The organism is Neobacillus drentensis, assembly GCF_036962125.1.
GTDB classification, from domain to species: Bacteria; Bacillota; Bacilli; order Bacillales; family Cytobacillaceae; genus Neobacillus; species Neobacillus drentensis_B.
Genome location: NZ_JBALOA010000003.1, coordinates 1 through 57,671, shown reverse-complemented (window position 1 = coordinate 57,671; position 57,671 = coordinate 1). Strand labels below are relative to the sequence as shown.

The window sequence follows — 57,671 nt, the reverse complement described above, 5'->3', positions numbered from 1 at the left end:
TGCTTCTACTTCTATTGGCAGCCTCCCTTCAAAACCATCGCCTGCATAATCAGAATAGGCAGCGATGACCAAATTCACTAATGAGGTTTTTCCTAACAATGGACGAATGCGCTCATATAACTCCTGCCCAGCAATAGCCGTCTTGATTTCACAATCACGCACATAAAAATCTAATTCATCCGCAACTAACATCGGATTAATCGGAACAACGACAGCGTTTGCTCTTAGAATGGCATAGTAGCCAATCACAAACTGCGGGGAATTTTGCATAAATAATAGGACTTTTTCACCAGTCTTTACCCCTAACTTCTGCTGCAAATACCCAGCAAGAGCGTTAACCTCTGAATCAAGCTGTTCGTAGGATAGTTTGTTGCCGTAATAGTAAATCGCATCTTGGTCGGGGTAACGATTCGAACTGACTTTGAGATTGTCATACAGCGAAGTAGAGGGAACTTTTAAAGATTTAGAGATTTTAGGCCAAAAATCATAATGAAGAGTTAGCAATGGTCTTCACTCCTTATTTAATAGAATGTTAGAGTCTATTGTAAACGCTGTCATTTTATGAAACCTTTCATATAACTTTTTTCTAAGGAGAGACATCGTCTCTCCATTTTGGCCTGGTACCTGACACTCAAATTATTCTCGTTCAATAATGGTCGCAATCCCTTGCCCGCCGCCGATGCAGGCGGTAATTAGCGCATATTTTCCAGCCGAACGTTTTAACTCATGGACGGTCTTTGTGACCAGGATGGCACCCGTCGCCCCGAGCGGATGGCCATGGGCTATAGCGCCGCCGTTCACATTTACCTTTTCAAGATCCATATTGAGTTCACGATTACATGCTAACACTTGAGCGGCGAACGCTTCATTAATTTCAATGAGATCCATATCCTCTAACGTATGCCCTGACATTTGAAGCACCTTTTTCACAGCAGGGACAGGCCCGATCCCCATAATGTTCGGGTCTACGCCTGCTACCGAATAGGCACGAATCACTGCTAAAGGGGTTAGCTTTAACCCCTCTGCTTTTTCTCTCGACATGATCACAAGTGCTGATGCTGCATCATTTAAGCCTGAACTATTACCCGCCGTAACGGTACCTCCTTTTAGAAAAGCAGGCTGGAGCTTTGCTAAGCCATCATAGGTTGTTTGCGGCCGTGGGTGTTCATCGATTTTAAAAATATAAGGTTCGCCCTTTTTGACAGGAATGGTTATTGGGACAATTTGTTCCTCGTAACGCCCCTCCGCCATCGCAATCGCCATCCGCTGTTGGCTTTGCAAGGCAAATTGATCCTGCTCTTCTCTAGTAATCTTGTATTTTTCTACGAGGTTCTCAGCGGTGATGCCCATGGGCGGATCACCGATTTCTTTCGGTGACAGTTGCGACTTTCTGAAGCCTGGCGGTACAGGGCTGAACGGTTTTTCCGGCCGGTCCATCAAATACGGAGCGCGGCTCATGCTTTCTGTCCCGCCCGCAATATAGACATCCCCATCCCCAGCACGGATTGCCTGGGCAGCAAGATTGATTGCATTGATTCCCGATCCACACTGCCGGTCAACTGTTAAACCAGGTAAGTCCATCGATAACCCCGTCTGCAAGGCAGTTAATCTAGCAATATTTCCACCTCCCGACAGCACATTTCCAAAAATAACATCATCAATGATTTCTGGATTAATATAGGCACGCTTTACTGCTTCTTTAATGACCTCGGCTCCCAAAATATGGGCAGGAACACCCGCAAGCGCACCTCCCTGTCTGCCAATCGCGGTTCTAACCGCTGAAACGATGACTGCATCTCTCTTCATAGCCGTTCACCTCTTAGATTTGCTCATTTTTACTTAAATTGAAGCTATTTTAAGAAAAGTTTATGTTTTTTTTGCATTCATAGGGCGTATTCAATCATGTATTAGTGTAGACCGAAATTAAAATAGGACGATTTCTATTTCAATCGGCGGATTTTTTGAGTCTATCAGCGAATTTTACGATTTAATCAGCGAATTCCAAAATCTAAGACTGAATCACACATTCCATGAGCGAATGCCACACTCCAATGGGCGAATTTCCCACTTCAATGAGCGAATTCCAAATCTCAATGAGCGAATCCCCCACTCTAATGGGCGAATCCTCCATTCCAATGAGCGAATCACTTACATCGCATGGGCGCCCCCATCGACGATCAAAATATCTCCCGTCACATAGTCAGATGCTGGTGCTGCTAAAAACAAAGCTACCCCCTTCAGGTCCGTGTCCGATCCAAATTTCCTTAAGGGAGTACCTTGGAGAATGGCCTCTCCCCCCTGGTCAAGAAGACCTTTTGACATTTTCGTCGGGAAAAATCCTGGGGCGATAGCATTAACATAAATCCCGCTCGGCCCCCATTTGACAGCCAAATCCTTCGTAAACGTAATGACTGCCCCTTTACTAGAGTTATAGCCAATGGCGTTCATATATTGCGGGTTGCTGCCCTTTAAACCAGCCACAGAGGCAATATTAATGATTTTCCCTGATTTTTGCTGGAGCATAATCCTACCCACCGCTTGTGACATTAAGAATGTCCCGGTGACATTGACATCGATGACCTTTTTCCACGCTTCAAGCGGCATTTCCTCGACTGGTGCTCCCCATGAAGCACCACTATTGTTTACGAGAATATCAATTCGTCCAAATCGTTCAACTGTCCGCTCAACGACATTTCTAATATCATCTGGATTCGTTACATCACATTTTAACGCAAGGCTGTCCACACCCAGTCTTTTTAACTCTTGACTAACTTCCTCACAGGCTTCCAATTTTCTTGAACAAACGACCACATTTGCACCAGCCTCTGCAAAGCCTTCAGCAATCTGCTGTCCCAGTCCTCTGCCTCCGCCGGTGACAACCGCTACTTTTCCTGTTAAATCAAATAAGTCCTTCACATTCATTAATCATGCCCCCTTTTCTAACCTTATCTTTGACCACCAATCCAAAATTAACTTCATTTGATATTTTACATTCCTTCTCTAAAATACTAACCAGTTGGTATGTAACTATAAATTATAATATCAAAATTTTCTCAATATTCAACATCTAATTATTCGTCAATTTTTTCATTAGTATCGTAGAAACATTTTAACTTTATTGCATTTGTATGGTTTGTCTTACAACGCTTTCAACTTTAACCGATCACTTCGATCATAATCGCCATTCCCTGTCCGCCACCCACACAGAGCGTAGCGATTCCTCTTTTTTCTTTCCTACGAATCAACTCATAGATTAGCGTAGTCAAAATCTTAGCCCCGGTTGCCCCTAGCGGGTGTCCAAGTGCGATTGCTCCGCCATTGACATTGACCCGTTCGCTGTCTAATTTCAATTCTCGTATCACGGCTAGCGCCTGCGCGGCAAAGGCCTCATTTAATTCGATTAAATCAATATCCTTTAGTGTCATCCCAGTCCGTTTTAACAGTTTTTTCACGGCCGGAACGGGTCCTATTCCCATCAATTCAGGCGAAACACCGGCTGTTGCCCAATCAATAATTCTAGCAATCGGTTTCAAACCTAAGCTCTCTGCATGGCTGTTCGAAGTTAAAACAAGCGCTGCCGCGCCATCATTTCGACCACACGCATTTCCGGCGGTTACTGTGCCATTCTCTTTAAAGACAGGTGTAAGTCTACTAAGTGTTTCCAGTGTAGTTTCTGGTCGTGGATGTTCATCATGACCAAAAATGAATAGGCTCTTTATATTATTGATTTTGATAGGAATTATTTCAGCAGCGAACTTATTTTTTTGGATGGCGGCAGCAGCTTTACGCTGACTTTCTAGCGCAAACTGGTCTTGGTCCTCCCGGGAAATGGAGTATTGCTCTGCAACATTTTCAGCAGTAATTCCCATCCCTAATTGATTTCCATACCGTTCATGCGGTTGCTGACCAGCCTCTGTATTTGAATCAACCAGCCTGGCGTTGTCCCCGCCAAAGCGAGTGTTTCGTAAATAAATGGGCGCATTGCTCATACTTTCCGTGCCTCCAGCAACAACAATATCTGCCTGCCCAAAGGCAATTTGCTGTGCGGCAGATGCGACTGCCTGCATCCCGGATGCGCATAAACGATTAATCGTAAAAGCAGGTGTTTTGTCAGGTACCCCTGCCCTTAATGCAGCTACTCTTGCGACATTGGATGATTCAGTGGTTTGCCTCACTTCACCTAAAATAACTTCGTCTACTTGCTCGGCCTTGATTCCTGCCCGATGAATGGCGTCTTTGATTACAATCGCCCCGAGTTGACCAGAATTAAAACCTCTTAAGGCTCCGCCATATCTTCCTACCGGTGTTCGAACAGCACTTAATATGACAATATCCTTCATCTTGGTTCCCCCCTTTCAAAGAATAATAGATTAGCTATATTCTTTTTCTAGTTGTGCGGAAATAATATTCTTTTGAATTTCCGATGTCCCCTCATAAATTCTCGTAATCCGCGCATCACGGTAAAACCGTTCCACTGGGTAATCAGCAACATAGCCAAGACCACCGTGTATTTGTACGGCTTTATCTGCGACTCGGTTGTATACCTCTGACCCATAAAGCTTAAGCATAGCGGCCTCTTTTATTACCTTCATCTCCTTGTCAACCATCCATGCCACACGGTAGGTAAACGACCGAAGCGCTTCAATTTCAACGGCCATCTCAGCGAGCATGTGACTCACTGCCTGATTCATTATGATTGGTCTCCCGAATTGAATTCGTTCCATTGCAAATCTGGTTGACATGTCGAGGAGTTTTTGACAAGATCCTAAATTCCGGGCAGCAAGTCCGGCCCGGCCGTTCGTTAAAATCTTTAAGGCGTTAACATAGCCCAGTCCTTCTAACCCCAATACGTTTTCTGCCGGCACTTCACAATCCTCGAAAATTAATTCTGCAGAGTGCGAGCCGCGTAAGCCCATTTTTTTCTCAATCGCTCCTACTTTAAAACCAGGAAAATCCTTTTCAACAATGAACGAAGTTATTCCCTTTGCGCCCTTTCCGGGGTTGGTCGAAGCCATTACCGTAAATACACTCGCCTCCGTAGCATTGGTAATATAATGCTTTAACCCCTTTAAAATGTATTTGTCCCCTTTTCTTACTGCAGATGTTTTTAAGTTGGCGGCATTCGAGCCTGCTTCTGGCTCAGTTAAGGCAAATGCGCCAATTTTTTCACCGCTCGCCATTGCAGGAAGATATTTATTCTTTTGCTGTTCATTTCCTAACTCAACAATTCCAACCGTTCCAATCCCAGTATGCGCTCCGATTAACGTGGTGTAACCGTTATGCGTCTGGCCAATTTCCTCATACAACGCACATTTCCCGACCATGCCAATCCCGAGACCTCCATACTGTTCTGGTATACTTAATCCAAATAACCCCAAATCCTTTGAGAGGTTGATAATTTTTTCAGGGATGTGATTTTCTTCTTCAATTTGCATGGCTACAGCTTCAACCTCTGTTTGAATAAAATCTCTTACATTCTTTTTTAAAAAAAGAAGATCTTCCTCAAATTCGAAGTTCATGATTTTCACCTCATTTTGCTTAAAATAAACCCAGCACCAAGAAATCTCTCTTCTTGGTGCCGGGTCAGAATTTTACAGACTAGTATTGATGATATAAAACTTCGCCAATCAACACGTCTTTTCCATGTTGATTTACCGCTTGGACAGTGAAGCGCAGGTTTCGGTCCTGCCTTTCTTTCAATGTAGCTATCAGCGTAATTACATCACCCAAAAATACCATTCCTTTAAAACGGATCGAGTAATCTTGGACGAACCCTTCTTCATAATAAGCGGTAAAAAGCTTCGCAAGGTTCCCCATTGTCCACATTCCATGAGCAATGATTCCCGGTAAACCAGCTTTTATGGCCTCATCATCAATCGTGTGAATGGGGTTAAAGTCTCCAGATGCACCTGAATATTTAATGAGGTCCATTCTTGAAACTGGTGCCAATTGAATTTCCTTTACCGATTCCCCAACTTGTAACGCAGCTAACGTACTCATCGGGCCAGCACCTTCCTCACCGCTTCGGATATAACAACCGTTGAAGTTGAACTAAAAATTAAAGCACCTGATTCATCTTCGCCGTAATTTTCGATGACAAGGAACCCCATCTCCCCAAAATTCCCCTTTTTCTCAAAGTAGTTCTTTACTTTCGTATAGCAAAGGATATCCTCGCCTACCCTTAAGGGGCGTTCGTAATGAAAGGTTTGTCCTCCATGGATTAAGCCTTTATTTGGAAGGTTTAATCCTTCAATGGTGCCATAATCAAATGTCCTTGGAAAAGTTGGCGGGGCAATATTGGCTTGATATCTAGAATTTCTCCCAGTTTCCTCATCAAAGTAAATTGGATGAAGGTCACCAATTGCTTCCGCAAATTTCTTGACGGCCCCTCTTTCAACCGCATTTTTAACCTTATTTGATTGTTTACCTATTTGTTCTTTAAACAATTCTCTTCACCTCATTTAGTTAACATTTTGGTCCGCCAGCAACATAGATCACTTGACCATTTACAAAGGATGATTTTTCATCCGCAAAAAAGGCGACGGCATTCGCAATGTCTGCCGGTTTGCCACTTCTTCCGACTGGAATACTTGAGACACTCGCTTGAATGAGTTGTTCAAAAGGAATGCCGATTCTTGCAGCCGTTTCTTTCGTCATTTCTGTTTCAATAAATCCAGGCGCTACTGAGTTAGCAGTAATCCCATATCTGCCTAATTCAATGGCGAGTGTTTTTGTAAAGCCCTGCAACCCAGCTTTGGCGGCAGCATAATTGGCCTGACCGCGATTTCCCAGGGCTGAAGTCGAGGAAATATTAATAATTCGACCATATTTATTTTCGACCATATATTTTTGAGCGGCTCGTGCTGCAATGAAAGAACCTTTCAAATGGACATCCATAACGGTTTGCCAATCGGAATCTGTCATCTTAAAGAGCAGATTATCGCGGATAACTCCTGCGTTATTGACGAGAATATCGATAGAGCCGAATGCCTCATGAACCTCTTTCATCGCGTTTTCTACCTGCTCGGGGTCGACGACGTTTGCCACCCTTGCATACACGTGATACCCCTTTTCCTTTAACTCACTTGCCGTTGCACTTAACGCTTCTTCATTCAAATCAATTAGAGCTACCTTTGCCCCTTCTTGGGCAAAAAGCTCAACAATCCCCTTGCCGATGCCCCTACTTCCACCAGTGACAAATGCTACTCTTCCTGTAAATCTCCCAGCCATTTCTGATTCCTGCCCTTCGATTAGTAGATTAATAGATTGCGCTTTCATTTTAATCCTTATACATATTGACCAATTTTCACATGTCCCTTAATCAGATTCCGTGCAATAATCATCCGTTGAATTTCATCTGTCCCATCGTAGATTCTCCAGAGCCTTGCTTCTCGGTACCAACGCTCAATTGGTAATTCTCTTGTATATCCCATGCCACCATGAATTTGCAGGACTCGGTCGACGACTTTGTTCCCCATATTGGCGCCATACAATTTTGCCATCGATGCTAAATGGCGATTATCTTCGCCATTATCAAGCGTAAATGCGGCGTTCAACACGAGCCACTTGGCTGCTTCAATCTCAACTGCAGAATCAGCAATTTGCCATTGGATTGCTTGTCTTTCGGCAATTGGTTTACCAAAAGTGACCCGCTCCTTTGCGTAATCAATTGCCATTTGCAGCAGTCGTTCGGCGGTACCGACAGCCCTTGCCCCAACGACCCAGCGGGCAAAACCGATCCATTCAAGTCCAAGATTATAGCCTTTGTGTAACTCACCTAGAATATTTTCCTCTGGTACTCGTACGTTATCAAAAACTAAGCCGGCTGGACCCCATTCTCCCATTGTATGTATATACTCTGATTTCCAGCCCATATCTCGGTCGACAATAAAACATGTTACCCCCTCGCGTCCTTGTGTCGATTGATGTCTCTCCTTATCGGTAATCGCAATTGCCATTACAAAATCAGCTTCATTTCCACCTGTTATGAATGTCTTTTCACCATTTAATACCCATTCACTGCCATCTTTTACTGCTGTCATTTTAATATTTCTTGTGTCAGAACCAGCACCGGGTTCGGTCATAGCAAAACAGGATTTCTTTTCCCCATCAATGGTAGGAATTAAGTACTTTTTCTTCTGTTCTTCGTTTCCATAGTAAAGAATATTATCGGCGCTGCCACCAAATTGGAAGGGAACAAAGGTCTTTGAAACTTCCATGAGCACAATCGCCATCATCATTTGACCAAGGTCGGCCCCGCCATATTCTTCTGGGGTATTAATACCCCAAAAACCCGCCTCCTTGGCTTTTAATTGTAGTTCCTTTAGTTTACCTTCAGGCAGACTTGGTTTACCTTCTCGTTCATTTCTAAGTACATCATTTTCAAGTGGAATGAGTTCTCTTTCTACAAATCTTCTAATTGTTTTTTGCACCATTTTTTGTTCTTCAGTCAGACGCAAATACATACTTTTCACTCCATTCCTATGATCAAGTTTATTGCCGCTAAGATATAGTATGCGAAACAACCGTTGGAAATACCTACCGGTTAGTATGTTATCTTTATTTTATTCCGAACTTTCAGATAATACAAGTTATAATTTATTTAAGTGCCTATTTGTTTAACGTTAATTAATTTTGTTTTTGGTGACTAATTTCCTGCCATCTTACAAATGATAAAGATGATATTCATTCGAATATCTTCGTTTCAAATCCTTTGATGAGGTGATTTGATGAGCTATAAAGATCATTTAGATCCGCACTCTGAACTATTTCATTATGGTACAACGAGAGCGAAGCATACCAAAGCACAGGTTAACGGACAAACAAGGATGTCACAAAACCAGATCATTCTAAGGAGCAATGCCAAGGCCCACCGTTGGTAAGGTTTTGGCCTAGAAACGAGTAATGATAGGAATCAAATACTATCATTAACAGAGACCTTTTCTCGAATATGCCTTTCGGGAAAAGGTTTTTCTGTTTTCTAAATAATTCGTTATACAATATTGATAATGTTAGCTCCAAAAGATAATATAAAAACTATTAGACATTAAATAACAGGAGTGGAGTAAAGATGTTTGAGGAGTTTAATATTAGAGATGCCCAAATGAGTGATTTACCAATAATTGTCGACATTTATAATACAACCATTGCTAGTCGGATGGTTACAGCGGATTTAGAACCAATAACTGTCGAACATCGCGTCCAGTGGTTTCATGATCATTCACCCACTGTTCGTCCATTATGGGTCATTGAAAATCAAGGTGTTATTTGCGCCTGGGTTAGTTTTCAATCATTTTATGGCCGCCCAGCCTATCAGGCAACTGCAGAAATTAGTATCTACATTCATCCGGATTTTCGAGGTAGGAAACTGGGTAAATATTTAATCCAAAAAGCGATAGATGCCTGCCCTAGTTTAAACATTAAAACCTTGTTAGGTTTTATTTTTGGTCATAATGAACCTAGCATCAAGCTTTTTAAAAGCTTTGGTTTTGATACATGGGCCCATCTCCCGAATGTCGCAGAACTCGATGGCATAGAAAGAGATCTACTTATTCTCGGGAAAAGGATCTAATTTATCAAGAGTTTCTACCATTTTCACTATTGTATTATTCCAAAATAATGGATTTTCTAGTACTATAGATTAAAGGAGTAATCTATGCTTCTTTTATTTAATTACCCTTGAAGAGAACTGGAGATTTCCATGGAGAAAAAAAAGTTAATCTTTATTTATTTTATTACAAGTATTATTTGGATATATGGATCGAATTATGTAATCGAACAATATATACCATTACCATTGATGAACTTTGTAGAAAGGTCAAAAGAGATATTATATATATTGGTTACTGGAGGCTTCCTATATTTTTTTATGAATAAAAAAGAAGAGTTAACTGTCTCTAAAGAGGACCAACAACGTTTATCGACATTAATTAACTCAATGGTTGATTTTGTTAATTTTAAAGATGGCGAAGGTCGATGGATTGAAGCCAATGAATTTGGTTTACAGTTGTTTCAGCTTGAAAATGTCGACTATCGAGGCAAAAAGGACTCTGAATTAGCTAATTATACAGACTTTTATGGTGATGCCCTTCGCTATTGTGAGATTTCTGATGAAGAAGCGTGGAATAATCGGGAAATTACCCGGATTGAAGAAGTTCTTCCGGTCCCTGATGGGTCATCAAAAATATTTGACACAATTAAAGTCCCGTTATTTAATCCTGATGGCAGCCGACAAGGATTAGTTATCATCGGACGGGATATTACTGAAAAAAAGGAAATGGCTTTAAAACTGGCAGAAAGTCAGCAACAATACAAGTCCTTATTTGAATATAGTCCAGATATTGTTTATATGATGGATATAAACGGAATAATCACTAATTTAAATCCACAGTTTGATGTCATTACAGGCTTTAGACGGGAAGATGCAATAGGGAAAAATGTAAACCAATTATTACCCAAAAGATATAGACGCTATCTTCCAAAATTCATATCCACTGTGGTGGAAGATATAAAACCTGTTATGTATGAGATAAACTTCCCACACGCAAATGGAAATCGGATTATATTACAATGTACCTCTCTACCAATTATTATTAATGGAAGCATTGCTGGGATTATTGGCTATGGCAGTGATGTTACTACATTAAGAGAAACAGAAGAACGACTTCGAAGAACAGAAAAATTATCAATTGTTGGTGAATTATCTGCAAGCGTTGCCCATGAAATCAGGAATCCCCTTACTTCGCTAAAAGGCTTTGTCCAACTATTACAAATGGACGATGTGAAGCATCAATACTATCATCAAATTATGTTGGATGAACTTAATCGAATAAATGACATTGTTGGTGAACTTTTGTTATTAGCCAAACCGCAAATCCTAAAATATACACATGCAGGACTCCAAAAGCTTTTAACCGACGTCATATCATTACTAAATACGGAGGCTAGCTTATATAATGTTCAAATTGAAGCTTCATTTCCCGAAAATGAAATAATGATTGAGTGCGAACCAAACCAACTCAAGCAATTATTTATAAATATTATCAAAAATTCAATTGAAGCCTCACAAAAAGGTGGATTAGTTTCAATTGAATTGGAACAAGCAGAAGAAAATAAAGTGTTCATCAATATAAAAGATAATGGCTGTGGTATTTCAAAAGAAAGATTGGAGAAAATTGGCGAGCCGTTTTACTCCTCAAAAGAAAAAGGGACTGGGCTAGGCTTAACCGTCAGTTTTAAGATTGTTCAATCACATCAGGGGACAATTCATTTCGATAGTCTGAAAAATCAAGGGACATCTGTTCAGATAACCTTGCCTGTACAACAAATTATTAACAAGCGTATCCAACGTCTCACCAAAGACAAGGGTAAAAGAGCTTAAGCCCGTGCTAGGATGACGGGCTTTTTGCTTTCTTCCTATTCCGAAAAAAGGCAATGATTAATAACATCAAAGGGATGATAATTTGAAAAGGCCAATGTAAGTAGATTGGAACAACCACAAGCCCCTCCTTAATATGTTCCGCATAATTTGTAGCAATCGTGATTGAAGCAAATAATACAATAATTCCGATTGGGAACCCCAGCTTCCGTTGGTTTGTAACCCCGAAGATATCTGCTGCACCAGCTACAGCTGCATAATAGTAAATTGATATCTTAAAAAAACCGCCTATGATTAAATAGAGCATAAATAATACATCTAGACGCTCAATAAAATCAGCGATTTGAATTCTCCCGATGGTGTTTAATAGCGGGAAAGTGGAAAGTTGAAAAAGATCTGCCCCTAAAACAGAAATATTTATAACAACTGTAATGGTAATATTAATCCCTGCTAAAATCATCCCGCCTAAATAGACCTTTTTTGCCTTTGTTTTATCATTTAAAAACGGAAGCAGCATAGTAAAGACAACCATCTCTCCAAACGGAAAGTTAATGGTTTGCGCTAAAAAGGTATGGAGTACAGGTTTCAATCCATTCTCCAATACTGGTTTGAGATTATCTAAATGAATTAAACCGGAAAAGGTAATTAACAGCATGCCTAAAATGGCCGTCATGTAGACGATACCAAAATATAGTTCACCCACCCGGGCCAATACTTCAAAACCCTTATGAATCGCATAAATGATCGTAATAATCATCAGTGTATTAATTACAAATAACGGAGTACTATTATAAATGGTTGATGACAATAACTCTCCAAAATCCCGAAGTACCCTTGCTGCAATATAAATAAAATAGGCAACATAAAATAACCCAATAAACTTTCCAATCCATTTTCCGGTTATTTCCTGAAGATAACTTGTTAGAGGAAGTTCTGGATAATACACAAATAAACCGTAATAAATATAGAAGATCCCTATTCCACCAACCATTCCCAAAAGCACAGCTATCCAAGCATCTTGTTTCGCATTAGATGCTATCCCCACTAAGATGGCACTACCCATCTCAAACAGAACGATTAGCACGAACAGTTGACTTGCACTTATTTTGGCCTTTTCCATGTACGCTAGCCCCCCTTCTAAACCGATCAAAAGCCCACACGATTAAAGCGAACTTGTTTGTTTCTTCCGATTACGAAAATAAGCAATGGTCAATAGAATCGAAGGGATGATAATTTGAAAAGGCCAAGACAAATAAATCGTCACAGCAATCCCCTCTTTAATAAATTCCGCAAAATTAGATGCAATCGTTATCGATGCAAATAATACGATTATGCCAATTGGAAATACAAGTTTGCCTTGGTTTTTCATTTGAAAGACATCGACAGCACCTGCCAGCGCAGCATAATAAAAAATGGCAATTTTAAAGAAACCGCCAATGACTAAATAGAGCATAAATAATACATCTAGCCGTTCGATAAAATCGGCAATTTGTATTCTCCCGATGGTGGTTAATAAGGGAAAAGGGGATCGATGATAAAGATCCACCCCTAACACAGAAATATTTACGACCGCTGTAATGGTAATATTTATTCCTGCTAAGACCATTCCGCTTAGACAGACCCATTTAGCCTTTTTTTTATCATTTATTAAGGGGAGCACCATCGTAATGACAATCATTTCTCCAAAAGGAAAGGTGATGATTTGAGTTAAACCAGTTTTAATAACAGGGTTCAATCCATTCTCTAAGATTGGGGCTAGGTTACTCAAATGAATTAATCCTGAAAAGATGATTAATAGCATACCTAAAATCGCTGTTAGGTAAATGATGATAAAATAAAGTTCACCAACCCGTGCTAAGACTTCAAATCCCTTATGGACTCCATAAATTATCGTAACGATCATCAAGGTATTAATAATAAATAACGGAGTACTATTATAAATAGTTGTTGTTAATAACTCACCAAAATCACGCAATACCCTTGCTGCAACATACATAAAATAGACAATATATAATAATCCAAGTAACCTTCCAACCCATTTTCCGACTATTTTTTGAAGGTAACTGGTTAAGGGAAGGTCTGGATAGTACTTATATAATTGGTAATAAATAAAAAAGACAATGATACCGCCAAATAAACCTAATAAAATGGCTATCCAAGCGTCCTGTTTCACCTCTGATCCCAGACCAAGAAGAATGGCACTCCCCATTTCAAATAAAACAACCAGCACGAACAATTGGTAGCCACTTATTTTTACCTTTTCCAATTATAATTCCCCTCCAATATAGAGGTAATTTATTTAAATTTTAGGACTGACCAAAATGGCTTGGTCCGAACCCCTTCGCGCCGGGCGTAAGAATCTACTTTAACATTTACTTCTAGGTCTGCAAAATAATCGTTCCAATTACTTTCAAGTTTCTTCCATAGTTTAGGATTAGTTTTATGAACATTTTCACCAAACCCAAAAATATCACATCTAAGCTTTTGGGCTTCTTTTACTGAAGAAAGGACTTCCTTTTCAATCTTTCGTTCAACTAACTTTTGAATTTTTTCCATAATTTTTGGATCTGTCAAATCAATGGCAGTATTCGCTTCGCTAATCCAGCCTTCATTTTCAATTGATATATTTATGATTGGTTTCCCATTTTTAAATGCGGTTGCAACCTTTGTCTTTGATCGAATCGGAACCATGCTTAATCCATTTTTCTTTCCATTCCAGCTTATTGTAATATCGGTACTCTTAGCCTTATCTAAAACCCAGATCACTCCGCGTGCCTTATTACTTTCAATCCAATCAATTAATTCACCGTCTTTTATGACAGCTAGGCCATCTGCGGCGAGAAATGCGTCAGTCGTCGTCGTTTGCAAGTTTTCTGCTAGCCTGGCTTTTTCCTTGATACCTACTAATCTGTATCCATTAACAATCGGTTCTTTTCCAGTGCTAATGATTCCATTCATGAAGTCATCAATAGTAACAGACATATTTTCCCCCAGCATCGCTTCCGTTGCTTTGATCTCTTTGGTAATTTTCATGACAGGAAGCTTATCGAGAATTGTCAGAGTTGTTACCAATTCCTCTGCAGTCGAATCTCTAGCAATTACTAGCTCTGTTGTTGTTCTAAATTCAGGGTCTCTATCTAAGCCATCCATTATATGGAGCAAAGAATTTTTCTCTTTCGCCACTTCCTCGCTGACCACTACTAAATTAGTGTGTGCATAATATAAACGGCGTGAGACCTTTTTTGTTGCATTTCTGGCTGCTTCCGTTATCGTTCTACCTGTGCTTTTATAAACAGCTATCGGAAGCCCTTGGCCTCCCCCTCCACCTTGACCAGTCGAAACGTTTCCAGGATTAACAATTTGAAACGAGACATGATACATATCGTCTTCACCTTTATCAATACCCAATGCCAAAACGAAGGCCAAATCAGTAAGTTCTTTCTGATTCCAGCAGGCACTTAGGAGTGGGACAGTCATCGTTAGTGCCAAAAGAATAATTAGCCATTTTTTCATTCCTCTCCACCATTCGTAGATTGATTTTCTGATTGTTTAGGCGGCCCTGGCTTTTGATGTTCTCCAGTCCTCACCATGTTGCCTTTACTTATAAACATTGGTCTACTTTTCATAGCCCACATTGGAAAGCGAACAAATGCATCTTGTTGTTCTTTTAGATTGAAAGGGGCTAACGGCATCATGTACGGAATTCCAAATGACCGTAGTGAACATAAATGTATGGAAATGAACATAAGTCCCAACATGATTCCAAAAAAGCCCAATATTGTTGCTAATCCCATCAGTGCAAAACGAAGTAATCTGGCCGCAATGGCCATCGCAAAAACAGGTGTCGAAAAATTTGCGATGGCTGTAATTGATACAACAATAACCATTACAGGAGAGACAAGACCCGCTTGCACTGCTGCCTGCCCAATAACGAGGGCACCGACAATCGATACAGCCTGACCAACAGCCCTTGGAAGTCTAAGCCCCGCTTCCCTTAAGATTTCGAATGTTACCTCCATGATTAATGCTTCAACAAATGCTGGAAAGGGAACATTCTCACGTTGTGCGGCAATAGCAATGGCCATCGTCGTTGGAATCATTTCTTGGTGAAAAGTGGTCGCAGCAATATAAACAGAAGGGCCGATAACTGCGATAAGGAAAGCGATAATTCTTAATAGCCGAACTCCTGTTGAAATGTCAAATCGTGAATAGTAATCATCCGCTGCCTGGAAGAATTGAATAAAAATCGCGGGAACCGTAACCACAAATGGTGTCCCATCCACTACTATCGCAACTCGACCTTCCAGTAAATGGGATGTCACGACATCTGGCCTTTCACAATGGTAGGTGGTTGGAAATGTTGTCCACGTTTGGTCTTCAATCAACTGTTCTATATAACCAGAACCAATGATCGAATCGATATCGATTCGATTCAGTCTTTCTTTGACCTCAGCAACAATTTTGTCATTGGCAATTCCCTTTATATACAAGATGGCAATATCAGTTTGTGAAACGGCACCAAGTTTTATAGAATCCACCCGTAAATTCGGACTTTTTATCCTGCGGCGAACTAATGCCGTATTCGTTCGGAGTGTTTCTGTGAACGAATCTTTTGGACCGCGAATGGATAATTGTGTAGTCGGCTCCGTAATCGCGCGCTTATCCCATCCTTTTGTTTCGCCGCTAATAGCTTTATTACATCCCTGTAAGAATATGACGGTATCACCAGAAAACAGGGCATCATAAACTTGATTCCAATTAGTAATGGTTTTGACACTTCCAAGTGCCATTGTTTTATCAAGCATAAATTGAAATATATCGACTGGTTCATCAGGGACATTTGATTCCATTACTGTTTCTAATATATAGTCTGCTATTGCGATTGAACTAGCTAATCCGTCTACATAAACAAGTGCTCCTTTATGTGATCCAAGCTTAAACTCGCGAATATTAATATCTGAACTATTACCAACTTCCTCTTTTAAATGAGAAATATTCTCTTGATAATCTCTTAAAATAGGCAAGTCCTCTGGTTTTTGCGGATCTTGCTTTTGCCTATAATTATCGTCCTGACGCTTTTTTTGTTTATTTTTGAGCATTTTAGACAAAATCGACACAATACCCGCCTCACTAAGATTTATTTGGTCACTTTATTCCCAATACTGGATAGATTGCCCAAAGGGTACCACTTTATCCCATCAAAGGCGGTTTTTTACTATCATTTTTTAGCTGTAGTTGGTCGGTATAAGGAACAAGATAGTAAAGAACAATATATTAAAATGATCAATTCCTAAGGGTGTGCTTTAGTTGAAAACAATATTTATAACAGCAACATTGGCTGCTACGATATCCGCCTTAATTATTTCATTAGATCTCATAATGGGAATAAGTTATAAAGGGATTTTTTGGAAGGCTATAAACCCTTTTCGAGTAATGGAACCAGCAGAATATATTATCATAATATTATTTATCGTTTTTTACTTGATCGATTCCCTTGCAGGTTATCTAAAAAAGAGAAAGAAGGAAAATCCCTCTAACTAACCTTTTAACATGGTTCTGACCAAAAAAAAGATAAGTGCATCCCTTATAATGGAGTGCCCTTATCTGAATTTGAATGCGAACTATTTTTATCTCTTTTGTGGAACAATTGTTTTAACCAAACTAGCCCAACTTTTAATCCATTCCACCATTTCCGCTTTCCTTCAAAATTTGGACCATAAACATATCGGTTCCAAGCATAATAGATGGTTTCCTCAACACCAATAAATAAAAGGATTAAAAATATCCAAAACCACATTTTAAGGACCCCTTTTCAAAGAAGCTAATTCATCCGATTCATAACACCTTTTTAGAAGCACACCTCAAAGCACGCCAATTTTTCTAATTACAATATCTGTATATTTTTATTTTACCAAAAACTCACTGAATTGTGGATAAATAGGTAAATAATGTGGGTTTTTATGGTCTAAATAAATACCTCTGGATTTTAACTCCAGAGGCATTTTTTATCTATCAAGTCCTTATTGTTTCTTGACGATTAGGTGTTATTTCTTTCATAAAGGATTTATTTCCCGCTGAAAAGAAGATTACACTCCCTATCGTTGTGATGGCAAGAATCCAAAACATAATTTGGCCCTGAAATTGACTGAGAAGATACCCCCCAAATATTGGCCCGAGAAAGTTCCCAATCTTACGGAATTGAGCTGCACCGAAATAGGTTCCACGCAAATGTTCGGGGGCAAGCCGATCAATCATCATGTTATTGGAAGGAAAAATTAAGATTTCACCGATTGTTAATAAGACAATCGCCGAAATAGCCACTGTCCAGCCGGTTACAAAACTAAACACGACCAATCCAGCTGCCATAAAAATCGCACCAACCACCATGACCTGCATTAGCCGAAATTTTTCAGCAATATGGCTAATCGGCATTTGCAGGAATACAACCATAACAGCATTAATCGTGATCAGCGTCGAAAAAATTTGAATCCCATTTTCAAGGGATCCTTCTAATATTTGCGGTAAATTAGAGTCAATTTGTACATAGCCCATGTTTACTAAAATAATTCCAATAATTAAATACCTTAATGCTTTATCTGATTTGATTATACTAAACGCATTACTAAAGGAGACAACCTTCTTGCTTTGTCCTGTATGATGTACAATAAATTTATTTAGTAGAATCACGAGCACAATCGCATAGCTTAAATAGGTCGTTCCTGTAATAGCGAACGATAATTTTGCCGATGTACTCGCTAAATAGGCACCAACAAGCGGACCGACTGAGGCACCAATGTTCATCGCGGTATAGCGTAAAGAGTAGACCTTCATTCGCTTTTCCTTATCTGTTAGATCGGCCATCAAGGCTTGGGCAGTTGGTTCAAAAAAGGAATTTGACAGCCCATTTAATGCGTTTAACAGCACAAACCATCCGGGACTAGAAGCAACAGTAAACCCGTAATAAACCAATGCTACCGTAAACAAAGAGATGAGCATGACTGGCTTCCGTCCAAACCGGTCCGATAAATGACCGCCAATAAAGCCTCCAACTGTGCCCATTAGTGGACTCATCCCAACCGTTAATCCTATGACAATTGGAGAAAGATCCATATGTCTTGATAGGTAGATTGATAGGAACGGAAGGGTCATAAAAGCCGCGCCTCTTGATAAAACGGTTCCTATTAACAAAACCCACACGATTGGGTGGAATTGCCCAATATAGTTTTTTATTTTTGCCATATATGTACTGCCTCTCATAATATTTTTGGTCAATTTCTAGTAAAACAAATTTATGTAGCTAATGTAAAGAATTTTCTCATTGTTTTAAAAAAAGCCAGTTCCATTTGAACTGGCTTTGGTAATTTAATTTGGGTCTTTATATTTTAAAGCTCGTTCACTGTCCCTGTAGCCCTTTGTAGTTGGATCCTGAACGATACCTAACATCGACAACAAAACAAAAACAGCATTAGCGATCGTTAAGATATTATTTTGGATTGCATCGGTTAATTGAAAATCAATCAGACCTAACGAATTTAATCCAGCTATCAAGACTTGAGCGACAATCATAATTTGTGATAAAAACGCAATTACCCAATTCCGGTTCCTAAACCGTACTTTCCAGTTAATCATTTTCCTCATCCCTTCCCTTATGTTAAACAATCTTTCTATTAACATATGCATGGACGAGGAAATGGTTGTCCGCCAATATCATGGGTTTAATTTTTACCGTTCTACACTTCTCTTCGCATTGCTTTTAAGACATCAACTTTAGTTGCCCGTTGTGCCGGACGCAATCCTGAAATAATCGTAACCCCGTAACAAATCAGCACGCAGATAATCGGCAATACCAGCGGAATATCACTAAATACCAGGTTTAAGTCTGTTTCTTGGCCAAACGCTTGTTTGATTATTAATGGAATCGCAAAATTTACCGCATAACTAATCCCATAGGATACGACTGTACCAATGAATGCACCGATTAAGCCAATATAACTGCTTTCAAGTAAAAAGATTCGTTTAATTGTATTCGGGCTCGCACCAATTGCTTTCATAATTCCAATATCTGGAGCCCGCTCAGTCACCGCCATGGTCATCGTATTATAAATACCGATAGATGCAATCAGAATAGCGATTGTCCCGATGAAAATGAGACCTGCCTTTGCAATCATAAACACCATATTGACCTCTTTTAATTCGTTTACAACTGAATACGTTGCATACTTCTCTTCTTTTAACCGTTCAGATATACTTTGGACTGATTCCATGTTTTTTGCATAAACTTTCACATCATCATAAGCATTTTTATTGAGCTCAATATCTTCAGGTACTTTATTCATATTTACGTCCAACATGTACCCCTTTGGAGTCCCAGTAAACGCCTCTATATCCGTTAACATCTGATCTGATATAAAGACACTGCTATCTTGAGCCCATTCTTTTGTTGGCTTTTTAGAGATTCCCACCACTTTTAATGGGATCGTTTTTTCTATTTGTTTTCCGTCCTTAAACTGATGGACCGTTAAATTAATTTCCTTACCAAGTAATTCATCTTTATAGAGATACTCAGCTTTAACCTGACCTTTTTCATCATACCTGTCATCGCCAGCATCCTTGTCCGCTAGATTCATAAGGAAATTATAGCCCACGGCCACTTCATTCTTCTCCTTTGGAAAACGGCCCTTCGATAATTCGAAACCAGCTTTTATTTCTGCCGGGAAATTTGCTACAAAGGTCGGCGCCCCCTCCTGATAGTTTCCAATCGAAAACGTTCCTTCCTGCTGTAACATTTTCCTTCTTGTCACTGCTTTCACATCGTCAATTGTTTCAAACAAGTGCACATCTTTGTCATTTAACGCCCGATAGACACCTTGCTCTTTTGTTTCTTTCCCATGGACATCAATTTGGGTAATAACCCTCCGTTCGGTGATTTCCTTTACCACTGATTTCTGTAAGCCAAACCCTACTGAAGCGAGCACAATTAGAAAGGCACAACCCATCGCAGTTGCAAGAATTGTCATAAATACTCTCGTTCTATTCTTCTTCATATTCTGGCGGACGAAGCGGAATTGATCCTTTAGTTTCATGTGAGCACCCCCTCGACAATGCGGCCATCTTTCAACTCTATTTTACGATTGCCGATTTCGGCCACTTTGTCATCATGGGTGATAATTAAAAACGTAATCCCTAAATCTCGGTTTAATTCCTGAATAAATTGCAATAATTCTTTTTCTGTTTCACTATCCAGACTTCCCGTTGGCTCATCTGCCAGTATTATTGGCGGATTAACAATTAAGGCTCTGGCAATACTTACTCGCTGCTGCTGTCCCCCTGACAGTTCTCCTGGATAATGATCCTGGTAATCTAGTAATCCTACTTTTTGCAGCATTGCCTCAGTTTGACTTTTTCGTATCTTTTCGTTAATTCCTTTTAATATCAAAGGCAATTCCACATTTTGAAAAGCCGTCATGCTCGGAATCAATTGAAAGCTTTGAAAGATAAATCCTAGATGGTTGATTCGGAAATCTGCAAATCTTGCTTCATTAAGTTCTGATACTTTTTCTTCGCTAATCCAAATCTCGCCCTCTTTAGGATGTATGAAACCACTGACTAAATTAAGAAGCGTCGATTTCCCAGAACCACTTCTGCCCACTATCGTCACAATTTCCCCTTTTTCGACTGTTAAAGAAATATCTCTCAAGACTGGAATAATTGTTTGACGTCCTTTTTTGCCAATGACAAAATCATGGCTTAAATTTTTTAATGTAATCATATTTTCCTCCTGTTTCTCCCTCACTTCACTATAATAGACGAAGCATTCTCAACTAACCCCTACAATGAATTTGTATAATTTTTAACAATCTGTTAGACGGTATAAAATGAAATAGGTTACATGGGGGATTTTTACTAACTAAATGCTATTACTAGTCTTTTTATTTGATAAAATTTATAATAGAGGAATTGAAAATTACTTTTTGAAAGTAAGGAGATCACATGGAGAAAATACATCCATTTCGAGAAAAGATTATTCATTTCTGGAAAAAGAGGCATTTAACGCAAATATTATTACTGCTAATTCTTGTAGTTGTTTTAATCACCATCCTTTATTTTGGCTGGATCGCCTTGAGAGCAAATGTAGAATCACTGAAACAAGGCCTTAGTCAGCCGACAGTTATTTATGATAAAAAGGGAAAAATTGCAAGTAATGTCGCCACCAATCGGACGAAAGGAATAAATATCGAGGATTTACCTAAGTATGTCCCAAATGCCGTAGTCGCGATCGAAGATGAACGATTTTATAAACATGGCGGCTTTGATATAAAAGGGATTGCCCGTGCCTTTTTCAGCAACTTGTTTGCCGGCAGAATCACAGGCGGCGGGAGTACATTAACCCAGCAGTTAACTAAGAATGCCCTTCTTTCTCCGGAACGTACCTATAAGCGAAAAGCTGAGGAACTCTTTTTAGCTGTAAAAATCGAAAAGGTATATTCCAAGAACGAGATATTGCAAATGTACCTTAACCAGGTTTATTTTGGGAGCGGGTCTTGGGGAATCAGCAACGCTTCTAAAAAATATTTTGATAAAGATATCCAAGATGTAACGATCAGTGAGGCTGCGATGCTTGCTGGTTTGCTGCATTCACCGAATTATCTTAACCCTTATAATAACTATGATTTAGCGATGAAAAGACGAAACACGGTACTAAGCAAAATGAAGGAACTGGGGATGATTACTAGTTCACAATATAATCAAGCGAAAAAAGAAAAGATTCGCCTCCATGATGGCGGCGGCAGCTCGGTTGAACGAAAATACCCTTATTATGTTGATGCTGTTCTAAATGAAGCAATTAATAAATATGGCTTAACACAAGAGGAAATTCTTACCCGGGGTTACCGTATTTACACGGAAATGGATCAAAATCTTCAGTCTGAGCTTGAGAAGGTGTACAGTGAAGACTACCTGTTTCCGCGCAGTCGAGGAGGAAAACTTGTTCAAAGCGGCTCTGTTTTAATGGATCCTGCAACCGGCGGAGTAAGTGCACTTGTTGGCGGCCGTGGTGAGCATGTATTCCGAGGCTTTAACCGTGCAACCCAATTACGAGCACAACCAGGATCCTCAATTAAGCCACTAGCCGTTTATACACCTGCCCTTGAAGAAGGTTACAAATACTCATCCGAGCTGGTGGATAAATCAATCACCTTTGGAAATTACAAGCCAGAAAATTTCTCAAAAACCTATCAGGGCAAAGTTGAATTTTACAAGGCACTTGAGAAGTCGCTGAATATCCCTGCTGTATGGCTCCTCAATGAGATTGGCTTAAATAAGGGGATAGATTCTTTAAAGAGGTTTGGAATTCCCGTCGAAAAAGAAGATAAAAACCTCGCAATTGCCTTAGGCGGGATGAGTAATGGGGTCTCCCCACTTCAAATGGCTAATGCCTTTTCCACTTTTCCTAATGGCGGAAAGCGTCAAGATAGCCACTTGATTACGAAAATTGTTGGACCAACTGAAAATGTAATTGCTGAACATGAAGCAAAAACCACAAAAGTAACGTCCGAAGAAGTCACAGATGAGATGACATCGATGCTCTTAAATGTAGTAGAAACAGGAACTGCAAGGCGCGCTCGAATTCCTAATCTCCAAATAGCTGGAAAAACTGGATCCACCCAACTTCCCTATAATGATATCAGTGGGACGAAGGACCAATGGATGGTGGGGTATACCCCAAATCTAGTTGGCGCCATCTGGATAGGGTTCGACCAGACCGACCGCGAACATTACCTGCCAAGTCCGAGTTCAGCTAATGTGGTGCCCATATTTAAGGAGATTATGAAAAAATCCGTTCAACATCTTCCTAAAGAGCGTTTTGAGGTTGTTTCGATCAATGATCAACTCGCAGGTAAAAGCACATCAAAGGTCAGTATAAATGAACAGGCAAAGAAAATAAGCAAGGAATTAAATGAAAATGCTCAGAAAATCAGTCAAACGATCAAAGAAAATGCTCCAGGTTGGAAAGAAAAATTGGATCAAGTTTTATATAAGGTTGGTAAAGGAGTTAATTCTCTCATTGAAAGAATTCAGCAGTAATAAAAAATAGCACCATGACGGTGCTATTTTTTTATTTCTACGTTATGGAACAAGTCTCCTGTGATTTTTCGGAGGATTTCTTCCTGATCAGGTTGAAAATACACCATGAAACAGGTGGATGGGCCAGCTGATTTCATTATATCAACGGTAGTGACCACCCTTTCTTGTGTTATCTTTTCATTTGGGAACATTTGATTGAGTTCATACAATATCCCTCTAGAACCAACCGGCCACAGCATTGCACCCTTAATCAAACTCACCTTTTGAAAAATAGATAGCGGAGCAATCTGGTCTTTAAGTTCAATCACTTCGTTGCCAACTAGCGGCAATCCAATAACAGCCAAATTCAAGTGATTAGCTAAAGCAAAATCAGTTATCTTAGCATATGATTTCTTTCCCAAGACCACTACCCCTATGGCAGACTGCAGCAGCTGAAAGTTACTTTCTGTACTTCCAGTAATCCTTACATCAGATAACATTAGTTCAGACAGTCCCTTTTCTATTCCACTAACAAGCTTATTCCATGGTTCATTACCGCAAAAATTATGGAGCACGACTGAAATCGGTTCTCCTCCTGCTGCGATACATTCCATAACGGCAACCCTAAAGGCATAATAAGCGACCATTTCGTAGGGAACATGCACATGGTCTTGCTCCTTCATCCCAATGCCTCCACTATTATCACATGCAATAATGAGAGATTCCTCACTGTTAAATGGAATGGTAACGATATCCCTCATTGTTTTACATCCCGATTAGGCAACCCATGCTTCACGAGGGAAGATAGCCGTGGAATTGCGACCAGTGCGATGACCGTATTGATGATTGAACCAACCAGCAGTGAAGGAACAATCCCTAAATAAAATCCTAAATTCATTAAATAAATAAAAGGTAACGGTGCAACAAATGCGTTTCCAATGATGAAAACCACACTTGTTACTATTTTATTTTTTTTATAGAGACGTCCAAAAAGCCAAACAAGCACGGCCATTTCGATCGCAATTAAAAAGTGCATCGGGCCAAGCGGGAAACCGCCTATTAATGCCGATAAGAGATGACCAAATGCCCCTACTAACGCCCCTGCTCCTGCACCAAACAGAACTGCTGCCAATAGTGCGGGGAATACATCCAAAGCAACACTCCCAACAATCGCCGGAATCTTTATCATCGCTCCAACAACAGACAAGGCCGTTAACATGGAGAGTCCGCTCACCCATTTTCCTGTCATGCTATTTGTCTCCCCTACGCTTCACATCCCTAAACACCTTCGCACTTCGTACATATTCTACGTCACTTACCCGCAGCCTGAAGTTGATTACTCGGGCCAGTGCAAAGAAATAATCGGAAAGGCGGTTAAGGTACATCAATGCTAGTTCAGATGTTTTAGGGTCTGATTTCACCAATTTAACAACTAACCTTTCAGCCCTCCGAGTTACCGTCCTTGCAATATGGATCGATGCCGACGGCTTAGTGCCGCCAGGTAAAATAAAGCGTTCTAAATCAGGGGCTTCATCTGTGTATTCATCTATTTTCTTTTCTAGATAATCAATTGATTCTTGTTGAAGCTTTAATTCCCGCTTCTCCGTCACATTAGCAAGGTCGCCGCCACAATCAAACAATTCATGTTGAATTTTTTCAAGATCTGCTAGGACGTCCTTGAATAATTCAGGATCTAGCTCTTGAATAGCTTGGCCGACAAAGCAATTAACTTCGTCTACTGTTCCGTATGCTTCGACGCGAGTATCATCTTTGTCTACCCTTCCGCCAATGATGCTTGTTTTTCCTTTGTCACCTGTTCTAGTGTAAATTCTCATTCTTTCCATTCCCCTTTACTTTAAAGTTTGGTTTAATCCATACCATATAACATCAACTTTAGCTGATTTGGTTGCGATATCTTGATAGGCCCATCCAGTTACATCCCGCCATAGTCTATTTTCTACTTCCAGTGGCACAATTCCTTTAGTTATATCCGTTCCAATCACAATTAATTGGTGATGTGACGCTGCTTGTTCCCAAGTAAGCCAAATCTCTAAACACTTTGCCCATATCTCCCGACACTTACTGGCATCATATTTAGTCGTTAATTCTTTTAGCCATAGTTCGACTCCCTCAAGGATTACCACATCCTGACCGAAATCGAATAAATTTATCGGGAGCGGGTGGTTATCATATGCTGAGACCCACTGCTTATTGTCGTAAACAAAGTAGGTATTCTTTACCCATGCGCGTTTGCCGTTAAAGGCACCTCCAATAATGAAATGCATCGTTCACCCCTCCTTAGCGATTCTCTCTCAAAAATAAGTTCGTAACCTTGATTATGACCTGCAGGCCATGCCCAAAATTCTTTTTCATGTGGGGCAAACCTTGATAAAAGATAGCGAATCACCCCTCCGTGGGTAACCACTGCGCAGCTTTCAAGAGTTGATGCGAGAATTTCTTCTGTAATTTTTCCCCAGCCGGAATCCACTCTAGTTGTGAACTCATGAAAGAATTCCCCGTCTGGCGGACAATAACTTAGAGGATCTGTAAGCCAGTTTCGATAGAGGCGATTATCTTTTAAGTCTTCGTACGTTTTCTCTTCCCATCTACCAAAATTCATTTCTCGTAATTCTTTTAATAAACGAGGGCATATAGATGGAAATAATCGTTCTACTGTACCAATACATCTTTGCAAATCACTGGAATAGTATCGTTGGTACCTTTTTAGGATTTTCAAAGATGCAGTTTCAGCACATAAGGGTGAATCGTTCCAGCCTAAATAGGCTTTGCGTTTATTTTCTTCGGTTATACCATGACGAAATAATGCAATAACCAAACGGTCATCCATAGTAGTAACTCAGTCCCTTCCACCGCAGCACCTAAAACATCCCCGGTAATACCGCCAAACCATTTCGCTGCTTTCCGACGGAAAAGGAATAAACAACAAAATGCAACAAGAATTAATACTCCTATTATCATTAATTCTATTTTTAAAAAACTGACGAGAATAAGAATACATACTATATAAAGGGGATACGGCCATAAAGCCTTTGGTTTCGCCGCACTCTGGAAAAGCGTCCCCAGTCCTTCATTCTTCGCTGACTTCACTGTTAACAACAGCACACCCATGACACTTTTGCTCAACAATGGGATCAACAAGATTAGGATCAATACTAAGTTTTTGACGTTTGCTGTACTTTCATAAATGAACAAAAACCGACAGCTTAATAACACAAGAACGGAAAGAACACCAAATGCTCCCGTTCGCGGATCCTTCATTATTTCCAGCCTTTTCCCTTGATCCTGATAGGAAAAATAAGCATCACTCGCATCCATCCAGCCATCGAGATGTATTCCTCCCGTCAAGAGAATCGTTGCCAGCCAAAGCAAGAAGGCAGAGGCTAGATGACTAAAAGGAGAAAATTCTAGACAAAGATAGAAGAACGCTGAATAAATGATTCCTTGAAGTAATCCTACTAATGGGAATGCTTGCACTGCCTTTTTAAGATGTTCCTGATCCATTGGCAGTTCTGATTTGATCGGGATAGCCGTAAAAAATTGAATATCAATTAAAAAACCTTTCCAGAACTTTATCATTTTGAACCCCATTGCTGGATGAGCTTTTTCATCAAATCCCATTTTAAGTGGCTTTTCATCTCATTTGCTAAAATATCAAATCGTTTATCTTTATATTCGCTGATAGATTGGATTCCTTGGACTGGCAAACCTTTCTTTTTCCGGATCATGTTTAACCATTGATTTCTCCACTCATCATTATGAAAAAGATGGTGAAGATAGGTTCCAATGATTTGACCGTCATTTCCGAAATACCCATCATCTTCCCCATTGGCTAAGGTTAAAAATGGAACAACCCCTTTAGAGAAGGTTGTCTTTCCTAAATGAATTTCATAGCCCTCTAGCCGTTGAGTTGCAGTCAATCCAGTAGCTTGGTGATACTGAGCAATGACTCGATTGGTTTCCTTTTCTTGATAAAAAGTAGTTATCGCTGGGATCAATCCAAACCCCTTAACTATGTAGTTCGGTATGTTAATATCTCTACCTTCTTTATCGATCAATTCTTCGCCGAGGATTTGATACCCACCACAGATTCCTACAATAAATCCGCCATTGGCCACGTGATTTTTGATTAAAATATCTAACTGGTTATCTCGTAAAGTTTGCATGTCACTGATGGTACTCTTTGTACCAGGTATGATAATCGCATCCGGATGTCCCAATTCGCTTGCATGTTTGACCCAGCGGAGTGTAACATCTTCTTCATATAATAAGGGTTCCAAGTCACTATAATTTGAAATAAACGGTAGGTGGATGACAGCAATATCAAGTGTCCCTTTTCTCGGATAGGCAAATTGAGTCATGATCGATAATGAGTCCTCGCCATCAATCATATGATTTTCCACAAACGGCAATACACCTAATACAGGCACACCTGTTTTCTCCTCGAGCCACTGAACTCCATCCTCAAATAAGCTGAGATCGCCGCGAAATTTATTTATTATCACACCGACTACTCTTTCCCTTTCGTTAGGCTCCAGTAAATCAAGTGTGCCGACAATACTTGCAAACACTCCGCCCCGATCAATATCAGCTACCAGGACAACTGGTATATCCGCCAATTCGGCCACCTTCATATTAACAAGTTCGCGATCCTTTAAATTAATTTCAACTGGGCTGCCTGCTCCCTCGATTACCAATATCTCATATTCATCACCAAGATGCTGTAGTGATTTCTTAATCACCGCTAATCCCTTTTCATAAAAGTGTTCCCGATACCCGCGTCCTGAAAGGGTCTCGATCGCTTTACCTAGATAAACAATTTCAGCGTTTTGTGCAGAACGGGGCTTTAATAGAATCGGATTCATCCATACCGATGGCTCTGTTCTAGCAGCTTCAGCCTGAATTCCTTGTGCTCTGCCAATCTCCTTTCCGTCTTTTGTTACGTAAGAGTTATTGGACATGTTCTGCGATTTAAACGGGGTGACCCTTACCCCCTCGTTGGAAAGGATACGGCACAGGGCTGTTACGATTAAACTTTTGCCCACATCCGAAGCTGTCCCCTGAATCATGAGTCCTTTCATGAGATAGCCCCCTTCATAACGATTGGAATCCCTGCTTCCACTAAAAACACTTGGTCCGCCTCCTTGACTAAGTACTGATGGATTTGTCCTAGTAAGCGCCCATATGTAAACACCATCTCATTGCCAAGTAAGGATTCATTTAAAACCTCATTACTCACGATTATCATGGTTCCCACACGTTCCTTTATAGTAGTAATCCCGGTGAGGATCGTATCTTTAACAGTGTTTAAAAATTGTTCATCCCAGTTTTGCTCAGAAGCAAAAAGTTCATTATTTAATAGTGTGGTGAGACAATCTAGTAAAACCACTTCCCCGCCTTTAAATTCATTCGTTATCTTTCCTATTTGAACGGACTGTTCATATGTTTTCCACTGACTGGCCACTGTTAAGCGATCCCGTTGGTGTTTTTCAATTCGTTCCTTCATTTCTGAATCAGATGCAACACCCGTTGCCAGATAGCTAAGTCCGCCACCAGTTTTACGTGCCACTTCGATTGCTTTCTTCTCCGCAAAGCTGCTCTTCCCGCTCCTTACACCACCCGTTATAAAGATGAGTGTTGATGCCGCCAATGTGTTAACACCTCCATTAATTGATTATTTTCTTCATGACCTTTTATTGCAAAACGCAGCCATCTTCCCTCCAAGCCTGGGAAATTAAAAGTATGGCGTGGGATGATGCCCTGATGGAGAAGAAATTCAAATAATGAGAACTGATCCTGTAATAGCGGATCCTGTAGTAAGTAAAAATTCACATCCGATGACGAAGCAAGATAGTTATTTTGATGAAAAAAAGCAAAAAGCCTCTTACGCTCACGACCAATAAATCCCTGTGTCTCTTTAATAAAAGCTCCATTTTGAAGACAACGTTCTCCTGCTAATAACGCAATGGTATTGGTGCTCCAATGGGATTTCTGCTTGCTCAGGTTTGAGATTATATCTGGTCGAGCGACTAAATACCCCAAGCGAATTCCTGGTATCGCAAACATTTTTGTCAACGAACGTATAATGATTAAATTTGAAAACCTGTTTATGTATGGAACAAATGATTCATATTCGATTAAAAAATCAAAAAAAGCTTCATCTAAGATGACGAGACAATCTCGTTTTTCACACTCTTCTACTATTGAGATTATCGTTGAAGGGGGATAGTGAATTCCGGTTGGGTTATTAGGGTTACACAAAAACAAAGCATCCACAGCTACTAGACTAGAGCATAAATCGGTTAAATTCAATGTAAAGTCCGGCTCCATTAATTGATGATAGACAATTTCACATTGATTGGCCCGACATACTTCTTCATATTCTGAAAAAGTCGGCTCGACGATGAGTACTCTTTTACCAGCAAGCATTCGTCCCAGCAGTGTAATTAGTTCTGCTCCGCCATTGCCAATTAGGATAGAATCACTTTTGGTCTGTTCTGCTTTTGAAATCATGTCCGTAAGCTTTGTGGCAAACGGATCCGGGTACACTTGAATTTCTCGAAAAAAATCTACCCACTTTTCCTTCAGTGCAGTTGGTGGACCTAGTGGATTAATATTTGCGCTAAAATCGATAAACTCCTCTGGAAGCGGTAACCCCATTGCATTATATAAATATTGAGGATTCGATCCATGTGACGGCCATTTCAAGAAATATTCCCCCCATCCATAATAGTAGTAAAAACAGAAAAACGGTTCGGCTAAGAATAGAGTTGGCTCCAAGGATATGCAATGCTTGGATCTTTTGAATCGGATCCCCCATTTTTGCGCGGTTCGAACGAATCCCTTTGTAATAGTTGATACCGCCTAACTGGATTCCTAAAATGGCTGCAACAGCCGCCTCTCCCCAGCCGCTGTTTGGACTTGGATGCTTTTTCGCATCACGGAACAAAACTATCCAAGCATGCCAAAAACCTGTCTTTTCTGGCCGTTTTCCAATCAGCATGGTCATGCCAGTTAAACGACTGGGAATCCAATTCATTACATCATCCCACCTTGCAGACGCCCAGCCAAACTCTTTATATCTATCATTCATGTGGCCGACCATCGAATCACAGGTATTAGCAGCTCGATAAATCATTGCCAGTGGGGCCCCGCCAATGAGCGCCCAAAACATTGGGGCGGTCACCCCATCACTGGTATTTTCAGCCACCGTTTCAATCGCCCCCCGTGCAATTTCACTTTCATCAAGGCTTTCCGTATCACGGCCAACAATATAGGATAGTTTTTTCCTCGCTTCCGCAAGGTCCCCTTTAATTAATGGCTGATAGACTTCTAGCGACGCACCCTTTAAGCTTTTATGAGCAATTGTTGTCGAAATAATAATACCTTCTACTAAAATCCCAACAAATGTGTGGACCCCATATCCAGTTAAAATAAGAGCCAAGGTAATGAAATAAACAAAGAGTAAAATAAAAAGGAGCATTCCCACTCCTTTCCATTTTTTAAACTTGCCCTTATTTAATCGTTTTTCAAAAAATGAAATCATTGTACCAATCCATTTTACAGGATGAGGCCAGTGAGGTGGATCGCCAATAAACATATCGATAATATAAGCAATGGTTATTGCGGCTAGATGATAGACTAACATGTTCGTTTCCTTTTGCTTGATTTTTGAATCGCTTCTGTCGTGCATTGATAAACAGCTTTGCTGATGAGCTTTCCTAACGGAGTAATCGTTCCTGCAAATTCTAGCAACTCGCCCATTTGTGTAGCAGCAATTAAAATACTATCGGTCGAGGTTCCGGTAGCAATCGTTCCAGTTACTTCGTCGATTACTTTGAGATCATTTAATGCCTTTACCTTTGCCTCCGTTGCGGTCATGATACTTTGGATAAACGCTTCCTCTGTTAACTCCCCATTAACAAAAATCCAAGTATTAATAGTTCCCGGAACCATTTCAAATGAATGTATTTCACTTTTCGAAGCATCAATCGCATTTCCAACCCCTGCTGTTACGACAACAAATATGGAGAAGCCATCACCGCTATATTCTTTGTAAACGACATCTTCCAAGATTACTGCTGTCATCATACCAACCGTTTCCGACGGTTCAAACCCTTTTGAAGTTAAAAATGAGGCCATTTCGGAACGATGATCATTACAGTTGTAATTCTTATCAACATGTCGATTGACAAAAGTCTGATGCCAGCCAGTACCAGAACCAATTACTCCAGAGGACATGGTCCTTAATGGTAATTTGGATGTTAGCTCAATATATTCTTCTGAAATGTGCAAACTGGACTCTTCTAGATGAAAATCGACCGCTTCGCTTTTCACTTTTGGCAGTAAAACCATCTGCGGCGCAGCGACTTTTGGATGTGGGTGTTTTTGAATGTCTGTTTGATATACGTCTCTAATTCTTTCTTCTCGAAGCACTTCATTTGGAATATGATCAATATTAATCCGTCCATTTTCAAGGAGAAGCAGCCGATCACAATAAAGCCCCGCAAGGTTTAAATCGTGAAAAATCGAGATGACAGTTAATCCTTTTTCTGAAGTCCATTGTTTTAAGAAATCCAACAATTCTTTTTGATATGATAAATCTAAATGATTTGTGGGTTCATCTAAAAGAAGAATTTCAGGCTCTTGGGCTAATGCCTGGGCGAGAAAGACACGTTGTTGTTCACCGCCTGATAACTCCTGAATATTTTTATGTTGGAATCTGTCCACGCCAATTTGTTTCATTACTGTTTGGACAACCACTTCATCGGCAATACTCCAGGATTGAAACAATCCCCTTTGATGGGCATAACGCCCGAGTGAGATAGTTTCTTTAACCGTGTAGGAGAAGGTTTGTGTCGAATGCTGTGAGAGGACAGCAATTACCTGGGCCAGCTGCTTTGCCTTGTAATCCTGGAGTCGTTTACCATCGATTAGAACCTCACCTTGATGGATTGGTAAAATTCCGCTAATCATTTTCAATAGAGTCGTTTTTCCACTTCCATTTGGTCCTAGAATCCCGAATAATTCTCCCTTTTCTACGTTAAAGGAAATGTCTTTTAGAACAGCTTCACTTGAGTATCCACCGGAAACTTCTTGAACGTTTAGCATCCTTTAACCACTTCTTTCCATCCTTTTTCTTTGTAATAGGATTATTGCAAATACTGGCGCACCAACTAAGGCAGTAATTACACCAATCGGTAATTCAGTTGGTGCGATAATTGTTCGCGAAATCAGGTCAGCCAAAATTAAAAAACCACTACCTGTAATTATCGATAATGGAAGGAGATGCCGGTGATCAGGCCCCCATAATAATCTCGACAGATGTGGAATCACAAGCCCGACAAAACCGATGGTACCTGACACCGCAACGGCAGCTCCTGTTAAGATGGAACCAGCTATTAAGATGATCAGCTTTCTTTTCTGAACATTGACACCCAAATGCTGGGCTCGCTCTTCCCCAAACGACATCGCGTTTAGTTCTTTGGCGTTATAGGTCAGTATTCCTGTGCCAATTATAAAAAATGGTATGATGATTTTAATGTATTCCCAGCCTCTCATTGATACACTTCCTAAGAGCCAGCCAATAATTTGCCTTAGTTCATCTCCAGTCAGTGCAATCATGAGCGAAATAATTGCCCCAAGGAAGGAGCTAAAAATAATCCCCGTTAAAATAATCGTTTCTACACGCAATGAGCGTTCGATTTTACTCGCAAATGTAAGCACCAAAAAAATCGTTAAAATAGAAAAGAGAATACTTAACAACGGCAAGGTAAAGGAGCCTATAAAAGGAATCGTAAGCTGGAAAAACAGCGTGAGCACCGCACCCACTGACGCACCAGAAGACACCCCTAAAGTATACGGATCGGCTAACGGATTTCTAAGTAAACCTTGAAAGGCTGCTCCTGCAATTGCAAGAGAAGCCCCAACAAGACCTGATAATATCACCCTCGGTAAGCGGATATTTAGGACAATACTCGAATACATGGGGTCGATATCCTTCAATGAAATAACACCAAATAATTTGGCGCCAATAATCTTAATAATCGTTAAGATTGGAACGGATACTGATCCAATTGAAATACCTAATAAAATCGAAAGAACAAGGAAAATTCCTGCGATTAGATATGCTGAAGATTTGTTATTTAAAAACTTCAGGATAGACAGCCTTCGCAAGATCTTCTACTCCTTCAACGATCCTAGGGCCTGAACGAGTGACACGGTCAGAATCTACATCGACCACTTGTTTATTTTTTACAGCGTTGACTGTTTCCCAGCCCTTTCTATTTAAAACTTGATCAACCGGATTTTTCACATAGTATCCGTAGGTTGTAACGATAACATCAGGATTGCGTTTGATCATTGCCTCTTGATCAATTTTAATCCAGCCTTCCTGGTCATTGGCGATATTTTCAGCATTAATGTAACTAAGCATCTGATCCATAAAAGTATTCTTTCCAGGTGTATAGATTTCTGGAGCCGGTGATACTTCGACTAATACTTTTTTCTTTTCTTTTATCTCGCCAGCCTTAGCTTTAATTTTCGCTAACTTATCCTTCATCCCCGTAATCATTTCATCTGCTTTGGCTGTTTCTCCGGTAGCTTTCCCAATCATTTTTATGGAATCATAGACTTGGTCAAAATTTTGGGCATCATTTACGACCAAAACAGCTATTCCTGCATCTTTTAGCTGCTGAAGTCCTGCTTCAGAATTGTGCGCAGAGGACGCATGGGCTAGCACTAAATCTGGCTTTAAGGAGATGATTTTTTCTAAGTTTATTTCTTGGCCGCCGACTTTCTCCTTTTTTGTTGCTGCTTCTGGATAATTATCGAAATCGGAGACACCAACCACTTCTTGATCCAAACCTAAAGCAAAAGCAATTTCAGTATTACTTGGGATCAGTGAAACGATTTTTTCTGGCTTCTTTTCGATGATAACTTTGGTGTCCGTTGCATCTGTAAGTGTAACTGGATATGTAATTTCCGCCGATTTCTTCTCAACGTTGGCTTTATTCTCTTCATTTACCTGGTCTTTCTTTTGTGCACAACCTGCTACTACTCCTACTGTCAATAATACTACTAACAGCAATGAATACAATTTTTTCATTCTTCTCCCTGCTTTCTGTGTATTTCCATATATGTAACAAAAAATAAGATCTTTTCTTGTGCTTACCAAGAATCATTGAAAACAACAAAAAACATCTCCACAATTAAATGGAGATGTTGGATTGAGTAGATTCAAGTTACTAGCAAGAAGTAAAAGAGTCTAGCCGTCAACACCTTCCTATCCTCGTAGGTTACTTGGCGCACAAGAATTAGGCAGGTTTCCTGGCTCATGATCATCGCTTCCTATGCCTTCCCATCGTAATTGACAGTGACATCATATAGGTTGCTCCCATTTACAGTGGCGGGACCGCGTTGGCTTCTACCAACTTCCCTTTTAAGCTTTAAATCTTCAGAAGATTTAAGCACCTAATTTTTAAAAATATTTTTTGTTACGTTTATTATAGAAAAAGTGGAATGATTTGTATATGTTTTTTTACAATAATTTATGATTCAATACTTCTGCATAAATTAGCCATTTCAATCGCAGCCGTTGCTGAATCCCAACCTTTATTACCCGCCTTTGTTCCGGCACGTTCAATAGCTTGTTCGATCGAATCTGTTGTTAACACGCCAAATATAACCGGAATACCACTTTTTAAATTAATAGCAGAAACACCTTTAGCCACTTCATTACAAACATAGTCAAAATGTGGAGTAGAACCGCGAATGACTGTGCCAAGCGTGATTACCGCATCATATTTTTTACTATTTGCCATTTTTTGAGCGATTAAGGAAATCTCAAAAGCACCCGGAACCCAGGCAATATCTACATCTGTCTCACTGACGCCATGTCTCTTAAGTGCATCCTGTGCACCGCTTAATAACTTACCAGTAATAAATTCATTAAACCTTCCAACTACGATTCCTACTTTCAACCCTGTGCCAACTAAATGTCCTTCAAAAATATTTCCCATGTGTATGCCTCCATTTGTTTTGTGTAGTAGCGATTTTTTTAGTTAAACTTCCCGCTTAACGAAGTTTTCTATTTTCATTCGATATTCAACCAAATCTTTAATCGTAATCATTTTAAGGTTCATTCTCTCTGCAATTTTGAAAAGATCGGGTACGCGGGCCATTGTTCCGTCCTCATTCATAATTTCACAAATAACCCCAGCAGGCTTAGCACCGCATAATTTGGCAAGATCCACGGCTGCTTCTGTATGTCCATTTCTATTCAGAACTCCACCTTGTTTAGCAATGAGTGGGAAAATATGCCCTGGTCTGTTAAAATCTGACGCTTTCGATTCAGAATCCACCATGCTTAACACCGTTGCAGATCGTTCAAAGGCAGAAATTCCAGTGGTCGTATATTTATGATCTATGCTCACAGTAAAAGCAGTTCGTTTCGGATCTGTGTTGTTAGTAACCATTGGATGTAAGGCCAGCTTTTTAGCTAAATCCTCTTCAATAGGCACACAAATTAGACCTCTGCCGTACGTGGCCATAAGATTTATGACCTCGGGCGTTGCTTTTTCAGCAAGAGAAATAAAGTCCCCTTCGTTTTCCCTGTCCTCGTCATCACAGACAATGACTACTTTACCTTCCTTTAAATCTGATAGTGCTTCATCAATTGTATTAAACACGGTTTTCTCCCCTTTCAATCATTATTTAAAAAAAGCCATTCTCTTCTAAAAAATTAGCGGTTATCCCCTTGCTTCCTTTTTGCAGAGGTTGATTAGAAAAATTATTAATAAAATGACCAACATATTTTCCTATCATATCGCATTCTAAGTTAACAATGTCCCCGGAACCCTTTTGTCCTAAAATCGATTCTGTTAAGGTATGTGGGATGATTGATAATGTAAAACTGTTTTCTGATACAGAAAACACGGTTAAACTTGTCCCATCCACAGCAATTGATCCTCTTAAGATGACGTATCTTAATACATCCTGCTCTGCTTCAATCTCATAGTAAATCGCATTTTCAAGTGATTGTTTACTTTTAATGACACCTGTTCCGTCAATATGCCCTGAAACGAAATGGCCGCCAAACCTTCCACCCGCTGCCATCGCCCGTTCAAGATTAACTTTCGAACCCCGTTTGACCATGTTTAAACTACTGGCTCTGACCGTCTCCGGCATTACATCTACCATGAACAGTTTACCGGTAAAAGCTGTCACCGTAAGACAAACCCCATTAACGGCAATACTATCGCCAAGATGAACGTCATTCAGTATTTTTTTTGCTTCAATGGTTAACACAAACGATTCACCAGATCGCTGAATGTTCGCCACTACGCCAATTTCTTCAATAATTCCAGTAAACATATTGTTCCTACTCCTTACTATGTTTCCCTTTAATTCTTACACTAAAAAAAGAAAGACCCTGATAACAAGAAGTTATCAGGGTCCGGTAAAAGGCAATAGAAAATAAAGGCTTAAAGATAGGCATACTTCCCCTATCGTTAATCCTGTCTTTTCCTTCTCCCATCCAGACTTTAACTGTCGGCCCTGGAGTTTCACCAGATCCACCGTTTAACAAAAAGATGTTAACCGGGTCACGGACTAAGAAGCATAGCTTCATCACCGCCGGTTAGGAATTTCACCTGACCCCGAAGGAAATTATTCGAATATATAGTTAAGAATATAATACTAAATTCTAACAGTAAAGGGAAATGCACTAAATAGTATACCCACAAAAAATAAATAAGTTTTATATATCTTCAAACTTTACTGTTTATATGTCTTTACTGGTAAATAAATATCAAAATGAAGATCGCCCGTCTCATTTTGATGTTTATGCTCTTCCTTATAAACCTCAAGGCTCAAAGCATTGTGATCTTGTTCATATCCATACTCTTCCATCCACGCATAAATTTGTTTATATGTATGTTCTACTTCTTCTTGGCTCCCTCTATGTGTGGCATAAACATAATTTTTACTTGGAATCGTAAAACCAACCATACCCTCTGGAATTTCAGCAATTTTTTCAACCGGCGTTGTTACATAATAGGTGAATTCAGTTTCTCGACTATGAAATGGCGCAATTAAAACAGGTTCGTTCGTTTGATAGGATACTTCTTCAAGACGATTGACCATTTCTTTAAAAAGACCTGGGAGTGTACTCATTTGTGAGTACGTACCATTCCACGAAATGCCGACGACCTTCATCTCTTCTTTTTCAATTACTTGGATACTCATGTTAATCCCCCTCAAATCAATATCATATTAATATAATTCTAAGTTTAAACCTTAAAGTCCTGCATAAATCATTCGACGAAATCATTCAAAAAAGGAAGGGTCTGCTTCTACAAAAGTTTAAGAGCGCTCAACTGAATGAACGGCCTACTTTGAGATAAATTTTATTTTTTTGATGAAAATAGCTTATAATGTATTTAATACATTTTTAGGAGGATAATTATGACTGAGTCAAACCAATCCAATACACAGGAAGAAACAAAAAAGAAAATAAGTTTACAAGAAGCGATGAAATTACAGCTGCAAAATAAGAAAAACAAATCTGCTGGCGGAAATGCAGGCGGCAACAGTTCTATGGCAACTAAAAAACTGCAAAGCCAACAGACCAAAAAAGTTAGTAATTCACGGAGAAAAATGGGTGTCTAGTGGTCAAAATAGGGCAGATATTGTCCCAGGTGCACTTGTTAAAATCGTTTTAAAAGCGGATCAACGTAGTGGGAAACTAATTGAGGGTACGGTTAAGGATATATTAACCAAGTCCAGTTTTCATCCACACGGCATTAAGGTCAGGCTCAGCGATGGACAAGTGGGCAGGGTGAAGGAAATCAATAGTTAGTTAAGCCCTTCTGCGGTTTCAGCGCAGAAGGTTTTTTTGTTCTCTCTCATTTACCGAGCTGACGATTTTCCCGCCTCCTAGGGTAATGAGCGGGCTTCTCTTTTACCGGAACCACAATTTTTCCGCCTGCTCGGGTAAAATGTCTATCGGAAGGGTTCAGATGGACAAAACGGCCCAATGGAACAGGCAAAATGTCTATCGGGAGGTATCCGATGGACAAAAACACACAAGGGAACAGGTAAAATGTCTATCGGGAGGGTTCCGATGGACAAAACGTCCCAAGGGAACAGGAAAAACGTCTATCGGAAGGGGCACCGATGGACAAAAACACACAAGGGAACAGGAAAAACGTCTATCGGAAGGGGCACGATGGTCTCTTTTACCCGCACCACGATTTTTCCGCCTGCTCGGGTAATGAGCGGGCTTCTCTTTTACCCGCACCACGCTATCCCCCTCTTAACGAGAAAAGAAACTCATAAAAAAACAGACCCAAGTGCTTGGGTCTGTTTATCGGCGGTTCATTATGATTTACGGACGTTTACTGCTTGCGGTCCACGTTGGCCATTCTCAATTTCAAACGTAACCTCTTGACCTTCATCTAATGTTTTGTAGCCTTCGCCTTGAATCGCAGAAAAGTGAACGAATACATCTTCTCCACCTTCACGCTCAATGAATCCAAAGCCCTTTTCACCGTTAAACCATTTTACTTTACCATGTTCCATTCTTTGTAGCCTCCTAGCATGTAACAAATACATGTAAATTGCAAATTGACTTGCCTACATATTTTTACCCAATTCTTTTTTAGCTATACCATTTTAGCTTTTAAAATTTTTTCAGTATTTTTTTAAAACCCATTTATCTATTGCTTTTGCCACCCCGTCCTCTTCATTCGTCGCAGTTACCCAATCCGCTGACTCCTTAACAAGATCCTGAGCATTCCCCATCGCTACCCCCATTCCAGCAGCTTTGATCATTGCCAAGTCATTGAGACTATCACCTACTGCCATCACATCTTTCATTTCTAATCCAAGCCTGCTGCAAACTAGCTCAAGTCCTTTCGCTTTATTAATTCCTGCTAAATTTACTTCAATATTTTTCAAAGTTGAATTACTAAGTTCAAATTCACCTTTATCCTGCAATTCTTTCATGATAATCGCTCTTGTGTTGTCATCATCAATATTAAAACCAAATTTCATCCATTCCAATCTATGTATGTCTTCTGGCATTTCATTATGAAAGTTCCTTTCTGTACTAATCGCCCAAAATTGGGTGTTATGTTGTTGGGACAATTCCCACATCCATTCAATATGTTCTGATTTAACTAAATTCCTCTGTACTAATTCACGGTTCTCATCCCAAATTTCACTTCCATTTACTGTAACGAAATACGAATTAAGCTCTAAAGAATCGGCATGCTCTCGACTAGTGGTCAGCGAACGTCCTGTACTTAAGACCACAATAATCCCTTTGTCCTTTGCCGCCTGAATGGCGTGGCGATTTGCTTCTGATACTTGTCCTTGTTTATTTAACAGAGTACCATCCATATCAAGTGCAACAAGTTTAATTTCAACATCACTTTTATAATTTTCCATCAGTAAACTCCCTTCATGCTTTTACCTTATTAGGTTAACACCATCAATAAATACTAATCAACTTTATTAAGTTTACATAATGTAATTATTTAAAACTAATTAATACCACAAAAAAACGCCTGAAGATTCAAGCGCTTTTTTCAAACTATTAATGGTGATGGTGAACGCCCATCGATGGGTTGGTGATCAGCCATTCCTCTTTCGGTAATTGGAAATATTGAATCCAGATATTATTTAAGGTTGGATCATTTTTATCCAGAATAAAATCAATCTCTTTATCACTTGTTACCACAACATCGTTTTCTGTTGGAGTATCAAGCATTAAATCATAATGGGCGTGATCCCCATGGATACTTGTTACAACAACTCTGAATTGTTTTCCTTCAGCTTCTTCTTGTTCTAACATTTTTTTTAAAGCCTTTGCAGCATTACGATTTACTTTTACTTTCATTTTGTGCTCTCCTCTATTTATGTATTCCTTATTATTATCCCATGATTATTCCAAGTTAGACAAATTTTTAGCGTAGAAAACCCCATATCAGGTTACCTTTCCTAATTTTTCTATTTTTAGTTTTTAAAACCTTAACAAATTTGTCACATATTTTTCGAAAAAGGCATATTAACATCACGACAATGTTGTTAATATAGTGAAAGAAAAATGTGTGGCTAAATTGTGTTACATAATAATTAATTTAATTAGGAGCTATCATTTTTCAAAGGCTTGTAAATTACACTACTTTGATATGTGAATAAATTCACAACTATTTGTGAAAAAACGAACAAAATTTGGAGAGGAGATTAAAAATGTTTAGTAAGACGTATTTAGTTTCACTATTAGCAATATTGCCCGTTTTACTTTTAAGCGGCTGCGATTCAAGCATGGTTGTCTTTGATCCAAAAGGACCTGTCGCACGAGATATCCTTGGATTGATTAACTGGTCACTTATTTTCATGTTGATAATCGTTGTTGTAGTATTTGGGTTATTTGGTTATATCGTTTGGAAATATCGTGCAACATCAGAAAACAAAGATTATGAACCACCTGAGGAACATGGTTCCACCAAATTAGAGATCATTTGGACCACTATTCCCATACTTATCGTAATCGCTTTGACCATTCCAACAATAAAAACCATATATAAACTTGAAAAGGTACCGGCAGGCTATGAAAATAAAAAGCCTATCACGATAAATGTTACTTCTGCTGATTGGAAATGGATATTTAGTTATCCGGAACAAGGGATTGAGACAGTTAACTATGTAAACATTCCTGCTGGTACTCCCGTTAAATTTAAGCTTACTTCTGCAGGAACAATGCAATCTTTTTGGGTGCCTGCTTTAGGCGGTCAAAAATACACAATGAATAAAATGGAAACACAAATGTACCTTGTTGCGGACCAACCTGGTGAATTTCTTGGAAAAAATACTAACTTCAACGGAAAAGGTTATGCCGACATGGAATTCACTGTGGAATCAAAATCCCCACAATCCTTTCAAAAATGGGTACAAGACGTAAAGAAAACAGCACCAAAGTTAACGAAAAAGAAATATATCAGTCTGTTGAAGCCAACTCACTTAGGTCGACTTACGTTTTCAAATAACCATTTAGCGTGGGTTAACCATGGTGACATGAATTCGAAAACATATACCTTTCCTGAATTGTACAGAAATCATGATTATCCAGGGCAAATTTTTAAAGAACCGAATCCCTCCAAAAATATTGATGGAAAATCAGATGGAGATTCGATGGATATGAAGATGAACATGAAGATGGATGGAAAATCTAATGGAGGTGAACATAATGGACATTAAATGGGATAAGATTTTGATTTCAGGTGACCCGTTGATTTTTTGGTCGCAAATTTTGATCCTTTTAACAATGGTCGCCATTGTGGTGGGGGTAACCTATTTCAAAAAATGGAGATGGCTCTGGACAGAATGGCTTACTACCGTCGATCATAAACGAATTGGGATTATGTATATTCTTGTTGGTGTATTAATGTTTTTCCGTGGTGGTATTGATGGATTATTAATGAAAGCTCAAACTGCAACACCGGATGGACAGTTGCTTGATGCACAGCATTATAATGAAGTCTTTACAACACATGGTGTTATTATGATTTTATTCATGGCTATGCCATTTTTAATTGGGATTATGAATGTGATCGTTCCACTTCAAATAGGTGCTCGTGACGTTGCCTTCCCACAATTAAACGCATTAAGTTTCTGGCTAACCTTTAGTGGTGCCATGCTCTTTAATCTTTCATTTGTGGTTGGAGGTTCACCAGACGCTGGGTGGACAGCCTATTTTCCTCTTGCTGGCAAAGAATTCAGTCCGGGCATTGGTAATAATTATTATGCTGTCGCTATTCAGATTGCCGGTATTGGTACCTTAATGACAGGGATCAATTTTATTGTAACGATTTTAAAAATGAGGGCTAAGGGCATGACCCTTATGAAGATGCCAATGTTCACATGGACATCCTTTGTTACATCAATCATAATCGCGGCTTCATTCCCGATTCTTACCGTTGCCCTTGCGTTAATGACTTTTGACCGCATTTTTGGAACTCATTTCTTCACACTTAGCGGCGGGGGTATGGACATGATGTGGGTTAACTTGTTCTGGCTATGGGGACATCCTGAAGTCTACATTGTTGTTTTACCTGCATTCGGAATGTTTTCTGAAGTTATCTCAACATTTTCACATAAAACACTGTATGGATATAAATCGATGGTTGGTTCTATTGTTGGGATTGCCTTTTTAAGTATGTTGGTTTGGGTCCATCATTTCTTTACCATGGGCGCAGGACCTGCTGTTAACTCAATTTTCTCCATAACCACGATGATGATAGCTATTCCCACCGGGGTAAAAATGTTTAACTGGTTATTTACAATGAGGAAAGGACGCATTCGATTTACAACTGCCATGCTTTGGGCACTAGCCTTTGTCCCATGCTTCCTAATCGGTGGGGTCACTGGGGTTATGCTTGCGATGGGTGCAGCAGATTATCAATATCACAACACACTATTCCTTGTTGCACATTTTCACTACGTACTGATTCCCGGGGTTGTATTTGCTGTTTTTGCAGGTCTATATTACTGGTGGCCAAAAATGTTTGGTCATATGTTAAACGAAAAGCTTGGTAAACTTCATTTCTGGTTTTTTGTGATTGGTTTTAACGTAACATTCTTGCCAATGTTCTTCCTTGGCTTAGATGGTGCGGTTAGACGATCATATACTTACTCAGCTGAATCTGGATTTGGTCCATTAATGCTGATTTCAGCTATCGGTGCGGCTATTTTAGCGATTGGCTTTGTCTTCTTCTGCTATAACATCTATTGGAGTGCACGATATGCAGATCGCAATATATCAAGCGATCCATGGGATGCTAGAACGCTAGAGTGGGCAACTGCATCACCTGTTCAATTTTATAATTTTGCCAAAATACCAGAAGTAGACTCTCTAGATGCATTCTGGTATATGAAGAAAAATAATAAAGGATTAGAGTTAAATGATGACGATCTTGAAGAAATTCATATGCCGAGCAACTCCGGTCTGCCATTTGTCATGTGTGTTATCTTCGGAATTTCCGGTTTCTTCTTGATTTTCGAATGGAAAATTGCCGCTCTGGTAGCAGCAGCAGGAATTTTGGTTTGCCTGATTATACGTTCCTTTGATTATAATGACGGGTACCATGTCCCTGTTGATAAAATCAGATCAATAGAAAAAACTTGGCGGGTCATCGGAAAAGGTGGGGAAAAACATGTCAGCTAATGTAAATACATCATTGCCACTTGAATTCCAAACAGAGCAAAATAGAATGAATATTCTTGGCTTCTGGATCTTCTTAGGTGCTGAGATTGTCTTGTTTGCGACTCTCTTCGCCACTTATTCAGTTCTAAGTACTCGATATGCTGGTGGTCCTACACCACATGAATTATTCGAAATCAACGGTGTGATGATTGAAACGATCCTGCTCTTAACAAGCAGTTTTACTTGCGGACTTGCAATTTATGAAATGCACAAAGAAAACCTTAAAGGTCTGTTAACTTGGCTAATTATCACTCTATTACTTGGACTAGGCTTTGTGGGGATGGAGATTAGTGAATTTATAACTTATGTTCATGAAGGCGCAACAATGCAAACAAGTGCCTTCTTATCGAGTTTCTTCGTCCTTTTAGGGACGCACGGATTGCATGTTAGCATGGGTATTGGCTGGGCTACTATGGTCATTATTCAAATGGTCAAAAGAGGATTAACACCAGTAACGGCTCGTAAAATCTTTATTATCGGTTTGTACTGGCACTTCCTTGATGTTGTTTGGATCTTTATTTTCACATTTGTTTATTTAAAAGGGATGGTGTAAAGAATGAAAAATCATTCAAACGGATTTCCCATGACCCAGGTTTTTGGATTTGTTTTATCATTAGTGTTAACTTTTGCCGCCCTTTTCGTTGCATTAAAAACATCATTGTCCTTTCAGACGATCATTTGGATTATTGGTTCGCTGGCGGTTGTCCAGGCCGCTCTCCAACTCTTTATGTTCATGCACCTAAAAGAAGGTGAAGATGGCAGCACTCAAACAATCAACATCATATACGGCGTATTTATTGCCGCCGTTACCGTCGCTGGTTCCATTTGGGTTATGTCATTTGGAATGTAAAATAGAGGATTTAAATAGGGTGTCAGGTACCATGTGAATTTTTCACATGGTACCTGACACCCTTTATTTTGAACTTGTATTGCCTTTTCTTTTGTTCCTTACTAATTGGAAGATGATAAACGCTATATATAATGGGATTGCGACATAAATAAAATAAGGGAAGCGATGCTGTTCTTTTTTAAAGACGAGATAGATTGCGTACCCCAGAAATAGCGTGACGATAATTCCATATTTCGGGAGCGGAACATCCTTCAGACTTGGTATTTTTATCGTGCTAACCATTAAATAACAAATGATAAAAAAGGCAATCGGCAGGATGATTTCAGGCATTTTCCCTTGGAACAGCGTGAGCAGTGTTAATAAGCCCCCGCCTGCTGTAATAGGCACACCGGTAAAATACTTATTGGAAGATTTAACGGCATTAATATTAAACCTCGCTAAACGATAGGCCCCGAATAAAGGGAATAGCCCGGAAATGGCCATCCCCGCCACTCCAAACTCTGAGAAATATGAATAGTAAGCCATCATTGCAGGTGCAACGCCAAAAGTAACCACATCTGCTAACGAATCTAATTCTTTCCCCAAGTCACTATCCACCCGTAACATTCTGGCAATTCTGCCATCCATGCTGTCGAGCATCATCCCGATTAAAATTAATATGGCAGCATTTTTATAATCACCTTGGGCCGAATACATAATGGATAAATAACCAAAAAATAAATTGGAAATGGTAAATAAATTAGGAATACTGTTTCTGATAATATGTATCACTCCATACCATAAAATAATTAGGCGGTTTCTTTTTCTTGCTGTCTCTTCTTATTATACCGTTTTTCTTGATAATATTGGAAAAATAAAATTGCAGTTGTTATCCAAAAACCACTAGCGAAATACCCGCCAATGATATCACTGGGGTAATGGACACCTAAATAAATTCGGCTGATTCCAATGGCTAGTATCATTACGCTACTTACGATGATTAATGTCATTCTTCCCAGCCTGTTAGAAATATGCCGCCATAATAAAAACGAAATAATGCTATAGACCGTAAAAGCGTTCATCGCATGCCCGCTTGGAAAACTATACCCTTCTACATTAATTAATCGATGCAAATCCGGGCGGACTCTTTGAAATAAATTTTTTAAAATCGCATTTAATATTGCCGATCCTGCAATTGCTGCTACAAATAAAATTAATTCTACGCGATGATTCAGTACGTTATATAGGAAAAACAACATAAAAAGACTAAGGACAATCACAAAAGGCGCCGAGCCGATAAACGTAAAAATCTTCATTACCTTGGTGAGAATCGCCGTTTCTTGTCCTTGAATTTTATCAATGATAACACGATCAAAATGGATAATTTTCTGGTCACTTATAAATAAGGATATCAAACTAAAGCCAATTATGGAAACAACACTTATACTAAAGGCAATCAAGAGATACTTTTTTAAATTCATCGACTCAAACCTCTCAGGCAAAATAATTTCAGATTGTACTATTATGAACTCTTAGTTTAAGTTATTTTATCCTTTTATAACAGTGTACTTTGAATAGTATGTCAATAAGTGAAAATCCTATTTTAAAAAAGGCAGAGCCCTTTAAGTCTGCCTTTCCTAGTATGCCTTATTCATTTATAATGTCTCTGGTTCTTCTCTTACTGTTTCTGTTGTTTTATCCTTGGAGAAAAACCAGCCTATTGCCGCAATACCTACCAACACCACATAAAAGCTTATTTTCCAACCCGTTGAATGCGCAAATTCCTCATTTAATAGAGCCAATGCTGGATGTGATAACGTGTATACAGCAAGTTTTACACCGACCCAGCCTACAATCGTAAAAGCAGCAATTTCTAGACCTGGTCTTTTTTCTAGTAGTTTAACAAACTGATTTGCAGCAAAGCGCATGATAATCAGTCCAATGATTCCACCAGCAAAAATTACGAGGAATTTACCACCATCAAGGCCGCCAATTTTTGGCAGTGTCGTGTCTGGTAGTGCAACTGCCAACGCGACAGCAGCAAGAATTGAATCCACTGCAAAAGCAATGTCTGCGACTTCAACCTTTAAAACAGTAATCCAAAAGTTACTATTTTTTGTACCTTCCTTTTTCTCTTGTCCTTCTCCCTTTCCTTTAATTACTTTACGAAAGATATGATTACCAGCCATGAACAGTAAATAAACGGCACCAATCGCTTGAACCTGCCACACATCCACGAGAAACGAAATCACAAACAATGAAACAAATCGGAACACAAACGCTCCTGCTAAACCATAAAATAATGCTTTCTTTCGTTTTTCTTCCGGCAGTTGTTTCACCATAATTGCGAGTACCAAAGCATTGTCCGCTGCAAGCAAACCTTCTAATGCCACCAAGATCAATAACACCCAGCCATATTCAAGTAAAAGAGTAATGTCCATAAATAATTCCTCCTCAAAAGTTCGTTTTTTTCAAAAAATACTCCCTTACGCCAATAAAATAGGCCTTTACTGTTTACAGTAAAGGCCTAAAAATACACAAAAAGACCTTTACAGTAAAGTAAAGGTCTTGCTAACAACGTAAATGTTGCCAATAAAGCCGGAGAAATCAATTCTCGGAATGACGACTTTATTGTAGCAGCTACTCCCCTTTAAAAGGAAATATTTAATTACTCTTACTTTATGATAATTTGAAAGAAAAGTCAACCTGATATTAATTGTTTACTAACTTATCAATCTAGGACTATCTTGTTTACAATCCGTAAACCTCTGAGTATTTCTTCTCGAGATATTCAACAAGATATTCCGCATTTAATTCTTCACCAGTGACCTTTACAATCAATTCATTTGGTGTATAAAGCTTCCCGTATTGATGGATATTTACTTTCAACCACTCCTGAATGAGATCAAACCGGCCATTTTCAATCAGATGATAGAATTCAGGCAGGTCTTTTTGAATCGTCCGCAGAATTTGCGCTGCATAGAGATTTCCTAATGAATAAGAAGGGAAATAACCAATCCCGCCAAATGACCAATGTACATCCTGAAGGACACCCAACGTGTCTGTACTTGGAGTTACACCCAAATAATCCTGCATCTTCTGATTCCAGACAACTGGAAGGTCCTTCGCTTCAATCTCACCGCCAATTAATGCCTTTTCAATTTCATAACGGAGCATAATATGCAGATTATAAGTTAATTCATCAGCCTCCACTCTGATAAAGGAAGGCTTTACCGTATTAACGGCACGATAAAATTCGTCTACAGAAACTGCTTCTAGCTGCTTGGGAAAATACTCTTGTAGTTTTGGATAAAAGAAATTCCAGAATTCCTTACTCCGGCCGACCATATTTTCTAAAAATCTCGATTGTGATTCATGGATTCCAAACGATGCTCCACTTTGAAGAACAGATTCTTCAAATTCAGGATTAACATGCTGTTCGTAAATTCCATGGCCCGCCTCATGAATGGTTCCAAATAATGCTGACCGAACGTTACCTTCTAAATAACGAGTCGTTAACCGCACATCTCCTGTATTAACCGTTTGCGCAAATGGATGAACGGTTTCATCGAGTCTGCCTGCTTCGAGGTCAAAGCCAATCATAGGCAGAATCAATCGATTGAATTCTTTTTGTTTTTCAATAGAAAACGATTGGTCAAAAATATCTGCCTTCGTCGGCTTGCCTTTCTGTTGAATGCGTTCTAACAGTTTTACACTAGAATCTCTTAATTTTGCAAAAAGTGGATCTAGTATTTTCACGGTTAATCCTGGTTCAAACTCATCCAAGAGTGCGTCATATGGATGGTTCTCATACCCGTAGATTTCAGCAAATTTTCGTTTGTAATTAACAATTTTATCCAAGTACGGAAGGAAGTGAGCAAAATCATTGTTTTCCCTTGCTTCTTCCCATGCATCATTTGCCTGTGCTGTTAGAATGCTATATTCCTGGAAAAGGTCAGCAGGAATACTTTTCGATTTTTGGTAGTACTCTCTATATTCTCTAACCTTTGCTTTTGTTACGTCATCTAATGTTTCAAAATTTTCAGGGAGTGTTAATTCAGCGAGCAGGTCTCCCATTTCTTGTGAAACAGAGAGTTTAAATATTTCGGTCCTTAGCGTTCCAGTTGCTTTGGCAAAGATACTTCTGCCCTTTTTCGGTGCCATGACCTTTTGATCCCAATCCACTAAACCAATAATGCTTGAATAATGAGTTATTTTTTCATCTAATGCCTTAAATTGCACTAAAATCTTTTGGATCACTGGATCAGTTACTTTCTGTTCCATAAAATAAAGACCTCCTAATCAATTCTGTTTATCTAGTATAGATGTCTGTTTAAGAAACAACCACATCCCTTCTGATTATAAATTAAAATTATGAATTTGAGGAAAAATTAGAAATTTATTTATAGACAAAAAATTTAGTAGAACCGAATGGTGTCGATAAATGAAAAGATTTAAGCAAAAAAGGAAGATTTTTAAATACCACTTTTTACAAATGGGCACTATATGTAGATAAACACTATTGGTCCGGAAAAAAGGGGGGACAGGAAATTTGGAAAACCCAAAAAAGAGTAAATCTCACTTCCCATTTCGTCTTAATATCCTTTTTTTTAGCATTTTTTTATTATTTTCGGTGCTAATCCTTAGGCTTGGCTTTGTCCAAATTGTCCATGGTGAAAATTTTAAGAGGGATTTAGCAAGAAAAGAAGATATTACGATTAGTAGTCCTGTCCCAAGAGGACGAATGCTTGACCGAGATTATAAAGTGATCGTAGATAACGTCCCTAAAAATGCCATTGCTTACACAAACGAGGGATTTAGCCAAAGAGAAATGCTAGAAACCGCTGATAAATTAGCCAAGCTGATTCATATAAAAACGGACAGAGTAACCGAGAGGGATAAACGTGATTTCTGGATTATTACTAATCCTGAACGTGCAGATGCCAAAATCACAAAAAAGGAAAGGGAATTATACACTGCAAAGAAATTAACAGACAATGATATTTACCAGTTAAAATTAAAGCGAATTTCTTCTGAAGATTTAAAGGAAATAAATAACGAGCGGCTAGAGGTTCTTGCGTTATTTAAATCCTTCAATAGCGGCTACAAGTTTACGACCCAAATCATCAAAAATGAAAATGTTACCACTAAAGAATTAGCCGTTGTAAGCGAAAATCTCCAATCTCTCCCTGGGGTGGATACAACGACCGATTGGGAGAGGTGCTACTTTTTCAATAAAACCTTAAAGTCGGTGTTAGGGAAAGTTACCAAATCAGACGAAGGCCTCCCTGCTGAACAATTAGAATATTTTTTAGCAAGAGATTACAGTCGTAATGACCGCGTTGGTAAAAGTCAACTAGAATGGCAATACGAGGATGTTTTGCACGGTTACAAATCAAAAATTAAAAATGTAACGGACAAAACAGGCAATGTCATCGAAAATTATCCGATAACAAATGGCCAAAAAGGACAGGACCTTGTCCTTACTATTGATATGGAGCTGCAAAAGAAGGTGGATCGGATTATTGAGGAGGAACTTTGGGCAGCAAAAAGATATCCTGGAACCTATTTAACTGACCGTGCCTATGTTGTGTTAATGAATCCAAAAACAGGCGAAGTCCTTGCTATGTCCGGAAAAAAAATGGTCAGGGATAAACAAACCGGCAAAGTAGAAATGGAAGATGACGCCCTAGGCACCTTTACCACCACATATAATGTTGGTTCAACAGTCAAAGGTGCAACTATTTTGACCGGATATAAAACAGGTGCTATTGTACCAGGTACTATTTTTGATGATGCTGGTTTAAAAATCCAAGCCACACCACTAAAAAAATCGTATGCTTACTTAGGAAAATTAAATGAAATTACTGCATTAAAGTTATCTTCCAACGTTTATATGTTTCATACAGCCATTCGAATTGGTAAAGGACATTATGAGTATGATAAACCCTTAAATTTAAACTCCAATTCTTTTGAAACGATAAGAAATTCGTTTGCATCGTTCGGTCTTGGTACAAGAACGGGGATTGATTTGCCGAATGAGCAATCTGGATTTAAAGGTCAGAGTCATCTCCCTGGCTATTTGCTTGACCTTGTGATCGGTCAATATGATACCTATTCTGCGATGCAGCTAGTCCAATACGTTTCGACGATTGCAAATGGCGGATATCGAATGCAGCCGCATGTGGTTAAACAAATCCTTGACCCTAAAGAGGGAACGAATGATTATGGCCCTGTGGTAAGAGAAATCACACCAACTGTTCTCAATTCTATTGATGCAAAACCAGACTGGATGTACCGTGTCAAACTAGGGTTTAAAAAGGTTATGCAAGAAAGAGGCGGCACCGCTTATAAATTTTTTGGCAATGCTCCCTATTCACCTGCAGGTAAAACTGGCACTGCACAGGCCTTCTATGACGGTCCAGAGCGGTACAGATTTGGTAAAGAGCCACCCCCTGTAATGAACCTTAGCTTGGTTAGCTACGCTCCAAGTTCAAATCCTGAGGTGGCGATGGCAGTTATTGTCCCATGGGCTTATCAGGGTAAAAAAGACAACCGAGCGAACCTGAAAATTGGCCGCCGAGTCCTCGATACTTATTTTGAGATGAAGAAAAGGTAGTGGATTGTAAGGGTGCCAGCCGGCATCCTTTTGTTCTTTTATTCCCTTGATTGATTTTTCCTAAGGACCGATTTCACAGCTTTTTCTATTTCTGCATAGCCCGTACATCGGCAAATATTTGACTCCAGCCATTCCTTAATCAATGGATTTTCTGCATCTGGATGCCTCTCAATTAACGAATGACAGTTCATGATAAACCCAGGGGTGCAGTAGCCACATTGAAAGGCGAAGTTTTCGACAAAAGCCTGCTGAATCGGGGTATTTTCCAACCCCTCAATGGTGATGACTTTTTTTCCATTTGCTTCGACTGCAAGCATTAAACAGGATTTCATTGGCCACCCTTCTACATTGACTGTACAAGCCCCGCAATCCCCGTTCAAACAACCAGGCTTTGCACCTGTTAGTCCGAGTTTTTCTCTTATTACATATAAAAGTGTATCCCCTGACCTTACGATTACACTCCGCTTTTCTCCATTGATATTCAGCAAAATGGTGTGGGATTTCACTATACCCCTCCTTCAAAAAAACAATCATTATCTTGCACTATGACTTTCCAAAGGCAGAGATGATATCCGACAATAAATTCCGCAATACAAAGAGTCTGTAATTCGCGGACCCCTCAACATCCTCTAAAATCGGCGTCGGCAACTTGGAAAGGGCCTCATCAATCCTTGAAACTACTGGTTTATCGCTATTTAAAGAAGCCTCCAACTCCTTTGACCGAAAGGGGAAGGGGCATAAGCCGCTGATTGCAACACGTAATTCCCGACCCAATTTCAAAGCTGCAATCGTAATCAACGGATAGCCAGTGTCCCACTGTTGACGGCGTTTAATGCCTATAAATGGTGCCCCAATGAATCTTGTTTCTGTCGCTACTTGAACTAGAAACTCCCCTTTTTTCAATTGAAGCTGCTCTTTAAAAACTTCATTGATTGGCACCATCTTTTTCCCTTCCGGACCAACAATTAAGACCTTGCTATCCGCAAGTAAAAATGGTAAGACCGCTTCTCGGTAAAAAATCCGTGCACAAATATTTCCTCCTAAAGTAATTTTTCCTCTGGCTGTATGATCAGCCACTTCACTTGCTATTTTTGTTAATAAAGGAAAAAGATTTGCTTCTTCAATTTTAGTGAGCGTTAGGGTGCTGCCCAGCAGCAGTTGGTCATTGCTTACATGCATGACCTTGCATTCGGGTAGATCTTTTATATTAATCACCGCTTCGGTGTACGCTAAGGCTATTCTGCCAAGCGTTATTAATTCCGTTCCACCTGAAAAGAACATCGGTTTTTTTCCGCGCTGATCGAGATCCCGATATAAATCAACTGCCTCTTTTAATGTAGCTGGCTTAAAATAATCAAAATCAAAAGGAAGCATTATTTTTGTGCCTCCTTTGTTTTCCAAATCAACTCCGGAATAAGCGGAAGATGATGAAGTGAAACATTTGCAGCTATTGATAAAGCATTTCCAAGTGCTGCCGGCATCCCCATTAAACCATGCTCACCGACACCACGGGCACCGTATGGACCATCTAATTGTGGAGTTTCGACGAATTCTACTAAATATTCGGGATTCTCTCCGTACCTTAGTGGGCGATATGTTCGGAGCTGGGGGTTCAAAACCCTACCCAGTTCGTCAAAATAAAACGTTTCCCTTCCAGCAAAGGCAATTCCCATACTCATTGCACCCATTACTTGACCCAATGCAGCTTTTTCATTTAAGACTCGGCCAATGTCGACCACGGTGCAAGCCTTCAAAAGCCGATAAGTAAAATCTCTTTTATCAAATTCAATTTCCACTCCATAGGCAGCTACCGTCCATTCGGGTCCCGGCTTACCTGCTCCCGTCTCGGGGTCCATATGGGTAAGATGCCGTAAAATATAACTCCCTCTGCCAATGATTTGGCCGCCAATCGAATTACCATTTGGATATTGATACCCATAACAAATATCTTTAATATCAATTCCGATAGTAGGATCATCGCGTAAATAGACTCGACCTTTAGCCACTACAAGATCTTCTATTGGTGCTCTTAAAACGGTTGAAGCAATATCCTTTAATTGCCTTATCACGTCCTCAGCCGCTTCGAGCAGTGCCCTTCCCGCCATAAATGTTCCCCTGCTCGCGACGGTTTTCCAGTGCTCTGGTGTTGTCTGCGTATCTACTTCCATCCGCACATGAATTTTATCTACATCCATCTTCAGCCGCTCGGCAAGCAGCTGTGCAAGGATCGTCTTCGTTCCTGTTCCAATCTCAATTACACCAGAAAATAAATTAATACTTCCGTCTCGATTAAATGTTAAAATAACGCCCGAGGGAGCGTTGGGATCAATCGTCGAAGTTTTCCAACTACAACTAACACCCTTCACTCTGACCGTTCGCTCATTTATCTCTTTCAACGAACCTTCGTCCCATTTCATTAAATCTCTTACTCTCTCAATACACTTTTGCAGGTTGCCGACATTACTTTTATTTAAGCGGACTCTTGTCGGAGTGGTATTCCCTGGTTTGATTGCATTTAGATAGCGAAGCTCAAGCGGATCCATTTTTAATTTTTGCGCTAATAAATCCAATGTCCGCTCAATCACAAAGGAAAGTTCAGAATGACTAAAACCCCTAAATGGAGCCGCATAGGGATGGTTCGTATACATGCAATACGAATCACACCAGACATTTGGAACATTGTACGGTCCAGTGCAATCAACTGCACCTGCTCTGGTCAGATCAATTGCTTTATCGGAATAAGCCCCGCCATCCCATAAGAAACGTATTTCCATTGCCTTTATTTTCCCACTGTAATCGGCACCGATTTTGACTTTTGCATCTAAACCAATATGACATGGTGACGTAATCATGTCTTCTTCTCTTGTGTTAAATACCTCGACCTTTTTGCCGCCGACCGCTTTTGAAGCGAGATAGGCTAGAACTTCCAGCTGCACGGCTGCTTTCCCTCCATATGCTCCGCCAACAAGCGGAGTGTGGACAATGATTTTCCCCATATCCTCATCAAAGTAATCAGCAATCAGTCTTTTTGCCATAAATGGAGCTTGAGAAGAAGTAGTAATTATAATATTTCCATCGGGCAAGATTTCGGCGGTCGCACATCTGGTTTCCATCGCGGCGTGATCAGAAGGAGAAAATGAATAGTTTGCCTCAACCACCGTTTCAGCTTCAGCCCATCCTCTATCCAAATTGCCCTTTCGAATCTTAATATGGGTAGCAATATTGGTGTCAGGTACCGGGTGTGAATCTTCCTCCTTTTTATATTTACCCAAGTTTTCATGAACGAGCGGTGCTCTTTTTTCGAATGCTTGAGACGGTGAATTTACGACAGGAAGCAGTTCGTATTGGACCTTAATTAGATCGGCTGCCATTTTTGCCTGTACAGGAGTATCCGCAACAACAAGCGCAACCGTTTCCCCGTGGTAACGAACCTTGTCAAAGGCTATCGGAGGCCGGTCACGGATGGCTTCCCCTGTTAACGGATACTCTTTCCCCGCAAGAATGGCTCTTACACCGTCTATTTTCCACGCTTCCGTTGTGTCAATCTTTACAATCTTGGCGTGGCCATAAGGACTAATCACCATTTTGGCAGATAACATCGGAACGGTATGGTAATCATGTGTATATCTGGCTCTCCCCGTCACTTTATCAAGTGCTTCTTTACGAATGACACTTTTCCCAATAACCTCCAAGCCTTTTCCTCCCTCCACGTAAAAATGGATTTTCCTCTGATTTATAGCTTGTTTCAAATACTGACAATGCCTTAATCTGGGATGGTCCATAAAAACTGTACCTTTTCATGAACAGGTTTTCTTCGCACTTCTATCAATTGCGCAACAATACTAACAGAAATTTCTTCAGGACCCTTTGCCCCTATATTTTTACCAACCGGTGAATAAATCCAACTGGGGATATGGTCCAGGTTGAGGAGTCTTTTTGTTCTTTCTCTCGGTCCTAAAACTCCTAAATATCTTATATGTTTCTTTTCTATCCCTTTTAATAATTCGCGGTCCCTCTCAAAATGATGAGTCATAATGACAACAAAATCATATGGGGAAAAGGATATTTGCTTTAAAAGCTTCTCTGGTAAGCCATGAAGAAGTCTGTCTGCTTTTGGAAAGTTTTTTTTCTGACAAAACTCTTCCCGCCAATCGCAGACCAAAACTGAAAAACCAGCTTTCTTAGCAAGCTGAACAAGCGGTTTTGCATCTGGTCCTGCTCCAAACACGATTAATCGGGGTTTTGGGTTATAAGTAAGCTGAAAAATCGAGTCAGGCCCCGGCATGATTCCGCTTTTGGAGGTGAAGGCGATTTTAGGGATGGAACCTGACCAATTCCCGAATGGTTCCCCCTCCTCCTCAATAAACAAGTACTCCCCTAGGTCATCCAGTTTTTTTAACATGATTACAGGTTTGCAGCGATCAAGAGATTTTTTTACGACCGAAAAATCCTCTTTTAGCTTGTCAGAGACATATTCTAATAAAATATCTAGGGTACTGTTTTTACTTGTCCTCTGGTCCCAGCCTAGAGTTTTTTCCTCTGACATCCTATAATGAAGAATTTTGGCCTCCTGCTCCTTGAAAACTTCCACTGCCTTTTTGGCCACCTCTGTTTCTAACCCATCCCCCGTTAACTTGCCAATCTGATTACCATCCTCGAAAAGAAGCATGGAGGTACCCTCTTTTTTATAGGCAGTTCCTTCCACGCGAATAATTGTTGCCAAAACCATTTTACCTTGTTGATTCATACCTTCTAAAATCGGATAAATATCATCCATAAAACTCCTCCAATTTACACACTTAATATACCTTTCCTAATTATATTAATTTGGAAGCTATTCCTAGAATGATAATTTTTTAACGTGACCTCTCGTGGTCCTGTTGACTCAGAAACAACTGAATGAAATATATCCTCCAGAATGGGGGCTAATTAATTGGTTGCTCTCCTATAAATAATTTCACTAATTCAGCCATTTCCCTTTCATTGACACTGAAATATACTAGTAATAGTATGATGAAGCAGAAACTCGCAAAAAATATATTGATTCTATAACAAGTAAAGGAAGTAGTTATGAAGAAAAATCGTGCCTTATTTTTAACAGCGGTGGCCTCGGGAACGATGTTAAATCCGCTTAATTCATCGATGATTGCTTTAGCCTTACACAGTATTCAAAAGGATTTTCACCTATCCTTTTCAACTGTTTCCTGGTTAATTTCGAGCTTTTATTTAGCCAGCGCGGTAGCCCAGCCCGTGACCGGAAAAATTGGTGATATTTTCGGCCGAAAGAAAACCTTTTTGTCTGGCCTTATTTTAGTTGCCCTGTCTGCACTTGGTGCACCGCTGGCATCCACTTTTATTATGTTACTAGTGATGAGGCTTTTTCAATCCGTTGGCAGCAGTGCCATTTATCCTTCAGGAATGGCGTTAATTCGTGACCATATTAAGGACAGGCAGGCCTCTGCCCTTGCTGTTTTATCTATTTTCGCCTCAGCTATGGTTGCGCTTGGACCGACAATCGGTGGTTTTTTAATCGTTATTGGGAATTGGCCAGCCATCTTCTGGGTCAACTTTCCTTTTATTATCCTTAGTTTCCTATTAGGCTGGTATATGTTTCCGAAAGATCAAAAACAGGATAAGGCTCACAGGAAGGAATTAATCTCCCACTTGGATTTTCTTGGAATCGGATATTTCGCTGCAGGGATGGTCCTCTTTTTATGGTTCCTGTTGTCTTTTGAAGGGCAAATTCACTATTTTGCGGGTCTTGTTGGAATCATCTTTTTCTGTTTATTTGTGTTTAGGGAGTTAAGGGTTAAAGAACCGTTCATCGACATTCGAATTTTTAGAGTACATCCGAAGCTTTCGATGGTATATATTCAGTTTATTTTTTTAAATATCTTTTTTTACTGTTTATTCTTCGGTTTGCCAAGCTATTTCCAAGATGGAATGGGGTTAAGTGTGGAAATAAGCGGTATGTTAATGCTGTTTATGTCCGGAGTAAGTATTATCATCTCCTCTGTGACTGGGAAATGGATTGATCGAACCGGTGTAAACCAGCCGATTATGGTCGGTTCGTTTATATCAATTATTGGTGCACTAGCTTTTATCTTCTTTTTTGTTGATGCTTCCTATATAGGGATTGGGATCATTTTATCGATCATGGGGTTAAGTTACGGAATTGGAAATGTGGTTCTTCAAGTGGCAATGGTAAAGGAAAGTCCGCAAGCGATCCTTGGGACAACCTCCGGCCTGTTTCAAACCTGCCGTTATTTAGGCTCAATTTTAGCGTCGATTATCTTAGGATTAATCTTTGGGACTGACATTACAGCGGAAAATATGAAAATTATTGGCGGAGTTTTACTAGTCACTGGCATCATTAGCTTTTTAATGAGCCTATGGTTCTCACGAGAGACATTGAATTTTCGAAGAATGCGGCATGTTTGACAACTCCAGATCAAAAAAAATAGAAACAGCCTCAATTGATCTGACCCAATAAAGT

General features: G+C 39.7%; 58 protein-coding genes, 1 pseudogene and 2 riboswitches (1 of these 61 running past the window's edge). Of the genes and pseudogenes, 13 read left to right on the top strand and 46 right to left on the bottom strand.

From position 1 onward, the window contains the following. From V7121_RS02300 to V7121_RS02260, 9 genes are all read right to left on the bottom strand, one after another. On the bottom strand, nucleotides 1-504 hold the beginning of the coding sequence (locus tag V7121_RS02300; RefSeq protein ID WP_335494902.1) for a long-chain fatty acid--CoA ligase. Its footprint begins 1,173 nt before the window's first position; 504 of the gene's 1,677 nt are visible here — the first part of the coding sequence; it begins with the start codon at nucleotides 502-504; its stop codon lies off the left edge, out of view. 132 nt (nucleotides 505-636) lie between these two features. Beyond that, on the bottom strand, nucleotides 637-1,806 hold the full coding sequence (locus V7121_RS02295) for a thiolase family protein (RefSeq protein WP_335494904.1): 1,170 nt from the start codon (nucleotides 1,804-1,806) through the stop codon (nucleotides 637-639). Nucleotides 1,807-2,148: 342 nt separating this feature from the next. Then, complete coding sequence (locus V7121_RS02290; protein ID WP_335545561.1) at nucleotides 2,149-2,922, bottom strand: SDR family oxidoreductase; 774 nt, start codon at nucleotides 2,920-2,922, stop codon at nucleotides 2,149-2,151. Nucleotides 2,923-3,155: 233 nt separating this feature from the next. Continuing rightward, nucleotides 3,156-4,340 carry a thiolase family protein gene (locus V7121_RS02285; protein WP_335545559.1) on the bottom strand — a complete coding sequence of 395 codons (1,185 nt, stop codon included), beginning with the start codon at nucleotides 4,338-4,340 and terminating at the stop codon, nucleotides 3,156-3,158. Between the two features lie 30 nt (nucleotides 4,341-4,370). Continuing rightward, nucleotides 4,371-5,519 (bottom strand): acyl-CoA dehydrogenase family protein, encoded by a 1,149-nt coding sequence (locus V7121_RS02280; protein WP_335545556.1) that lies wholly within the window; start codon nucleotides 5,517-5,519, stop codon nucleotides 4,371-4,373. Nucleotides 5,520-5,598: 79 nt separating this feature from the next. Then, nucleotides 5,599-6,000, bottom strand: coding sequence for a MaoC/PaaZ C-terminal domain-containing protein (locus tag V7121_RS02275; protein ID WP_335494910.1), 402 nt, complete (start codon nucleotides 5,998-6,000; stop codon nucleotides 5,599-5,601). Then, a complete protein-coding gene (locus tag V7121_RS02270; RefSeq protein WP_335545554.1) occupies nucleotides 5,997-6,446 on the bottom strand; it encodes a MaoC family dehydratase N-terminal domain-containing protein in 450 nt (149 codons plus the stop codon). The genes V7121_RS02275 and V7121_RS02270 overlap by 4 nt, the downstream gene beginning before the upstream one ends. A 19-nt stretch (nucleotides 6,447-6,465) precedes the next feature. Continuing rightward, entirely contained in the window at nucleotides 6,466-7,230 is a 765-nt protein-coding gene (gene fabG, locus V7121_RS02265; protein ID WP_335494984.1) for a 3-oxoacyl-ACP reductase FabG, read from the bottom strand. A 56-nt stretch (nucleotides 7,231-7,286) separates the two neighbouring features. Further along, a complete protein-coding gene (locus tag V7121_RS02260) occupies nucleotides 7,287-8,465 on the bottom strand; it encodes an acyl-CoA dehydrogenase family protein (RefSeq protein ID WP_335494913.1) in 1,179 nt (392 codons plus the stop codon). Between the two features lie 264 nt (nucleotides 8,466-8,729). Between V7121_RS02260 and V7121_RS02255 the strand changes: the two genes are divergently transcribed. The 3 genes from V7121_RS02255 (at nucleotide 8,730) to V7121_RS02245 (ending at nucleotide 11,380) form a co-directional block, all read left to right on the top strand. After that, nucleotides 8,730-8,882, top strand: a complete 153-nt coding sequence (locus tag V7121_RS02255) for a YpzG family protein (protein ID WP_335494915.1) — start codon at nucleotides 8,730-8,732, stop codon at nucleotides 8,880-8,882. 188 nt (nucleotides 8,883-9,070) lie between these two features. Then, nucleotides 9,071-9,571 (top strand): GNAT family N-acetyltransferase, encoded by a 501-nt coding sequence (locus V7121_RS02250; protein WP_335494917.1) that lies wholly within the window; start codon nucleotides 9,071-9,073, stop codon nucleotides 9,569-9,571. Nucleotides 9,572-9,700: 129 nt separating this feature from the next. Further along, nucleotides 9,701-11,380 carry a PAS domain S-box protein gene (locus V7121_RS02245; protein ID WP_335545552.1) on the top strand — a complete coding sequence of 560 codons (1,680 nt, stop codon included), beginning with the start codon at nucleotides 9,701-9,703 and terminating at the stop codon, nucleotides 11,378-11,380. Nucleotides 11,381-11,387: 7 nt separating this feature from the next. Here the strand turns inward: V7121_RS02245 and V7121_RS02240 are convergent, their stop codons facing one another. From V7121_RS02240 to V7121_RS02200, 9 genes are all read right to left on the bottom strand, one after another. Further along, complete coding sequence (locus tag V7121_RS02240) at nucleotides 11,388-12,497, bottom strand: GerAB/ArcD/ProY family transporter (protein ID WP_335494920.1); 1,110 nt, start codon at nucleotides 12,495-12,497, stop codon at nucleotides 11,388-11,390. A 42-nt stretch (nucleotides 12,498-12,539) separates the two neighbouring features. Continuing rightward, nucleotides 12,540-13,643, bottom strand: a complete 1,104-nt coding sequence (locus V7121_RS02235) for a GerAB/ArcD/ProY family transporter (protein WP_335545550.1) — start codon at nucleotides 13,641-13,643, stop codon at nucleotides 12,540-12,542. A 29-nt stretch (nucleotides 13,644-13,672) separates the two neighbouring features. Continuing rightward, nucleotides 13,673-14,890, bottom strand: a complete 1,218-nt coding sequence (locus tag V7121_RS02230) for a Ger(x)C family spore germination protein (protein ID WP_335494923.1) — start codon at nucleotides 14,888-14,890, stop codon at nucleotides 13,673-13,675. Next, nucleotides 14,887-16,476, bottom strand: a complete 1,590-nt coding sequence (locus V7121_RS02225; RefSeq protein ID WP_335494924.1) for a spore germination protein — start codon at nucleotides 16,474-16,476, stop codon at nucleotides 14,887-14,889. The genes V7121_RS02230 and V7121_RS02225 overlap by 4 nt, the downstream gene beginning before the upstream one ends. Before the next feature lie 485 nt (nucleotides 16,477-16,961). Then, complete coding sequence (locus tag V7121_RS02220) at nucleotides 16,962-17,174, bottom strand: hypothetical protein (protein WP_335494926.1); 213 nt, start codon at nucleotides 17,172-17,174, stop codon at nucleotides 16,962-16,964. 215 nt (nucleotides 17,175-17,389) lie between these two features. After that, nucleotides 17,390-18,616, bottom strand: coding sequence for an MDR family MFS transporter (locus V7121_RS02215; RefSeq protein WP_335545545.1), 1,227 nt, complete (start codon nucleotides 18,614-18,616; stop codon nucleotides 17,390-17,392). A 123-nt stretch (nucleotides 18,617-18,739) separates the two neighbouring features. Further along, nucleotides 18,740-19,006 carry a phage holin gene (locus V7121_RS02210; protein WP_335494930.1) on the bottom strand — a complete coding sequence of 89 codons (267 nt, stop codon included), beginning with the start codon at nucleotides 19,004-19,006 and terminating at the stop codon, nucleotides 18,740-18,742. 101 nt (nucleotides 19,007-19,107) lie between these two features. Further along, nucleotides 19,108-20,460: an ABC transporter permease gene (locus V7121_RS02205; protein WP_335545543.1), complete on the bottom strand. Its 1,353-nt coding sequence runs from the start codon at nucleotides 20,458-20,460 to the stop codon at nucleotides 19,108-19,110. Beyond that, nucleotides 20,457-21,146 carry an ABC transporter ATP-binding protein gene (locus V7121_RS02200; protein ID WP_335545541.1) on the bottom strand — a complete coding sequence of 230 codons (690 nt, stop codon included), beginning with the start codon at nucleotides 21,144-21,146 and terminating at the stop codon, nucleotides 20,457-20,459. Before V7121_RS02200 ends, V7121_RS02205 begins: the two co-directional genes overlap by 4 nt. Before the next feature lie 221 nt (nucleotides 21,147-21,367). Here V7121_RS02200 and V7121_RS02195 point away from each other — a divergent pair, with 221 nt between their 5' ends. Then, the gene (locus V7121_RS02195) at nucleotides 21,368-23,461 is read left to right on the top strand and encodes a transglycosylase domain-containing protein (RefSeq protein WP_335545539.1); all 2,094 of its coding nucleotides are present in this window, start codon (nucleotides 21,368-21,370) and stop codon (nucleotides 23,459-23,461) included. A gap of 23 nt (nucleotides 23,462-23,484) precedes the next feature. On the opposite strand, the gene V7121_RS02190 is transcribed toward V7121_RS02195, so the two are convergent. The 17 genes and pseudogenes from V7121_RS02190 to V7121_RS02110 form a co-directional block, all read right to left on the bottom strand. Then, nucleotides 23,485-24,201, bottom strand: coding sequence for an ATP-binding protein (locus V7121_RS02190; RefSeq protein ID WP_335545537.1), 717 nt, complete (start codon nucleotides 24,199-24,201; stop codon nucleotides 23,485-23,487). Beyond that, complete coding sequence (locus V7121_RS02185) at nucleotides 24,198-24,689, bottom strand: ECF transporter S component (RefSeq protein ID WP_335545535.1); 492 nt, start codon at nucleotides 24,687-24,689, stop codon at nucleotides 24,198-24,200. Before V7121_RS02185 ends, V7121_RS02190 begins: the two co-directional genes overlap by 4 nt. Before the next feature lies 1 nt (nucleotide 24,690). After that, nucleotides 24,691-25,275: a cob(I)yrinic acid a,c-diamide adenosyltransferase gene (locus V7121_RS02180; protein WP_335494937.1), complete on the bottom strand. Its 585-nt coding sequence runs from the start codon at nucleotides 25,273-25,275 to the stop codon at nucleotides 24,691-24,693. A 15-nt stretch (nucleotides 25,276-25,290) separates the two neighbouring features. After that, complete coding sequence (locus V7121_RS02175) at nucleotides 25,291-25,725, bottom strand: bifunctional adenosylcobinamide kinase/adenosylcobinamide-phosphate guanylyltransferase (RefSeq protein ID WP_335494938.1); 435 nt, start codon at nucleotides 25,723-25,725, stop codon at nucleotides 25,291-25,293. After that, nucleotides 25,677-26,276 carry a histidine phosphatase family protein gene (locus V7121_RS02170; RefSeq protein ID WP_335545533.1) on the bottom strand — a complete coding sequence of 200 codons (600 nt, stop codon included), beginning with the start codon at nucleotides 26,274-26,276 and terminating at the stop codon, nucleotides 25,677-25,679. The genes V7121_RS02175 and V7121_RS02170 overlap by 49 nt, the downstream gene beginning before the upstream one ends. After that, entirely contained in the window at nucleotides 26,246-27,037 is a 792-nt protein-coding gene (gene cobS / locus V7121_RS02165) for an adenosylcobinamide-GDP ribazoletransferase (protein ID WP_335494940.1), read from the bottom strand. The genes V7121_RS02170 and cobS overlap by 31 nt, the downstream gene beginning before the upstream one ends. After that, nucleotides 27,034-28,539, bottom strand: a complete 1,506-nt coding sequence (locus tag V7121_RS02160) for a cobyric acid synthase (protein ID WP_335545530.1) — start codon at nucleotides 28,537-28,539, stop codon at nucleotides 27,034-27,036. Before V7121_RS02160 ends, cobS begins: the two co-directional genes overlap by 4 nt. Further along, nucleotides 28,536-29,108: a bifunctional adenosylcobinamide kinase/adenosylcobinamide-phosphate guanylyltransferase gene (locus V7121_RS02155; protein WP_335545528.1), complete on the bottom strand. Its 573-nt coding sequence runs from the start codon at nucleotides 29,106-29,108 to the stop codon at nucleotides 28,536-28,538. Before V7121_RS02155 ends, V7121_RS02160 begins: the two co-directional genes overlap by 4 nt. Continuing rightward, nucleotides 29,081-30,166, bottom strand: coding sequence for a threonine-phosphate decarboxylase CobD (gene cobD / locus V7121_RS02150; protein ID WP_335545526.1), 1,086 nt, complete (start codon nucleotides 30,164-30,166; stop codon nucleotides 29,081-29,083). The genes V7121_RS02155 and cobD overlap by 28 nt, the downstream gene beginning before the upstream one ends. After that, complete coding sequence (cbiB, locus tag V7121_RS02145; protein WP_335494946.1) at nucleotides 30,123-31,106, bottom strand: adenosylcobinamide-phosphate synthase CbiB; 984 nt, start codon at nucleotides 31,104-31,106, stop codon at nucleotides 30,123-30,125. The genes cobD and cbiB overlap by 44 nt, the downstream gene beginning before the upstream one ends. After that, the gene (locus tag V7121_RS02140; RefSeq protein ID WP_335494948.1) at nucleotides 31,100-32,569 is read right to left on the bottom strand and encodes an adenosylcobinamide amidohydrolase; all 1,470 of its coding nucleotides are present in this window, start codon (nucleotides 32,567-32,569) and stop codon (nucleotides 31,100-31,102) included. The genes cbiB and V7121_RS02140 overlap by 7 nt, the downstream gene beginning before the upstream one ends. A 3-nt stretch (nucleotides 32,570-32,572) precedes the next feature. Beyond that, nucleotides 32,573-33,634, bottom strand: coding sequence for a FecCD family ABC transporter permease (locus V7121_RS02135; RefSeq protein ID WP_335545524.1), 1,062 nt, complete (start codon nucleotides 33,632-33,634; stop codon nucleotides 32,573-32,575). After that, the gene (locus V7121_RS02130; RefSeq protein ID WP_335545522.1) at nucleotides 33,600-34,565 is read right to left on the bottom strand and encodes an ABC transporter substrate-binding protein; all 966 of its coding nucleotides are present in this window, start codon (nucleotides 34,563-34,565) and stop codon (nucleotides 33,600-33,602) included. Before V7121_RS02130 ends, V7121_RS02135 begins: the two co-directional genes overlap by 35 nt. 194 nt (nucleotides 34,566-34,759) lie before the next feature. Next, nucleotides 34,760-34,949, bottom strand: a riboswitch (cobalamin riboswitch). Between the two features lie 58 nt (nucleotides 34,950-35,007). Continuing rightward, nucleotides 35,008-35,478, bottom strand: a complete 471-nt coding sequence (gene ribH, locus V7121_RS02125) for a 6,7-dimethyl-8-ribityllumazine synthase (protein ID WP_335494953.1) — start codon at nucleotides 35,476-35,478, stop codon at nucleotides 35,008-35,010. 45 nt (nucleotides 35,479-35,523) lie between these two features. Further along, a pseudogene (ribB, locus tag V7121_RS02120) lies at nucleotides 35,524-36,147 on the bottom strand (3,4-dihydroxy-2-butanone-4-phosphate synthase); the annotation flags it as partial. 25 nt (nucleotides 36,148-36,172) lie between these two features. After that, nucleotides 36,173-36,832, bottom strand: coding sequence for a riboflavin synthase (gene ribE, locus V7121_RS02115; RefSeq protein ID WP_335494954.1), 660 nt, complete (start codon nucleotides 36,830-36,832; stop codon nucleotides 36,173-36,175). Between the two features lie 147 nt (nucleotides 36,833-36,979). Further along, a riboswitch (FMN riboswitch) is annotated at nucleotides 36,980-37,128 on the bottom strand. Between the two features lie 106 nt (nucleotides 37,129-37,234). Further along, complete coding sequence (locus tag V7121_RS02110) at nucleotides 37,235-37,705, bottom strand: GyrI-like domain-containing protein (RefSeq protein WP_335494956.1); 471 nt, start codon at nucleotides 37,703-37,705, stop codon at nucleotides 37,235-37,237. A 219-nt stretch (nucleotides 37,706-37,924) separates the two neighbouring features. On the opposite strand from V7121_RS02110, the gene V7121_RS02105 reads away from it, so the two are divergent. The 3 genes from V7121_RS02105 (at nucleotide 37,925) to V7121_RS02095 (ending at nucleotide 38,733) form a co-directional block, all read left to right on the top strand. Continuing rightward, a complete protein-coding gene (locus V7121_RS02105; RefSeq protein ID WP_335494958.1) occupies nucleotides 37,925-38,128 on the top strand; it encodes a hypothetical protein in 204 nt (67 codons plus the stop codon). Next, entirely contained in the window at nucleotides 38,121-38,318 is a 198-nt protein-coding gene (locus tag V7121_RS02100; RefSeq protein ID WP_335494960.1) for a YwbE family protein, read from the top strand. Before V7121_RS02105 ends, V7121_RS02100 begins: the two co-directional genes overlap by 8 nt. Before the next feature lie 160 nt (nucleotides 38,319-38,478). Continuing rightward, the gene (locus V7121_RS02095; protein ID WP_335545520.1) at nucleotides 38,479-38,733 is read left to right on the top strand and encodes a hypothetical protein; all 255 of its coding nucleotides are present in this window, start codon (nucleotides 38,479-38,481) and stop codon (nucleotides 38,731-38,733) included. A gap of 106 nt (nucleotides 38,734-38,839) precedes the next feature. Here V7121_RS02095 and V7121_RS02090 read toward each other — a convergent pair whose 3' ends face one another. The 3 genes from V7121_RS02090 to V7121_RS02080 all read right to left on the bottom strand — a co-directional run bounded on the left by V7121_RS02090 (nucleotide 38,840) and on the right by V7121_RS02080 (nucleotide 40,361). Next, nucleotides 38,840-39,040: a cold-shock protein gene (locus V7121_RS02090; RefSeq protein ID WP_335494964.1), complete on the bottom strand. Its 201-nt coding sequence runs from the start codon at nucleotides 39,038-39,040 to the stop codon at nucleotides 38,840-38,842. A 111-nt stretch (nucleotides 39,041-39,151) separates the two neighbouring features. Further along, nucleotides 39,152-39,910, bottom strand: a complete 759-nt coding sequence (locus V7121_RS02085) for a Cof-type HAD-IIB family hydrolase (protein ID WP_335545519.1) — start codon at nucleotides 39,908-39,910, stop codon at nucleotides 39,152-39,154. Nucleotides 39,911-40,058: 148 nt separating this feature from the next. Continuing rightward, on the bottom strand, nucleotides 40,059-40,361 hold the full coding sequence (locus tag V7121_RS02080) for an iron-sulfur cluster assembly accessory protein (RefSeq protein ID WP_335494968.1): 303 nt from the start codon (nucleotides 40,359-40,361) through the stop codon (nucleotides 40,059-40,061). 353 nt (nucleotides 40,362-40,714) lie between these two features. Here V7121_RS02080 and qoxA point away from each other — a divergent pair, with 353 nt between their 5' ends. The 4 genes from qoxA to qoxD are packed head-to-tail and all read left to right on the top strand — an operon-like array spanning nucleotide 40,715 to nucleotide 44,577. Continuing rightward, a complete protein-coding gene (qoxA, locus tag V7121_RS02075; RefSeq protein ID WP_335494970.1) occupies nucleotides 40,715-41,722 on the top strand; it encodes a cytochrome aa3 quinol oxidase subunit II in 1,008 nt (335 codons plus the stop codon). Further along, nucleotides 41,712-43,688: a cytochrome aa3 quinol oxidase subunit I gene (qoxB, locus tag V7121_RS02070; RefSeq protein ID WP_335494973.1), complete on the top strand. Its 1,977-nt coding sequence runs from the start codon at nucleotides 41,712-41,714 to the stop codon at nucleotides 43,686-43,688. The genes qoxA and qoxB overlap by 11 nt, the downstream gene beginning before the upstream one ends. Continuing rightward, nucleotides 43,678-44,280, top strand: coding sequence for a cytochrome aa3 quinol oxidase subunit III (gene qoxC / locus V7121_RS02065; protein WP_335494975.1), 603 nt, complete (start codon nucleotides 43,678-43,680; stop codon nucleotides 44,278-44,280). The genes qoxB and qoxC overlap by 11 nt, the downstream gene beginning before the upstream one ends. 3 nt (nucleotides 44,281-44,283) lie before the next feature. Beyond that, nucleotides 44,284-44,577 carry a cytochrome aa3 quinol oxidase subunit IV gene (gene qoxD / locus V7121_RS02060; RefSeq protein ID WP_335494977.1) on the top strand — a complete coding sequence of 98 codons (294 nt, stop codon included), beginning with the start codon at nucleotides 44,284-44,286 and terminating at the stop codon, nucleotides 44,575-44,577. 63 nt (nucleotides 44,578-44,640) lie between these two features. On the opposite strand, the gene pssA is transcribed toward qoxD, so the two are convergent. The 4 genes from pssA to V7121_RS02040 form a co-directional block, all read right to left on the bottom strand. Further along, the gene (gene pssA, locus V7121_RS02055; RefSeq protein ID WP_335494978.1) at nucleotides 44,641-45,348 is read right to left on the bottom strand and encodes a CDP-diacylglycerol--serine O-phosphatidyltransferase; all 708 of its coding nucleotides are present in this window, start codon (nucleotides 45,346-45,348) and stop codon (nucleotides 44,641-44,643) included. A 17-nt stretch (nucleotides 45,349-45,365) separates the two neighbouring features. Continuing rightward, entirely contained in the window at nucleotides 45,366-46,037 is a 672-nt protein-coding gene (locus V7121_RS02050) for a phosphatase PAP2 family protein (RefSeq protein WP_335545517.1), read from the bottom strand. Nucleotides 46,038-46,211: 174 nt separating this feature from the next. Further along, nucleotides 46,212-46,997, bottom strand: coding sequence for a TerC family protein (locus tag V7121_RS02045; protein ID WP_335494980.1), 786 nt, complete (start codon nucleotides 46,995-46,997; stop codon nucleotides 46,212-46,214). A gap of 310 nt (nucleotides 46,998-47,307) precedes the next feature. After that, nucleotides 47,308-48,840 carry a carboxypeptidase M32 gene (locus tag V7121_RS02040; protein WP_335494982.1) on the bottom strand — a complete coding sequence of 511 codons (1,533 nt, stop codon included), beginning with the start codon at nucleotides 48,838-48,840 and terminating at the stop codon, nucleotides 47,308-47,310. Between the two features lie 268 nt (nucleotides 48,841-49,108). Here V7121_RS02040 and V7121_RS02035 point away from each other — a divergent pair, with 268 nt between their 5' ends. Further along, entirely contained in the window at nucleotides 49,109-51,175 is a 2,067-nt protein-coding gene (locus tag V7121_RS02035) for a peptidoglycan D,D-transpeptidase FtsI family protein (protein ID WP_335545515.1), read from the top strand. Nucleotides 51,176-51,213: 38 nt separating this feature from the next. On the opposite strand, the gene V7121_RS02030 is transcribed toward V7121_RS02035, so the two are convergent. From V7121_RS02030 to V7121_RS02015, 4 genes are all read right to left on the bottom strand, one after another. Further along, nucleotides 51,214-51,681, bottom strand: a complete 468-nt coding sequence (locus V7121_RS02030; RefSeq protein WP_335495008.1) for a (2Fe-2S)-binding protein — start codon at nucleotides 51,679-51,681, stop codon at nucleotides 51,214-51,216. A 37-nt stretch (nucleotides 51,682-51,718) separates the two neighbouring features. Then, the gene (locus V7121_RS02025) at nucleotides 51,719-52,549 is read right to left on the bottom strand and encodes an FAD binding domain-containing protein (RefSeq protein ID WP_335545514.1); all 831 of its coding nucleotides are present in this window, start codon (nucleotides 52,547-52,549) and stop codon (nucleotides 51,719-51,721) included. Beyond that, nucleotides 52,549-54,867, bottom strand: a complete 2,319-nt coding sequence (locus tag V7121_RS02020; protein WP_335545513.1) for a xanthine dehydrogenase family protein molybdopterin-binding subunit — start codon at nucleotides 54,865-54,867, stop codon at nucleotides 52,549-52,551. Before V7121_RS02020 ends, V7121_RS02025 begins: the two co-directional genes overlap by 1 nt. 71 nt (nucleotides 54,868-54,938) lie before the next feature. Beyond that, a complete protein-coding gene (locus V7121_RS02015; protein WP_335545512.1) occupies nucleotides 54,939-55,952 on the bottom strand; it encodes an XdhC family protein in 1,014 nt (337 codons plus the stop codon). Nucleotides 55,953-56,245: 293 nt separating this feature from the next. Between V7121_RS02015 and V7121_RS02010 the strand changes: the two genes are divergently transcribed. Then, on the top strand, nucleotides 56,246-57,616 hold the full coding sequence (locus tag V7121_RS02010; protein WP_335495015.1) for an MFS transporter: 1,371 nt from the start codon (nucleotides 56,246-56,248) through the stop codon (nucleotides 57,614-57,616). The last annotated feature ends 55 nt before the right edge of the window (nucleotides 57,617-57,671 follow it).

Excerpts from the sequence above, each read along its gene's own strand:
- V7121_RS02260 (WP_335494913.1), bottom strand. The coding sequence starts at position 8,465 with ATGTATTTGCGTCTGACTGAAGAACAAAAAATGGTGCAAAAAACAATT.
- V7121_RS02025 (WP_335545514.1), bottom strand. The coding sequence starts at position 52,549 with ATGCTTCCTTTTGATTTTGATTATTTTAAGCCAGCTACATTAAAAGAG.
- V7121_RS02280 (WP_335545556.1), bottom strand. The coding sequence starts at position 5,519 with ATGAACTTCGAATTTGAGGAAGATCTTCTTTTTTTAAAAAAGAATGTA.
- qoxD (WP_335494977.1), top strand. The coding sequence starts at position 44,284 with ATGAAAAATCATTCAAACGGATTTCCCATGACCCAGGTTTTTGGATTT.
- V7121_RS02130 (WP_335545522.1), bottom strand. The coding sequence starts at position 34,565 with ATGAAAAAATTGTATTCATTGCTGTTAGTAGTATTATTGACAGTAGGA.
- V7121_RS02285 (WP_335545559.1), bottom strand. The coding sequence starts at position 4,340 with ATGAAGGATATTGTCATATTAAGTGCTGTTCGAACACCGGTAGGAAGA.
- V7121_RS02185 (WP_335545535.1), bottom strand. The coding sequence starts at position 24,689 with ATGACAGGAAAATGGGTGAGCGGACTCTCCATGTTAACGGCCTTGTCT.
- V7121_RS02175 (WP_335494938.1), bottom strand. The coding sequence starts at position 25,725 with ATGCATTTCATTATTGGAGGTGCCTTTAACGGCAAACGCGCATGGGTA.
- V7121_RS02085 (WP_335545519.1), bottom strand. The coding sequence starts at position 39,910 with ATGGAAAATTATAAAAGTGATGTTGAAATTAAACTTGTTGCACTTGAT.
- V7121_RS02250 (WP_335494917.1), top strand. The coding sequence starts at position 9,071 with ATGTTTGAGGAGTTTAATATTAGAGATGCCCAAATGAGTGATTTACCA.
- V7121_RS02230 (WP_335494923.1), bottom strand. The coding sequence starts at position 14,890 with ATGAAAAAATGGCTAATTATTCTTTTGGCACTAACGATGACTGTCCCA.
- V7121_RS02290 (WP_335545561.1), bottom strand. The coding sequence starts at position 2,922 with ATGAATGTGAAGGACTTATTTGATTTAACAGGAAAAGTAGCGGTTGTC.
- ribE (WP_335494954.1), bottom strand. The coding sequence starts at position 36,832 with ATGTTTACTGGAATTATTGAAGAAATTGGCGTAGTGGCGAACATTCAG.
- fabG (WP_335494984.1), bottom strand. The coding sequence starts at position 7,230 with ATGGCTGGGAGATTTACAGGAAGAGTAGCATTTGTCACTGGTGGAAGT.
- V7121_RS02015 (WP_335545512.1), bottom strand. The coding sequence starts at position 55,952 with ATGGATGATATTTATCCGATTTTAGAAGGTATGAATCAACAAGGTAAA.
- qoxA (WP_335494970.1), top strand. The coding sequence starts at position 40,715 with ATGTTTAGTAAGACGTATTTAGTTTCACTATTAGCAATATTGCCCGTT.
- V7121_RS02245 (WP_335545552.1), top strand. The coding sequence starts at position 9,701 with ATGGAGAAAAAAAAGTTAATCTTTATTTATTTTATTACAAGTATTATT.
- V7121_RS02205 (WP_335545543.1), bottom strand. The coding sequence starts at position 20,460 with ATGAAACTAAAGGATCAATTCCGCTTCGTCCGCCAGAATATGAAGAAG.
- V7121_RS02180 (WP_335494937.1), bottom strand. The coding sequence starts at position 25,275 with ATGAGAATTTACACTAGAACAGGTGACAAAGGAAAAACAAGCATCATT.
- V7121_RS02190 (WP_335545537.1), bottom strand. The coding sequence starts at position 24,201 with ATGAGGGATATCGTTACCATTCCATTTAACAGTGAGGAATCTCTCATT.
- V7121_RS02295 (WP_335494904.1), bottom strand. The coding sequence starts at position 1,806 with ATGAAGAGAGATGCAGTCATCGTTTCAGCGGTTAGAACCGCGATTGGC.
- V7121_RS02275 (WP_335494910.1), bottom strand. The coding sequence starts at position 6,000 with ATGAGTACGTTAGCTGCGTTACAAGTTGGGGAATCGGTAAAGGAAATT.
- V7121_RS02110 (WP_335494956.1), bottom strand. The coding sequence starts at position 37,705 with ATGAGTATCCAAGTAATTGAAAAAGAAGAGATGAAGGTCGTCGGCATT.
- qoxB (WP_335494973.1), top strand. The coding sequence starts at position 41,712 with ATGGACATTAAATGGGATAAGATTTTGATTTCAGGTGACCCGTTGATT.
- qoxC (WP_335494975.1), top strand. The coding sequence starts at position 43,678 with ATGTCAGCTAATGTAAATACATCATTGCCACTTGAATTCCAAACAGAG.
- V7121_RS02255 (WP_335494915.1), top strand. The coding sequence starts at position 8,730 with ATGAGCTATAAAGATCATTTAGATCCGCACTCTGAACTATTTCATTAT.
- V7121_RS02045 (WP_335494980.1), bottom strand. The coding sequence starts at position 46,997 with ATGGACATTACTCTTTTACTTGAATATGGCTGGGTGTTATTGATCTTG.
- V7121_RS02225 (WP_335494924.1), bottom strand. The coding sequence starts at position 16,476 with ATGCTCAAAAATAAACAAAAAAAGCGTCAGGACGATAATTATAGGCAA.
- V7121_RS02215 (WP_335545545.1), bottom strand. The coding sequence starts at position 18,616 with ATGGCAAAAATAAAAAACTATATTGGGCAATTCCACCCAATCGTGTGG.
- V7121_RS02140 (WP_335494948.1), bottom strand. The coding sequence starts at position 32,569 with ATGCTAAACGTTCAAGAAGTTTCCGGTGGATACTCAAGTGAAGCTGTT.
- V7121_RS02200 (WP_335545541.1), bottom strand. The coding sequence starts at position 21,146 with ATGATTACATTAAAAAATTTAAGCCATGATTTTGTCATTGGCAAAAAA.
- V7121_RS02105 (WP_335494958.1), top strand. The coding sequence starts at position 37,925 with ATGACTGAGTCAAACCAATCCAATACACAGGAAGAAACAAAAAAGAAA.
- ribH (WP_335494953.1), bottom strand. The coding sequence starts at position 35,478 with ATGGGAAATATTTTTGAAGGACATTTAGTTGGCACAGGGTTGAAAGTA.
- V7121_RS02240 (WP_335494920.1), bottom strand. The coding sequence starts at position 12,497 with ATGGAAAAGGCCAAAATAAGTGCAAGTCAACTGTTCGTGCTAATCGTT.
- V7121_RS02080 (WP_335494968.1), bottom strand. The coding sequence starts at position 40,361 with ATGAAAGTAAAAGTAAATCGTAATGCTGCAAAGGCTTTAAAAAAAATG.
- cbiB (WP_335494946.1), bottom strand. The coding sequence starts at position 31,106 with ATGTTAGTCTATCATCTAGCCGCAATAACCATTGCTTATATTATCGAT.
- V7121_RS02160 (WP_335545530.1), bottom strand. The coding sequence starts at position 28,539 with ATGAAAGGACTCATGATTCAGGGGACAGCTTCGGATGTGGGCAAAAGT.
- V7121_RS02090 (WP_335494964.1), bottom strand. The coding sequence starts at position 39,040 with ATGGAACATGGTAAAGTAAAATGGTTTAACGGTGAAAAGGGCTTTGGA.
- V7121_RS02210 (WP_335494930.1), bottom strand. The coding sequence starts at position 19,006 with ATGATTAACTGGAAAGTACGGTTTAGGAACCGGAATTGGGTAATTGCG.
- V7121_RS02220 (WP_335494926.1), bottom strand. The coding sequence starts at position 17,174 with ATGTGGTTTTGGATATTTTTAATCCTTTTATTTATTGGTGTTGAGGAA.
- V7121_RS02095 (WP_335545520.1), top strand. The coding sequence starts at position 38,479 with ATGGACAAAACGGCCCAATGGAACAGGCAAAATGTCTATCGGGAGGTA.
- V7121_RS02050 (WP_335545517.1), bottom strand. The coding sequence starts at position 46,037 with ATGAATTTAAAAAAGTATCTCTTGATTGCCTTTAGTATAAGTGTTGTT.
- V7121_RS02195 (WP_335545539.1), top strand. The coding sequence starts at position 21,368 with ATGGAGAAAATACATCCATTTCGAGAAAAGATTATTCATTTCTGGAAA.
- cobS (WP_335494940.1), bottom strand. The coding sequence starts at position 27,037 with ATGATAAAGTTCTGGAAAGGTTTTTTAATTGATATTCAATTTTTTACG.
- V7121_RS02040 (WP_335494982.1), bottom strand. The coding sequence starts at position 48,840 with ATGGAACAGAAAGTAACTGATCCAGTGATCCAAAAGATTTTAGTGCAA.
- V7121_RS02010 (WP_335495015.1), top strand. The coding sequence starts at position 56,246 with ATGAAGAAAAATCGTGCCTTATTTTTAACAGCGGTGGCCTCGGGAACG.